The sequence below is a fragment of the Methanobrevibacter ruminantium genome (assembly GCF_016294135.1).
GTDB lineage: Archaea > Methanobacteriota > Methanobacteria > Methanobacteriales > Methanobacteriaceae > Methanobrevibacter > Methanobrevibacter ruminantium_A.
Genome location: NZ_JAEDCO010000009.1, coordinates 1 through 51,387, shown reverse-complemented (window position 1 = coordinate 51,387; position 51,387 = coordinate 1). Strand labels below are relative to the sequence as shown.

Here is a 51,387-nt window from a genome sequence, read left to right as displayed (position 1 = left end):
AATAATAATAATAATAATAATAATAATAATAATAATAATAATAATAATAATAATACTTTAAAAAATTCTAAAAATGTTTAAAAATAATTAAAAATTAAAAAATTTAAAAAAAAGAAAAAAGAATAAAATAAATTTATTCATGTAATGCATTGTATAGAACTGGCAAGAATGCACCTACATCAGTTACAATACCGACAACTTGTGCACTGCCTCTATCTGCAAGTTTAGTAACGGTAGATGGGTTAATGTCTACACAGATACTTTTTACTCTTGAAGGCAATAGATTACCAGTTGCAATGGAATGCAACATAGTTGAAATCATAATGACCATGTCAACTTCCTGAGCATACTTACGCATTAATTTTTGTGACTCAACAGTGTCAGTAATCACATCAGGAAGAGGTCCGTCATCACGAATGGAACCTGCCAATACAAATGGAACATCGTTTTTAATACATTCATACATGATTCCGCTTTTTAAGGTCCCATCTTCAACAGCTCCCCTAATTGAACCTGAATTATTGATTCTGTTGATTGCTCTCATATGGTGAGTGTGACCGTGAGCAACAACTTCACCGGTTTTTACATTTACACCAAGGGAAGTTCCGAATTGATCACATTCAATATCGTGAGTAGCCAATGCATTTCCTGCAAAGATAACATCAATGAATCCTTCCTTAATGAGCTGTGCAACAATTCCTGCAGAACCGGTGTGAACAATAGCTGGACCTCCAACGAGAGCTATTTTTCCACCATTTGCCTTAACATTCTTGATTTCTGTTGCAACATCATTAATGATGCTCATCATTGGCTTTTCAGAAGAAACTTCACTGTTCATGAATTCAAATACACCTTGCTTTCCTCTTGACCTTTGAGGTGGTGTGATTTTTACTCCTTCTCTTCCAACGACAATCAAGTCTCCTTCTTTAATGTCTGCAATTGGCTTGCAGCTAGCAGTCTTGTTCTCTTCATCAATAACGATAAGACAATCCATTTCAATTTCTTCTACAAGAATCCATTCACCTTTGTAGTAAATATGAGTAACATGATGGCTTGTTGAATAAAAACCTTCTGGAGCTACTTGATCTTTTGGAGAAGGCACTAAATTTACCTCTTCAATTTCAGATATTGAAACCCCAATAAAGTTAAGTTCATCAAGAATAGAATTTAAAATATCGGGAGATTCTGCTGAAACCATTATTTTAGCTTTACTAGTATCAGATTTGCGTTTTCCTATATCAAACTCTAGTATATCAAAGTCTCCACCGTTATCCATGATAATATCCATGGTTTTAGGAAGAGTTAAAGAATCGATGATATGACCAGACAATTCTATTTCTCTCTTATACATCAAAAATCTCCTTAGTTTTTATAATTTTGTAAATATAATTAATAATATTATTAATTTTTTATTTTTGTAAAAATGACTTTAATTACTTTAATAATTTTAATTTTACTTATATGATTTTACTTATATAGTAAATAATAGATTATAATTAGAATATGTGTTTAAGTAATATTTATATTATTTGTTAAATGAGAATGGAAAATAAAATAGTTAAAAATAATTAATGATTTAAAATTGAATGATTGATAAATGATTGAAAAAAATAATTAAAAGTTTAAGCGAATAAAGTCAAGAAGTCATAAATCATTTTAGCTGCAAGAACAGCTGTGATATCTCCTAATTTATCGCTTGCAACCTCTACAAGGTCAAATCCAATAACATCAATAGCTTCATTACTTGCCAATGCTTCAAAAATGTTTTCAACATCAACAGGATGCAATCCATTTGGAGTTGGATTTCCTACAGATGGTGCAAATGCCGGATCAATTACATCCATATCAATGGAAACGTAGACTTTTCCTTCTAATGAATCAAGCTTTTCCAAAAGAGTGTCAAAATCATCAAAAAGGTCTTTTGCCAAAAAGCTGGTGATATTCCCTTGAGATTCAACAAATTCATTTTCTTCAATTGAAAATGATCTGATTCCTATTTGAATCAATTCCTTTGGATTTAAATCATGAACTCTTCTCATGATTGTAGCGTGTGAATCCTTTTCTCCAATGTATGTATCGATAATATCTCTATGAGCATCTAAATGGATGATTGTAACATCAGACAAATCATCATTATCTTCCAAATTCGCTAATGCCTTGATGGATCCAATGCTTACGCTATGTTCACCGCCAATGATAATCGGCTTGATATTGGATTCAATCAACTCTTCCACAGCATCTTTAAGAGAATCACAGGTTTTTCTGCAGTTCCCATGAACGACATTCAGGTCTCCGCAGTCATAGAATTCCCCATCCAAAAGCTTTTCGAATGTTGAATTGTATTGCTCAAATCCAAATGATGCCTCTCTAATGATTGTAGGACCATACCTTGAACCATGATGGTAGGAACAAGTGCTGTCAAATGGAACTCCAATTATTCCCCATCTTTTAGATTCATTAGAATCATTAGAATCATTAGAATCACCATTACCTGAATTGTATAAATCTATAGATTCTGCTGAAAAAGCAAATTTCCATGGTTCATAAGTATTGAAAAGCATTTTATCACTTGATTTAATAATTTTTAATAATTCTTATTTTTGAATTTATCTTGAAAAATAATTAATTAATTGATTAATTGAATGTTTGAATATCTCAGTTAATCAAGTAATTAATTAAAAATAGAATAAATAAAAAATAAAAAAAGTTTGATTTGATTTGATTTGATTTGATTTGATTTGAAAAAAGATTGAAATCGGATTTTAAAAAAATCCAGAAAAAGTGTAAAAAAACTAAAAAATCATACTTTTTTAGTTCTCATGATTTTCATATTGCCTAAAGCAATGATATATTCTACACCTAAGTCAGTACCTACAGCACCTCTGATTTCTTCATCGAATTCAGCAGGTATAGGTAATTCAAAGGTTTCGAATGATTCTAAGTCCATGATTTGAACTTGGTCACCCATAACAGCTAAAATTTGACCGATTCTTTTGTCAAGAATAGGTACTTCCACTTTAGTGTCCACAGGTTTTACTAAACTTCTTTTTTGACCATCAAAAATACCAACAGCTTCTAATCTTGCTTTTGCAGCTCCATGTTTACCGGGAGATGAAGTGGTTAAGCTAGTTACTTTAGAAGCTTCTCCGTCTAATACAATATATTTTCCGACTTTTACGGTTTTAAGTTCTACAACTTTGGTTGACATTAAAATAACCTCACAATAATAATTAAAAATAAATTTAATTGAAATTTATTTATTTAATTTCATTTTTCTGAAATTAAATACGATTAACCTAATAAAATATAGATTAATAATATATTAATTTAAAATTATATATAAACTTTCGTATGAAAAATATGTCAAAAGGGAATATCCAGAATAATATTTTATAAATTAATATATTATAAAAGATAAATATTATTTAAGATAAAAAATTTTTTTAATAAAAATGGGATAAATAAACGATTGAAAAATAAAAAAAAAAAAATAAAAAATAAAAAAAATAATCGGAATAATTTATCAGAAATTTTAAAATAAAGTGGTATTATGAGAATAGCTATTGTTTCAGGTTCAAGTGAAGGCCCAACAGAATTGAATGCTTTTGATAATGCTTTATATGAAGCGGAAATTGGTGATGTGAATTTAATAAAGGTATCCAGCATGCTTAGAGCCAATGCTAAAGTTGAAAAATTGCCTAAATTGAAAGCAGGATCAATGGTGAACTGCGTTTTATCAAGCTTGACTTCCGACAACAAAGGAGATGAACTAATTGCTTGTGTTGCAGTGGCTATTGGCGAAGAATTGGGATGTGTCGTTGAAGCAAATGGAACCAATCAAAATCCAGAAGACATCAAGAACGAAGCAATAGAAATGGTAAAGTACATGATGGATAAGAGGAATGTGAAGATTAAGGAATTGATTGTAGAGGAAGCGCATCACACTGTGAAGGAAATAGGATCTGCAATAGCTGCAGTCATTTACATTACTGATGATATTTTAGAGCGATAATAAAATTTTATAATCAAGCAAAACATGATTGAGGGGATAGTATGAATCAAGAGGATATAGATATTTGCAGAAAAATTGCTACCACAGTTTTTGAAAAAGTGGAAAATCTCCTTGAAGGACAAGTGGGAAATCCTAAGGCTGGAGAATTTGTTAAAATAGGTGCAGACGGCACCCCTACATCTTACATTGACATCATAGCAGAAGATGAGGTAATCAAACTCCTTAAGGATGCTGATTTTGAATCTTATTTGATCAGTGAAGAGATAGGGGAACTTAAACTAGGAAAAGGAAAACAGGAAACTATCAGTCTTAGTGAAGAATTGCTTAATAATGTTCCAAAAACCAAAAAGGAAAGAGAAGACCTGGATAAACCCAGATTCATATTCTTAATCGATCCCCTTGATGGAACAAGCAATGCAATCAAGAACATTCCAGCATATGGTATGTCAATTGCAGTGGCAAATGTGCCAGAAGGAAGAGAAGCAACCTTAAATGATGTTCAACTTGGATTCGTGAAGAATTATGCTAATGGAAACTTCTACGAAGCCATTAAAGGAAACGGAGCAAAAAGAAATGGGAAACCAATGACACCAAGCAGTGAAACAGACTTGACAAAAATAAGCCTTGGAGGATTTACCAAAAGCAAAACATTATCAGTATCCAAATTAGTGGACACTGCAAGAAGAATGAGAGTATTAGGTTCTGTAGTGCTTGAACTTGCTTATGTTGCAAGCGGAAAATATGATGCGTTTCTTGATTTGAGAGGAAGTAGGATCATCGATATCGCTGCTTCAAAGCTTATCGTAGAGGAAGCCGGAGCTATTGTAACCGATAAGTACGGTGAAAAATTAGACAGCAGATTAAGCATCTACGAAAAGGCAGTTGTTGTAAGTGCAGGAAATCCTGACTTGCATAATCAAATAATCAAAATCATAAACAATGACGAATTGGATAAGATTCAAAGCGTTGCAATCGTCAGTAGAGTTGACGAGTATAAATCAGTGCTGTTTTCACTTAAGATCTTTGAGACATTGATTCAAAAAAATATGGAAACTGTTATTGAATCTTCACTTGCAGAAAAGCTGGAAGAAATCAAAGAGAACTCGGAACTCCATAATATCATTGCAAAAACAATGAATGAAACTCCGGAAATCGCTAAGCACATTGAAAGCTTGAATTTCAACTACAACTTCAGGGATTATGCTAAAGAGTTGAATGAACTTAGAACAGATATGGCAATCATTCTTGGAGGGGATGGGACTCTCCTTAGAACCCAAAACCAATTGACCAAGGAAATACCTATTTTTGGAATCAATATGGGTACTGTAGGATTCCTGACAGAAATTGAAGTTGAAAACACTTTCGAAGCTCTTGATGCAATATTAGATGGAGAATGGTCTAAAGAGAAAAGAACACAGATCATCATTTCCCACGAAAACCAAACTTTCCGTGCATTGAATGAAGTTGTAATCATGACTGCAAGACCTGCTAAAATGCTTCATTATGAAATCTCTGTAGACGGGGAAGTTGTAGAGGAATTAAGGGCCGATGGTTTAATCATCTCTACACCCAGTGGTTCAACCGCTTATTCAATGTCTGCAGGAGGGCCTATTGTAGACCCTAAAGTAGGTGCATTCATCATAGTGCCTATTTGTCCATACAAACTTGGAGTAAGGCCATTTGTTGTATCTGATGGAAGTGAAATCAGAATCAAGCTCCTCAAAAGAGGCAAGAAAGCGATTTTCGTAATGGATGGTCAAATTCAAAAAGAAGTGAATTATATGGAAGAGCTCGTAATCAAGAAATCAGAAAAAGACGTTTACTTCATGAGAATCAATAAGAAATACTTCTATAAGAAAGTTAAGGACAAACTTAATGAAGGAGGATTAGACAGCATCAACAGAGTATTATAAATGCTCTAACACTAATCTTTCCATTTATTTATTTAAAAAAAATCAATTTTAATTTTATATTTCTTCTTTTAAAGCAATTTATACTAATTATTTAAAGATGTGAAACAATGAATGTTTTTTTAGTTGATTTGACCCATGGAGGAGTCAAGATATCCTCAGAACTTGCCAAATCAGGAATTTATGAAAATGTATTTGCATATGACTTATACAATACATTGAAAAGTGAAGATGAAAATCTCTTACTCACTTATGATGTAAACATAATAAAAGATTTGGACTCATTTAAAAATCAGCTAAAATTAAATTCCATTAAAAGGATTGAAGAAAAAGCTAGAGAAAAGAGTGAAGAAGAAGAGATAGAAGAAATAGAAAAAAAAGATCTGATAATCAATCCAATTCACTCCTCATTAAACATTTATGAATTATTGATTGAAATAGCAGATATGATTGGCTCAGATAAGGACAGCGTATTGAATCAATATGATATTATCAACCATCATCAAGCTACAGAACTTGTTTTATCCCTCTGGAAAGAGGAAACAACTGATCAGAATATAAAGACAATAGAAATAACTGGTGTTAAAGGAAAAACAAGTGTTTCATTCCTCTTAAAGGAAATATTTTTAGAAAACAACAAAGACACATTGTTATTATCCAGTTTAGGAGCTTATCTATTTAGAAAAAATAATGATAATGAGCAAAAGCTTATTTTACAAAAGGATATAAGCATTACCCCTGCAAATATCATAAACACCATCCAACTGGCTAAAAAGATAGCAAACCCTAAATGCAGCACATTTCCAATATGCGATAAGAATCGGGATTTAGAGGAAAGGATGGAAGAAAGTGAGATTCAGGAAGACTTTAATGAAAATCCATATGCTGATTTGAATTATGAAATGGCTATTTTTGAAAATTCATTAGGAATTTGCGGTTTGGCAGACATTGGAATCTTAACTAACCTGGTTGAAAACTATTCCATCGCAAAAGGCCAATCAGATGCAAGAAACGCTAAAAGGCAAGTCTTCAAATCCCCATCAGTTGTGATTGAATACGAAACCTTGAGTGAATTCTATCCAAATGAAAAAGAGGAATATGAAGAGAAAATAAATAGCTTTTCCTTAACTGACACAGATGCAAATGTCTACTGCGAATCCATTGATTATGATATCGAAAACACAAGTTCCAGAATAATTTATCATGACTTGAAAACTATTGATAGAAAATTAATTAATGGTAAACTTGATGTAGATTGCTTTGCACCAGGACCCCATCATATTCTAAACGTTTTAGCAGCTTCAACAACTGCACTTGCATTAGGCATAGACGAGGAAACCGTTCAAAATGCTTTATCAAACTTTAAAGGAATCGATGGGAGAACAAATGTGAGAGAAATCGATGCTGAAAAGGGCTTAAGGATAATTGAAGAGATCAATCCAGGAATCAATACAAAAGCTATCGAAAGTTCAATAAACATGATAAAGAACATTGACGATTATTATATAATAATTGGCGGAAAGTATGGAGTTACATGTGAAGAGATAGATGAAGAGAAGCTATCAGAATTTTTACATGAATACTTGAAAAATAATCCAAATACCAATTTAATTTTAACTGACGAAGTTGGGAAGAGTTTAGAGAATAAAATCAATGCATTGAATGAAAATAAGTTCAAAATAGAATTTATTGAAGATTATCAAGAAGCTCAAAATCAAGCAATAGCGAATAATAAAAATATCCTATTCATCTATAGATCTAATTATTCACAAGTTTCTAAACGATAAAATCAAAATAAAAAAAAAAAATATTAAAAATTTAAATAATTTTATTAAGAATAATTTACAAAATTAATATGTTAAAGATTAAAACTAAAGATTAAAACAAGGATTTAATCCAATTTAATCTATTAAATCAATTTTATAAATTCACAAATTTTCATATAAAAAGCTAAGGCGAATCAAATGATTGTTGGAACTAGAGGAAGTAAACTTGCACTTGTACAGACAGACTACATCAGAAGCTGTTTATACAATATCACTGGAGAAGAAGTAGAAAAGAATATCATAAAGACCAAAGGGGACAAAATTACAAATTCCCAGTTATATAATATGGATTCTAAAGGACTTTTTACAAGAGAACTTGACAATGCACTCCTTGATGAGGAAGTGGATTTTGCAGTTCACAGCCTAAAGGATGTGCCTACCGAATTAAATGAGGATCTTGAAATTGTTGCAGTTCCTCCAAGGGAAAGTCCTAACGAAGTGCTTATTTCAAACTACAGCTGGAGCGAACTTGAGGAAGGTTCCACACTTGGAACAAGCAGCTTAAGGAGAGAAGCATTCTGCAAGCTCCATGACAAGGACTTTGAATTGAAACCAATCAGAGGAAATGTCGAAACAAGAATCAAAAAGGTCATGGATGGAGAAGTTGATGCAACAATCATGGCAGAAGCAGGATTGAATAGATTAGGCCTTCAAGAATACATTAAAACAAAGTTCCCAACAGATTATATAATGCCTGCAGCAGGCCAAGGCGCTTTAGCAGTGATAACTAGAAAAGACAGTGAATTTAAAGAGACAATAGCTAAATTAAACCATTATTTCTCATTCCAGGAAGTGCTTGCTGAAAAGACTATCCTTGAAGAGATAGGTGTAGGTTGCCAATGGCCAATTGGAGCAATAGCTGGAATAAAAGACAAGAAGCTAGAGCTTAATTCCATCTTGCTTGATAAGAATGGGGAGATCCTATATCAAGAGACAATTAGAGGAAGCATAAGGGAAGCTGAGGAAATGGGAAGGAAAATAGGCAAAAACATGCTTGAATTCCTTTAAAATAGCTAAAAATCCTTTAATTGGATTTAAAAAAATTCAATTATCTTAAGATTTTTTTAATTGAAATTGCATTTCATGAAAAAACTTGAATTTTCATGAAATCAAAAATTATCAAAATTCAAAAAATGGTTAAAAATTCTTAAAAATCAATTTATCCTATTTTTTATATTATTTTAAGTAAATTAACCATTGATTCTTTTTTATTTTAAATATTAATCAGTATAATAGCGATTATAATAATTATTAAGAAAAAATTATATGAAAAAATATAAAATTTTAATAATATTTATAAGTTATAAAACACAAAAATATAGTTGAATAATTGGAGGAATATCTTTGAGAACTATAAATGTTGGAGTTATAGGTGTAGGTGCAATGGGATATAACCATGCACGTGTATATTCGAAATTGGAAAATGCCAATCTCGTGGCAGTGGCTGATGTAGTAAAGCCAACCTTAGATAAAGTTGTAAAAAAATATAAGACAAAAGGTTACTCTGAAATCGAAGACTTATTGAAAGACCCTGAAATTGAAGCAGTAAGTGTTTGTGTACCAACAACCTTCCACCACGAAGTTGTTATGGAAGCCATTAAACATGGAAAACACGTTTTAGTAGAAAAACCAATCGCTTTTACTGCTGAAGAAGCTGAAGAAATGATTAAAGCTGCAAAAGAAGCAGGTGTAAAGCTTGCAACAGGGCATGTGGAAAGATTCAATCCTGCAGTGCAAAAAGCTAAGGAACTCATTGAAAATGAAGTTATCGGTGACTTAGTAACAATTTCAGCTAAAAGAGTAGGTCCTTTCCCACCAAGAATCAAGGATGTGGGAGTGGCTATTGACCTTGCAATTCACGATTTAGATGTAATGAACTTCTTGATTGAAGCACCTGTAAAACAAGTTTATGCTACTATGAGCAGCATTTTAGATCAATCTGACTTTGAAGACCATGCAGAAATCATGATTAGCTTTGATGAAGATATTACAGGCATTTTAGAAGTAAACTGGTTAACTCCATACAAACGTAGACAAATCGAAATTACCGGTACTGATGGAATAATCACCATTGACTACATTGACCAAAGCATTGAAGTTTATGGTAAATTTGCTCAAGACATTCAAATCAAACCAGCAGAGCCATTAAGTGAAGAATTGAATTCATTCCTATGTAAAATCGAAGCGGATGAAGAACCTGAAATTACTGGTGAAGATGGGCTTAAAGCTCTTAAGATGGTTCTTGCAGCAAACAAGTCATCTAAAGAACACAGTCCAATCAATTTTAGATAAAAGTTATTCCAATTCATTTAATAAACTAAATAACTCAAAGATTCCTAAAATATTTAATGAAATTTATGATTAATGAGGTAAAAAAATGAACCAAGATCTTATTAACAGAGCTCAGGAACTTAGAAACCATGGATTCACAACTGGTGAAATAGCTGATGAGCTTAATGTATCAATGGATACTGCACAATGGTTAACATTACAAAGAAAAGAAGAGCCTGCACAAACAGAAGCACCTGTTGACATTGCAATTAACTGGAACAGTTTAGGAGGTAGTGCAAGCAGACTCAGATACGTTGCAGCAGCTTTAAGTGACATTGCATTGAAACATGGTGAAATTGACCTTGTTGTAGGAATTGCAACCAGTGGAGTTCCATTTGCAACCATGATGGCTGACGTAATTGAAGAATTGACTGGAACCACAACATGCATATCTATTTTCCACCCTAAAAAACACAGAACCAACCCAGCTAACAGCGATGAAGGGGCTATAAGCAGCAACTTTGGTACTGTAGAAGGTAAAAGAATAGTTATTGTTGATGACGTAACTACCAGTGGTGACACAATTACTGATGTAATTAAAGTAGTTAAAGACCATGGTGGAAATCCAATTGTAGTAACTGTTTTAATCGATAAATCAGGACTCGAAGAAGTGGATGGAGTCCCAATCGAATCATTAATTAAAGTAAGTCAATTAAGATAATTAACTTACTTCTTATTTCTTTTTTTTTAACTTTTTTTAAAAAATTTCTTCAATTTAATAATCCTATTTTAATTAAAACTTATTTTAGAAAATATTCATTAAAATTACATATTCATAGTTACATATAATTATATACTGAATTTGAATATTAATTATAATATTAAAATCTTAAAAAAATAAAGGTTGTTCAATTTACTTAAATCTTAATGGGTGTGATGGAATGGAAGATGAAAAACCAAAAGGAATATTTAATAAAAAATGGATTTTAATTATTCTTGCATTAATAATCATAATAGCAGGATTAGTATTTTTATTAACTCCCAAGTCGATACTGACATAGAATGCAGTGGTGTTGATTATTCTAATCCAAATGGCACAGAAGAGATACATATTTTCTTGAGTTACACTGACCACTCAAATGATACGTCAAAAAGGATTGAAATTGAGAATAAAACTATTCTTGTAAATTTAACTGATGAACAAAACATTACAAAGGAATATAATTTAACTACTGATGGATGGGGAGAAGGATATATGGAGAATTTAAAAAATGGAACTTATAAAGTTTCAGCAATTTTCCCAGGGGATAACAAATATAAGCAATCAATAGAATATGATGAGTTTACTATAAAATATTTTAAACCATTAAATGTCACAACAAATAACACAACATATTACAAATATAATTATACTACCCAACCAAAATATCAAACAAGATATGTTGTACGTTATGTTTATGTATAAAAATAGTTTATAAAAAAATTTAAGTGAAATTTCATTATAAAAAATGAAATTTTAGTTTTTTACTTATTAAAAATAAAGCTTTTTTATTTTATTTATTTCCAAAATCATCCCAGAAATGAGTTTGGAAAACACTTTTTTTACTAAGCTCCTCTAATTTCAAGAATAATTTCCAAGGCATGGACAAGTTCATGTATTCATCTGGAATCAATCTTCTCATATGAGCTCTTGCTGCAAAGTCAAGCGGACTTAATACAGGAACGGGATCATCACTCCCATTTTGCTCAAAAGTGAATGCACCAATAGCTTGACAAGCAGATGCCTGAGGAGTCATTATATGAGCGCTTTCAGTTCTGAATGAACCGTTCAATTGAAGAATTGCAGATAATTCCATAGTGTTTAATGTGAATACGACAGAATCTGGAATTTCCCCTTCTTCAAGAAGTTCTATCGGCTTGAAGATTACATACTGTCCTTCATCATATAAAGGCCTGTTCTTGATGTTTTCATAAGCTGTATCAAAATCTGAAAAGATTCTTTCCCCTTTCTTAAACATTTCCTGAGTTGGCTTCGGCATGAAGCTTAACCTATGAAGAAATGCATCCTTATCTTTAGCTGATTCTGTACCTAAAGATAAAAATGTAGCTTGAAATGCTCTGTCTTCATCTGTCTTGAATCCAGTTCCCCAACCAAAACCTGCAGACACTCCTCCGCAAGTTATGTTTTCACGACCAAAAGCAGTGACTTTTCTCTTAGCAATGGTTTGCCCAACAAGAGACATTACACAACCGCCTCTACCTGCTTTAGGAGCCAACGCATCATCTGGCTTTTCATCAGCTTTAATTAAGACAATAGGATCAAATTGCCCATTTAATTCCTTTACAATATTGAATTCCATTTTAAAACAACCCTTAAATTAATTTATATAATTAATTCTAGATTTATGCAATGAAATATAAAGATTTTACTATTTAAATGAAAATAGATAATTATTAATCAAATTAAGTATTTTTACTACATTTAAAGATAAAAAACTGTCAAAATTAACAAAATCAAGTTACTTCCCAGTTACAAAAAAGATTTAAATATATACGAACAATAATTAATATAAGAAAGAAAGATGATTCATGAGGTTAAAGATGAAAGAATTTGATAAAAACATTGAAATAGATTTTCTCATAAATGAATTGATTTCCACCAATGAAAGAATAGACAATAATATGGAAATCCCTAATGACTATGAAGAAAAGAGAAAATTGCTTAGAGCATTGATGAATACAAAAACCCCAGTTCATTTAAGTGATAAATTCTATGAGATTAAAGACAAGATTCTCAGTGAAGAAACAAGCAATAAGGATTTGGTTTCATGTATGGACATAAATCCGATTAGCCAGAATCATGATGAAATAGAGTCAAAGATAGCATTGTGGCAAGGAGACATAACTTGCCTTAAGGTGGATGCAATTGTAAATGCAGCTAATGGTCAAATGTTAGGATGCTTCATTCCACTGCACAATTGCATTGACAATCAGATTCATTCAGCTGCAGGATTCCAGTTAAGAATGGACTGCTATAAAATCATGCAAGAACAAGGCCATGAAGAGCCAAATGGAAATGCAAAAATCACCTCTGCGTATAACCTTCCTTCAAAATATGTCATCCATACTGTAGGGCCTGCAATTACCTATGGACAGGAACCTAATGAAAGGGAAATAAATGAGCTTGAAAGCTGTTATGAATCTTGTTTAGAACTTGCAGAGGAAAATGGGCTAAAATCAATAGCTTTTTGTTCTATATCCACAGGAGTATTCAACTTTCCAAAAGACCAAGCATCCAAATTAGCTATTGAAACTGTAAGGAACTATCTGATGAACAATCCAAATACAAGCATTGAAAGGATAATCTTCAATACATTTTCAGATGAAGCTACAGAAATCTACAGAAGAAATCTAGAATAGGGGGAATTACATGGAAGACTACTATAAAAGAGTGGAAAAATTAAAAGAATTGATTGATGATTCGGATTACATACTAATAGGAGCTGGAGCAGGATTATCAACTGCTGCAGGAGTTGAATATGCAGGAAAAAGATTTACAGACAATTTTCTGGAATTTATTGAAAAATATGGATTCCAAGATATGTACACTTCAATGTTCTACCCATTTAAAAGCCCAGAGGAAAGATGGGCATATTTTGCAAAGCACGTTTATGTAAACAATATTGGAATGGATGGAACCGATCTTTATAAAAAACTCTTCAGCATAGTGAAAGATAAGAATTATTTCGTGATAACAACAAATACTGATGACCAATTCCTGAAATCCGGATTTGACAAGGATAGATTCTTTAGAGCACAGGGAACATACAGCAAAATACAATGCTCAAAAGCATGCCACAATAAACTATATGATGATGAGGAATTGATTTTGGAAATGATGGAAAAGACTGATGGGGACTTGAAAATACCAAGCGAACTTGTTCCAATATGCCCAGTTTGCGGAGAGGAAATGGATTTGAACTTAAGAAAAGACAGTTTCTTTGTAGAGGATGAAGAGTGGCATGAACAGAACAGGAATTACATCGATTTTAGACAAAAGGCACTGAATGGAAAATTGCTCCTTTTGGAATTCGGAATAGGGTTTAACACTCCAATTATAATTCGTTTCCCATTCGATGATTTAGTGAAATCAAATGAAAATGTCAATCTTGTGAGATTCAACAGAAGCCACACAGAATTGACAGTGCAACATAATGGAAATTATTATTTGGTTCCTGAAGATGAACTTGACAATTATGTTTCTCCAGACATTAAAGAGAGATATGTTCCTTTCAAGGAGAGCATTGATGAAACATTGAAAAAAATAAAATATTTTGTGAAGATATGATCTTCCAGAATTACTCCTTATTGGATTTAATCAATCTTTTAATATGCAAATCTGCCCAGACCATTGTTATTGTATTTACAACAATCTCACCAAGGATTATTCCCCACCAAGCACCATATTCTCCATAGCCCAATACAATAGCTAAAAGTATAGCAAATGCAAGAGTGAAAACAGTTTCCCTTAAGATTGTCTGAAACATTGCAGTTATACCATTTCCAGTTCCTTGGAAAACAAATGTTGATGTGCATCCATAACCCATTGTTGGGAAATAAATTACTATCACTGATAGGAATGCAATTAGCGGTGGAGTCAATCTTGTGCTTGTACCTGTGTATGCAAAGACTGAAACTATCTGAGGAGCAAATAGATAAACGACCATAGCAGCTATAAAACCAAATAGAATAGCTATTTTCATGGAATATCTATGAGCAACCAAAATCTCATCATACTTTTTAGCACCATAATTTGCACCTACAACGGATATCAAGGCTGTAGCTATTGCAATGATAGGAGTGGTTGCAATTGTCACAACTCTCCATCCAGTTGAATATACTGCAACAGCATCAGTTGAAGCCACGACAACAAGCAAAAGTGAGAACAATGCCGCAAACAATGCATTGTTTATTAGTTCCAAACTTGCCGGCAACCCCACTTTCAAGATATCAATAGAAATTGATTTGCTAAATCTATAATTGGATAAGAATGGCTTTAAGTAAGTGTCCTTCTTAACATAGAACCAATAAAACAAAATAATATTTACAAGCAATAGGGAAATCAATGTTGCAATAGCTGCTCCTTTAACGCCTAAATTCAGACCATAAATAAAAATCGGGTCTAATACCATATTTAAAATTGAAGAAAAGAGCATTGCATACATTGTCCTGCTTGCATCACCTTCTCCCCTAAGGACCCCATATAAGGCATTTGATAAGATAACAAGAATTGAACCTAAGGATAGGATTACCCCATAATCCATTGCATAGCCAATTGTGCTTCCTGCACCCATTCCAAGCAGAATGTCATTTAGGAAAATAAGTAGCATGATTGTTGCAATTACTGAAATGATTACTGTAATAAAAATAGTATGAATGGCTCCGTTATTTGCCTTCTGCCTATTTTCCTCACCAATATACTTTGATAAGGCAGAGGCAGAACCTGCACCTAAACCATTACCGATTCCCATGAGTGCAATGAAAATAGGGCTTACAAAACCAACACCCGCCAAGGCATCTGCACCTAAGCTAGATACCCAAATGGCATCGATTACGCTATAAAGACTTGTGATAAACAATGAGATGATAAGTGGAATGGACATCTTCCATAACGCCTTCTTAGGATCTCCTAATATGGAATCCACTCCTTGAGAATTTTTTATATTATCGTTCATTTTATCACAAATTCTTAAATTATTTTTATTTAAAAATTAATTAGTTTAAATTGTTTATTACTTATAACTATATATATATTAAACAAAATTTATATAAATAACTATTAAGATGTGGTATTATGAAAGAAAACAATTATGTAATATTCAAAAAACAGTATGGAAACATTAAACATCCAAGAGTAAAGGAATTATCCATCAATTTAAATGGCGTGAAAATATATGAAAAAGAGCAATCAATGATAATCAATATCATCGTTCCGGTAGAAGATTCAACTAAAACTATGAACTACTTTGAGGAATTTAACTTGGGAGAAGACATTCAGTTCAATATTGCAGGAACTGGAGACTTTGAATGCATATTCAGAGGAATCTCACCAGTGATTGATAAAAATAGCTATTCCTCATTTTCAATTACAGTTCAAGAAAAAGAACCTCAAGACTAGATGAGAGGATAAAAATTAAATTATGTTGAGCAGTTGCTGATTCTTACAAACATCATATGAAAAAACATAATAATCACAAAAGCGGAAAATCACAAAATAAATTCTATTAATTTAAATAAAAATGCGACCAATATTTTCAATAGTTATTCTTTAGAATATTAATTTAATCAAACATCCACTTCATTATTTTATATCTAAAACTTTTTTTAAAAAACAAAACAAACCTTATCAACATCACCCATGCCATAATAGCAAATTTATTAAAATTTTATAAAAATTATAAAAATAAAGAATTGGAAATTTTAAAAATTTTTCAAACACTGCTTTTAAGAAAATTTTTTTATTGAACTATTTTAAAGCTTATTTTTCAATATAAACATCTATAAAAAAGACTTTATAGGATTTAAAATTTACCAAAAAATTACGAAATGATATCAATATTAAAATAAAGTTGTAAAATTGCTTTAATTTTATTATAATATCCTAAAAAGTTTTTATAAACGATAATAATTTATATTATGAAGATAAATAAAAAAATAAAGAACATTAAGCATTATTAAGGTGAAATATATGATTGATGAAATTTTTCAAGAGTATAAAAAGCAGGAAAATGACAACATCATCCTTATGACAAAGCACTTTGGAATTGATGTGGAGTGTCTCCTGTATCCAAATATAAACAACGATTTGATAGTCATTTTAGATAGTGTTAATCTCTTAAATGAAGAAGTGGATTCCTTTAAGCTTATAGATGTTTTTTATGAGAAAATTATTAAGGAAGGGATATTATTGGGCATTGGCTTTGGCAAAGCTCATATGATAAAGAAAATCTTGGAATTTCCTCTAAGCAAAAGTGAAATTTTTGATATAAATCTAAAGGAATACCATGAATATTATCCTCCTTTTGATGAATCAAAATCCGATTTTGAAAAAGTTGAGGAAGATGGGATTGGAAGACTCAAAGTATCTGTAAATGATGATCCAAGCAAACTTGAAGTTGAAATATCCGCAGTTGCATACATCTCCAAAATAATTGATGATAACCATAAGGAATTGAAGAAGATTCTTTTTGAAGAGTTCTTAGATGAATTTGAAATAGATAGGAAAAAAGCCAAATTTACAGCAAATAAAAAGATTCGAATTGATGGTGAAAATTTAAGGCCATTAATAAAATCCAGATTTTTCAAAGAGAAAAGAGGGAAATATAAAATCAAGAAGATAATCGAAGACTACTTTGAATACATGATAGATATGGGTTTGGATATAGGAATCAGAACCGGACTGAGATTGGTTATTGAAGATATTCAAAGGGACATCATACCTTATGAGCTATTGGAAAACTTATCCGAAACTGAAACGATGATGTATATTCAAAAGGAGCATAGCGATTATATCTATAAGAAATACGACACCAAAGTCAGCATTTAAATCTATGGATATGGAATTAATGGAATAATTGGAATAAATGAAATTAATGGATTTATGGATTCATGGGGGTGTTTATAAAAGGAATTTATGAATCAAAAAGGTGAAATCATGAGCTATTTAATAAATGAAATCTATGAACTTTACGAAAAGCATTTGGAAATAACAGAACCTGTATTGAAAAACATGGGAGTTGAAGACAATATTCACAATTATCTTATTGATGTGAATATGGATCTTGAAATATTGCTTGAATCCAATGACATAATCCGATACGAATATGATGAGCTTCAAGAGAAAATTAAGCAGGCATATGATGAAATATTCAAGGAAGGAATACTATTTGGAATCATAGTCGGAAAAATCATCAAGCTAAACAATTGCTTGGAAGATAAGGAGAAGTACAATGAATATCTGTGTAGAAACTATGATTACTACACAGAATACAGCTTTAAGATAGATTTCTTCAAAAAGGTAATTCCTCCAATAAAAATCAGAAAATCAACAAGGGAAAGCAGTCCGAGACAATTGAATTACAGAAACAAGAAGTATGAGGAAAAAAGGAAAGTGAATGGAATCAATGTAAACTGTGAGGAAATCAAGGATTCATATTACACCATCAATGAAGAGATAATTATATATAAGAGAAGAATTGAAGAAGATGGAATAATGAGATTCCTTGAGGATGAGGAAATTGATGATGAGATAAAAAATCAATATTCAAACATAAATGACAAGTTATTTGAAAAGCTCTTTAATATCCTAGAAGTCAATCTGAACAATGCCGAGAGAGCTTGTCAAAATTATTATCGCTTCGACACATTTACAGCCCATGACATGTTTGTATCCAATCTGTTTGCAAACTTAGAAGGAGAATTTGAAGCTAGGGAACTGATTAATTTGTACTTAAAATATGTCTTCTTTAAAGGAATTGACATTGGAATATTAAATGGAAAAATGTTTTTTGTATATGATATTCAAGAGGGATTCTTGAATTACTATAAAATACAGAACATGAACAGTGAAGAAAAAAGCAGATATTTGATTAAAGAATTGTTTGATTAGGTTTTTATAAGAACGTGAAAAATTAAAAAAAAAAGAATAAAAAGATAAAAAGTTAAAAAAATAAACTTTTTAAATTAGATTAAAAATTATTGAATCTTTTGACCGCAATTGGTACAGAAATTGTCTCCAGAACCAATTTGAGTTCCACATTTCGGACATACATTGGCTTTTGAAGCATTAGGGGTAGTCGGATTTGCTTTACCGTATTCTGCTGTTGGTTTAGCATCACCGATTACAGGCCCTTTAGTGAAATCCTTATCACTGTCAATCTCAGCGATTAAAGCTTTCATGTTTGCAATCCTTTTTTCATCAGAAGGGTGTGTTGAGAAGAATTCAAAATTATTTCCTCCTCTTTGACTCATATTTTCCCAAAATGCAGGAATGCCACTAATGTCATAACCTGCCCAATGAATGATCAACATACCTAGTCTGTCTGCTTCCAATTCCTGGTCTCTTCCGAATGGCTTTACGAATAAAAAGTCAGACCCGATGTTTGCAGCATTGATTGATGCTCTTGTAATGTCTCCTATAGCACCTAAACCAAAGATATCTAAAATGAAGCTTCCAAAGTAACCAGCAGTTGCAACAGTGTTTTTAGCACTTTCTACACTTGCACGGGTTCTTGAATGGTCAAGCAATGCATGTGCCATTTCATGACCTAAAATGAAAGCTATTCTCTCTTCAGCATTTGCAATAGAAAGAATGCCTGAAAACATCACTATTTTTCCACCAGGCATACAAAATGCATTTACTGTTTTATCAGCCAATAAATGCACATCCCAATCATAATAATCTTGAATATAGTCCATTCTACCAATTTGTGTAAGATATGCTTCCACTGCCTTAATCAATCTTACAGCAACAGCCCTAACCAATTGACCTTCAGGCGCATTGTCTAGAACTTGAGCCTGTTGGACCATACTGCAATATTGCCTATAGGAATCCTCTAGAAACTTATCATCATTTACTATATCAAAATGACTTTTGCCAGTGAATGGGTTTAAACTGCTTCTTTGATCTTTTGTAATTTTATCACCAAAATCAATTAATCGCTTAATTATATTATTTATTGTCCATTAATAAAAATAATTTATATTTAATTGAAAAATTTATTTTTAATAAAAATCTACATTTTATATCCTGTTCCAACAAACTGGGCAATTTCCCTACCTGTGTCATCTGTAATGTCAACATTTATGACAGAGGTTGTTCTCCCATCTTTACGGACTGTAGCTTTTGCTATAAGCTTTTCTCCTTTTGCTCCGCTTAAATAGTTTATGCTTACTTGAAGACCTACTGTCAACTTATGCAGTTGATTGGACATCACTGCAAATGCAAAATCTCCAAGAGTGAAAATTGCTCCACCCATTACAGCACCGAAACCGTTTCTGAAATCCTCCTTGACCTCTACACTGCAAATGCAATAATCCTCTCCAAGCTCATCTAACTGAATCCCCAATTTTGCTGCAAATTTATCTCCATTGAAAAATTCTCTTGCTTCTTCTATTGATTCAAATGTAGTCAAAACAATCACCTAATTGAAATGTGAATAAAAGTAATTTATAATAATATTATTATATTCAAAATCATTAAAAAGATTATTCTACTTAATAAGGTTTAGGAATAATTGAAATCAATTATTCATCTGTTTTAACCTTTCTAATAAATTTAGCAGGAATTCCAGCAACAATGGAACATTCATCTACATCTTTTGTCACAACTGCCCCGGCTGCAATGATTGCACCGTCACCTATTGTAACTCCAGGCAAAATTGTTGCATTTGAACCAATCCAAACATTGTTTCCAATCTTGATTGGAGCTGCAATTAAATTAGCCCGATTCTGTGGATTTTCATCATGATTTAATGTAGCCATAACAACATTATGACCAATCAACACATCATCCCCAATATAGATTCCACCTTGATCTTGGAACTTGCATCCTGCATTGATAAAGACATTTTTACCAAGGTGAATGTTCTTGCCGAAATCTGTGAAAAATGGAGTGAAAACCCTAAATTCCTCATCGAGTTCCTTACCGATTAGCTTAGAGAACAATTCTCTCCTTTCATCAAAATCATGAAAATTATAATTTAATTCACAAGTGATCTTTTGAGCTTCTATACTGTAATAATTGCATGCATCAGCAGCTTCCACGTCCATAACCAATGCATCACCAGCATTGAAAATATCCAATAATTCATTAAGTTCTAACATAATTATAAATTGGTTTTAATAAAATATAAAAATTTTTAAAAAAAAAGAAATTAATAGAATTGAAAAAATGAAATAATGAAAAATAGATTATAAATTAAGAATAAAAAAAGAATAAAAAACAGTTTTAAAACTATTCGAAAAAAAAGAAGAATAGGGAGTATAGAGAAGTTCTATACGATTCCTTGAGCATTCATTGCGTCAACTACTTTTAAGAATCCAGCAATGTTAGCTCCAACTACATAGTTTTTCTCAAATCCGTAATCTTTAGCTGCCGCATCAACATTAGCAAAGATGTTTTCCATGATTCCTTGGAGTTTTGAGTCAACTTCTTCAAAGGTCCAGGATAATCTTTGGGAGTTTTGAGACATTTCAAGTGCGGAAGTAGCTACTCCACCTGCATTGGAAGCTTTACCTGGTGCGAATAAAACACCGTTTTCTTGTAAGTATTCGGTTGCTTCAATAGTAGTAGGCATGTTTGCACCTTCAGCAACTGCAGTTACTCCGTTAGCAACTAAAGTTTTAGCATCTTCTAATTGTAATTCATTTTGAGTAGCACATGGAAGAGCAATGTCACATTTTACAGTCCATACACCTTTACCTTCGTGGTATTCAGCGGATGGTCTTGCTTCAGCATATGCAGTTAATCTTTCACGTCTTACTTCTTTAACTTCTTTTAATAATTCTACGTCGATTCCTTCTGGGTCGTAAATCCAACCGGTGGAATCGGAACAGGTTACAGGTTTACCGCCTAATTGTTGAGCTTTTTGAATTGCGTAAATAGCTACGTTACCTGCACCAGATACTGCAATGGTTTTTCCAGCAATATCGATGTCATTTGCTTTTAACATTGCGTTAGTGAAGTATAATAAACCATATCCAGTTGCTTCAGTTCTTGCAAGAGATCCACCAAAGGTTAATCCTTTACCAGTAAGCACTCCTTCGTATAAACCTTGGAGTCTTTTGTATTGGCCGAATAAGTAACCGATTTCTCTACCACCTACACCGATATCTCCAGCAGGAACGTCAGTGTCAGCACCAATGTATTTGCAGAGTTCAGTCATAAAGCTTTGACAGAATGCCATAACTTCTCTATCAGATTTTCCTTTAGGGTCAAAGTTGGATCCTCCTTTACCTCCACCAATTGGAAGGCCGGTTAAGGAGTTTTTGAAGATTTGTTCAAATCCTAAGAATTTAATAATACCAACATTTACGGAAGGGTGGAAACGGAGACCTCCTTTGTAAGGTCCAATTGCACTGTTGAATTGTACTCTGTAACCGGTGTTCACTTGTACTTGACCGTTGTCGTCTACCCAAGGGACTCTGAATTTGATTTGTCTTTCTGGGTTGACTAATCTTTCTAAAAGTGCATCTTTTCTGTATTGTTCTTCGTTTTCTTCGATTACGACTCTTAAAGATTCTAATACTTCTTTTACAGCTTGATGAAACTCAGGTTCATCAGGGTTCTCTTTAACAATTAAGTCAATTACTTCATCAACATAGGACATAATTTAATCTCCATTTGTTTAAATAAAAAAATGAATTTAATATATTTTTAAATTTGAAATAATTAATTAACTAATAATTAATTATTATTGATTAAAAATAGCTAATAAAATTCAACTATATTTCAACTAACTATACTTAACTACAAAAGACATTTAACTATTCTCAGCTATTTCTAAGCAAATATAAGTAAATATTAGTAAATTAATTATTAGTAAAACATTATTTAAAGAATTTAAATAATATCTTTAGACATTTCCAGACAAGATCACACCATCATAAATGATAGGGGAAAACCTTTTCCGATTTATGCCTAATTATAAATTGAATAATATTCAATATAAAGGTACCTATTTTTAAAAAATTTTTATTTACAATTCAATATTTAAGGTATACAAATTTTAAACTATTTAAAAAAATTAAAAATAGAAATAGAAAATATCTCAAATAAAGCTTTAAAATAAAAAATATTAACGAAAATAAAATATAGACAAGTCAATGTTAAAGGTAGACAAAAACGAAAAGTTTAATAATAATAAAAAATATAGGCCATTATTAAGGAAAAAAGCTAATTTTTCCAACACTGAAAATTGTTTAAGAATAGGAAATTTCATAAAAAACATTGGAAAAATTTAAAATTAGATCATAATATTTTTCTACAAATATTTGAACAAAATCAATAATTTTACAATAAAAATAGAAAATATAGAAAAATTAAGTAAAAAAATAAATATTGTTTAAAAAAATTTATAAATAATTTTCATGTGTAAATATAATTTAAATTTCAATTAATCGGCACCAGTCGGAAAACAAAGTGCCAATTAAAATTGAATAAAATAATAAATAAAATAATAATTTTATAAACAATACTACAAATTATAGAATTAAAACTTGAACACTAATAAATTTAAAATTTTAAAAAAAATGAGGGAATTATATGAGAATCCTGATTTCAAACCTAAAGGGAAAAGAACTTTTGGATATTGCTATGAAAAATAGAATCGAAAAATTGGTATCCGTATATACAAACTATAATGAAACAAGCTTGCTTGACCAGTACATGATGAAGGAAAACATTAAAATCAGCACAACAAGTGCCATTGAAGCTTCAAAGCAATTAACATACATTATTCGAAATTCAAAAGAAGAAGGAAATGAGATCTTTGTTGCAACTGATGGAAACTTCATAGGTTCCATCTTAAACTTCGTTGCAAATAAGGAAGGGGCAGACCACATTTACTATTGCTTCAATGACCAAGCGATACAAATGCCTAAATTAAGCATAAACCTCTCTAAAACAAAAATGAAAATTCTAAAAACCCTTGAAGAGTCTGAGCAAACCGCTATCCTAATTGGAAAGAATGTAGGGATTTCAAGAGCTATGGTCTACAAGCACATCAATAGCCTAATGGAAGACGGTTTGGTAGGGCAAACAAAACAGTATGAAAAATATTACCTTACAAATGCAGGAAAGATGATGATTATTTAAAAACATCATTAACCCTATATTTAAAAAAAAGCCTAATAACAATTCTAATAAAAAAAAAATATCCTCATAGAAAAATAGAAATAAATCCATATAATTCCAATAAAAAAAGAAAATATTAAAATGTGAAAACAAAATGATTCACATTTTAAAAATGTTTTAATTTAATTTTTTATTTGATATAACTAATTAATATTCATCTGATAAGTAATTTTAAATTAATTAATCTTCAGCAGGTTTTCCTTTTTCAGCCCATCTTACAGTCATTGAAGTGAATGGCTGTGCAATTACAGTCCATACTAAACTGAGTGCCCAATGGGTGATGATCATTATTAAAATGTCCACTACAGAGTACATTCCAACAAATGCTAAACCGATAAAAACAAAGTTATCGATTAATTGACTGAATGCAATAACTGCTAAGTTAATACCAGATGAGTAACTTTTACCTTTGTTTACAATAGTAGTCAACCTTGCATTTACTAAGTTACCAATTAAATAACTAATGTATGAAGCTACAAGAATTCTTGGGGTTTGAGTAAATACAAAGGATAATGCTGCATCACCAGTAAAGAAATCTGGGGATGGCAAGAATAATATTAAAGTAGTCATAAATACGAATAATACGTCAGCAGCAATACCTAATGCAAGGGTTCTTTGTGCAACTCTTTCACCATATACATCAGCAATTACGTTAGTTAAAATATATACTAAAGGATAGATCAATACTCCCGCAGGAGTTTCCATACCTAAGAAATTAATGTTAATAATCTTAACTGTAATTAAGTTTGCAATGGTAAAAGCCATACAGAAGAATACTGTGAGTATTACTCTTTTTTCTGTAAAGTCAAAATTTAAATCCATTTAATCAATCCTTAATCCAATAAAGTTAAAATAATAGATTAAATATTTTAAGTTAATGAAATATTAATTTAAAAAGAAGATTTTTAAAAAATAAGATATTTCATACAACATATTAAATATTTAACTTACTCAAATATAAATATTTAGTATTACTTATGCAATCCCTATAAAATTTCCATGAACTTCTTATGCAGATTTTCATTAAATCTGCAAAATTTTTATGATAGTAAGAAAATTTTATATAATTTATAAACATATTAATTAATAGAATTAATAGATTCATATTATAATTATCTATTTTAAAAATCTAATTTTAAAAATCTAATTTTAAAAATCTAATTTTAAATGGGGAATTGAATCATGAACTCCAAAAACAATCAAGAAGATCCAAGTCCAATTGATGAAATCAAAAAGGAATACTTGGAAAAAATAGACTATTTTGGAAATAGAAGAAGCAAATATGCCCTCTATAAAAAATTCAGTAAAAAATACAACCTTAACAAGAGAGTTTTCCTTTACATTATCAATCAGGCCCATGAAGATGTTGGAAGCCCAAAAAGATATGAATTGAACGCAAATAGAAATAGAAAATAAAAATGATCTTAACTAATTTTCAAAAGATTTCCCTAATGAAATAAATATTATTTCATATCTTAAATAATATCTAATTTTTATATCCTCTAAAATTAAAACGAAAGATTTATAAGTTCTCATAACATAATATTATACGATGTGTATATAATTACATATCATTAATAAATTTATAATCTCCAATAAAAATAATTTATTAATCAATAATATTAATATAAGAGGATATTTGACTATTGTCTTAATAAAAAAGTCCTATATAAATTACCTTAAAACTTGATATTGCATAAGTGCAATTTCTTATACAAATTACCTAAATACTATAAAAGTACTTATTAATTTTTTAAAGATGATAAAAAATATCCTCTTATTTTAAATTTCTTTTTTTAAACATAACCAAATTTATAAAAAAGTTTTGCAATACAATTAATTATCATATTTCTAATATATTAAAGAAAACTTTAATATTTTTATAAAAAACTAATTATTTTTAATAATTAGTTATATAAAAAATAGTTCTAAAATATGAAAATATTTATTAATTAAAAAAATAAAAATAAGTATAGGATTAACATCCATTGGGGAAATGAAAAATATTATAAAATTATTTATAGTAATTTTCATTAAAAGAACATAGTAAAACGGAATTTTTATGATTTATATTTTAAAATAAATTTTAAAAATTATTTAAAAGATTAGAAACTAACAAACTAACTACTATGTTCTTTCCAATTTTTTTCTAATTTAATTATTTTTATAATTTTTACAAGATTATTAACCAATTGCTATTTTTATAAATTTTACAATTTATCTGATCAACTGCTATTTTTAAAAAAAGATAAATTTAAAGCAAAATAGCATATTAATCAGATATCCTCCAGGATTTCTTTAGGAGCCCCAGCAACTTCCACCAAATATTCGGCTTCAACAATATGCAATTTGGAAGGAATTACAATGCAATGAAGAGGACCTCCAAAATCAAAATCAATTAGGTCTTTAACATATCCTGCCTTTACAAGATTATCCTTAGATCCCACTCTTGCAATACCAATAGCTAGAGTTTCCTCATTAACAAGTCCTTCATGGTCAAGGTTATCCTTAATGGCCATTAGATTTTCCAACCCTTCATTTACAGTCATGTACTTATCATTATGTGCTTGAATATCCAATAGGACCAAGGTATGCATATCCATCTTTAAGTTCTCTTCAATAGATATATACGGGGATTTAGGGAAATAATTATACTCCAAATCAGGGAATGGAATGGTAGTGACCTTACCGAACTTATATGCTTGAAGGCCTGAAATAGCTGGTGCTGAAGATAAAATGCTTGATCCGTGAATGACTTCAAAATCAATATCATTTCTTGCACATTCCACTAGAAAATCAGAATGTGTTGTAGCTATTAAAGGGTCTCCACCAGTAATCAATGCAACATCCTTATCTTTAGCTTCCCTTAAAAAGATTGACTCTTCTTCCACCTGAGTTCTGTCAAGAACAATAATCTCCTTTCCAATAATTGATTCAATCTTTTCAAAATTAGAGCCGAATAAGCGTGAAGTGAAAAACTCAGCATAAACCTTATCCACTTTTTTTAATGCTTCCAAACCTTTTAAAGATATGTCCTTTTCATCGAATAATCCTAAACCAACCAAATAAAACATAAAATCACTTAAATAATATTAATAAAATCAATCTAATTACAACAAAATAACGAAAAAAGGTTAAATTTTAAATAAAAAGTAAAAATAGATTAATAAAAAAAGGGCGCTTAATAACACAGGCCCACCATAAACCTGCTCTTCACGTTAAAAAGCAACCCTTTTTACACCATACATCACCACTTTATTTTAAAAAAAAAGCGTAGCTGTTTTATAAACAGCTAATAATATTTTATACATAACTTATATTTAAAGTTTCGCGAAAATTCGTATAATATAGAACTATTTGCCTAACTAAAAAAATAATAAATATTAAAGGGATTTGCCTAATTCATAAGCCATATTAGGATAGTTTGAATTAATGACATCTGGCTTTAAATAACAGAAAGTAGCCAATATTTTACCGCAATCTTCAAAACCCAAATAGCGAACTATATTATCATAATTCAATTCAAGTGCAGACATGGTCCAATCATTCCCATCAGTTGCAGTTGCAAGCAATGCAGACTTCTTGCCAGCCCCCATGATTTCATAATTGATTGAATAAAATCTATCTATAACCGCTTTTATTTGAGCTGAAAGACCGAAATAATACAATGGACTAACAAAAACGATCATATCTGAAGACATGATCTTATCATAAATATTATCCATAGAATCTGAATAAACACATTTTCCACCATGAACTCTGCAGGAATCACATCCTCTGCATGGAGATACATCTTCAAAAGCAGAGTCAAATCTATAAACATTATGTCCTGCTTCCTCTGCACCCCTAATAAATTCACATGCTAAAACATTTGAAGTGCCATCTCTATGCGGACTTCCTGTAATCATTAAAATTTCCATTATAAAACCCCAAATTAAAAAACATTATATTAAAAAAAAATAAGAATGAATAACTGTTAAATGAATAAAAATAAAAAAGGAAAAATTAATTTAAAAGGTTAATTATCATCCTTAGTGAATCCATAAACCTCTGTTTCAAAGGTTTTAGCAACTTCGGGCATTAAGCTTGCAATATCAAGTTGCTGAGGACATTCCTTCATGCATGCTTCACAGCCAGTACAGTCAGAAGCAATTCCCACCCCATCCAAAAATGAATAGTTTCTATATGCATTTCCAACTGCAGTGAATTCACCAACCTTTAAACCTTGAATCTTCTCGTTGTTATACAAGTCAAACAATTTAGGAATCATGATATTTGAAGGACATGAACTAATGCAGTAATTACACTTAGTGCAAGGGATTGCAATATTACTGTTAATAATTTCAGTTACGTCCTCAATGATCTTATGCTCTTCCTCATTAAGTGGATTGTAGTCATCCATGAAACCTAGGTTTTCTTCCATTTGCTCCAAGCTGCTTGCACCAGACAATACCATGAACACACCATCGATTCCTGCTACATAACGCAATGCCCAAGATACTGGAGATTCATCAGGATTATACTCTTTCAATTTTTTCTCCGCTTCTTCAGGAAGATCTGCCAAGAATCCTCCTTTCAATGGTTCCATAACAATAATAGGCAAACCATACTTATGAGCAACTTCAACACATTTTCTTGATTCTACCCCATCATTTTCCCAGTCAAGATAATTGATTTGCAATTGGACAAATTCCATTTCAGGATGTTCCTTCAATATATTGTCCAGGAATTCTGCATTTGCATGAGTGGAAAGACCTAACTTCTTGATTTTACCTTCATCTTTCATCTTTTTACAGAAACCAAAGGTATCTACATATTTCCATCCTGCTTCAGAAAAGCTGCTTACATTATGAATCATATAATAATCAAAGTAATCTACACCGCAACGTTCCAATTGTTCCTTGAAGATTGGTTCCACTTGAGACTCTTCAGTGATTAAGAAAGTTGGCATCTTATCTGCAATTACAAATGAGTCCCTTGGATAACGTTCTACGACCGCTTTTCTTAAAGCAACTTCACTTGCTCCATCATGATAAGCATAAGCGGTATCAAAGTAATTGAAGCCGTTTTCCATATAAACATCTGCCATCTTCTTAACTTGTTCAAAATCTACACTTGAGAAATCATTTTCATCAAGTTGTGGCAATCTCATCATTCCAAATCCCATATTCTTCATATTAATCTCCTAAACCATTAAAATTTTAATAAGTCTTAATCCTTATAGAACATCTGTTTATTATATTCCTTTTCCAATTCCAACTGTCTAATTTTTCTATCGTATTGAGCGGCCTCTTCCTCTTTAAATTCAATTAAGCCACTGATAAGAATATCAATCTTCTTTTGACAATCCATCATTGCCTTTTCCTTTTGAATCTTCAAAGATTCAATCTCATTATCTATTTCCATAAGCCTTAATTCACTCATTGGATAATAGCTAAAACCTAAGGCTTCATCAAGGGCATGGTCCAAAAGATCCTGCAATTTCAATCCTTTTGATTTGGCAAGGTCTTTTTTCTCCTTATTTATCTTCACACTAGTTGTCTCATTAAAACAACCCATAATTATCACCTAAAGATAATCCTAATCAATATATTTCCAAATAATACTAAAATAATATTGTATAATATATAATCTAAAATTTTATATATATAAAATTAATGTTAAAGAACAATATATATGATTTTTCAAAAAAATCATTTTGAAGATAAGATAATCTTAAAAACAATAAAAATTAAATATTTATTCAAAAGAGAAAAATAATTTAAAATAATAAACTAATTAAATAATAAAAAAATATTGAAAATTCGATGCGGAAAAAGTATCGATTTAAACAAAATAACGATTGATAAAACTTAAGGCCTATACAACAAATAGGAAAATTATAAATGATAAAACTAGTTTAATAAAAGATATTATGTTAACACTAAAAATTCCAGTGCAGAATATAGAGGCGACAAGACAAATTGTACTAAATCATAAAATTATTGACTTTGACTATAAGATTAAAGTCGAAAATGGTTTCGGACATATTCCCATTAAAGAAGGAACAGATGAGGAATTGCTTTCAAAAGTTATGGAAGAGTGCAAGAAAGAAATCATTAAGCAAAATGAGAATTATACAATCGAAATTATGGATTTAAGCCAAGAAGAAGACCTCGAAACTGTAAAGAGATTTCCAAGAAGCATAACAGAACTTCTTAAAGGCAAATTAAGTGAAGAGGAAAGTGAAGAGCTTAAAAAATCCTTTGACATCATTGGGGATGTTGTGATTGTAGAGATTCCAGAAGATCTTGAAGCCCATAAAAAGGAAATAGGTCAAGCAACCCTCCAATTCACTAAACGAAAAACTGTTTACATGAAAAAAAGTGCAATTAAGGGTGTTATAAGAGTAAGGGAACTTGAACTTATCGCTGGAGAGGACACTCCTATCACAATCCATAAAGAACATGGCACTAGATTGAAATTGGATGTGAAAAACGTTTATTTCTCACCAAGACTTGCTACTGAAAGGAAAAGGGTGCAAGAAGCAACACAAGATGGAGAAGAGATTCTTGACATGTTTGCAGGAATCGGACCGTTTCCAATTGTAATCGCTCATGAAAAGAATGTGAACATAACTGCAGTGGACATCAATGAATATGCGATTAAGTACTTGAATGAGAATATCAAGCTAAATAAGTTGGCGCCTAATGCTCACATCACGGCAATTTGTGGTGATACAAATGAAGTTGCATTAAATGAATTAAAGGGAAAGAAATTCGATAGACTTATTATGAATCTTCCAGGGTTAGCACCTGAATTCTTAGATTTGGCTGTTTCATTATGCAAGGATGGTGGAGTCATTCACTATTACGAGTTTTCAGATGGATTTTCACAAGGTATAAAAAGAGCACAAATAGCTTGTGAGAAACAAAACAAGGAAGTTGAAATACTAAATACACGTAAAGTTAAATCATCAAGCCCAGGAATGTGGCATGTAGCTATTGATTGTAAAGTAAATGAAAATAATAGTTAAAATAGATTAAAAAAATAATTAAAAAATTATTAAAAAATTATTAAAATAGAAAAATATTATTTTTGAGGAACCACAGTATAAAACACCAAATCCTCATCACCCGCATTTATTATGGAATGAGTGGATCCCTTTGGACAAACATGACAAGTTCCAGCTTTTAAAATCTCTTCTGAATCATCACATATTGCAATCCCTTCACCAGAGACAATGAGATTTATATCATCATTTGTTTCCTGAAGATGAGGCCCAATTGATGATTTAGGTGGAATGACAGTTTGAATAAATCTCCCACAATCATTCACATCCATTTTTGCAATTACCTTCCCTTCCCCACCATTCATATTTGGAATTGTGATTTCTTTAAGTTCATTAAAATCTATTAACATTTTTCCTCACCCTATCGGAAAAAATATTAAAAAAGATCCTTAAAGTCCTTTTCTAAATTGTTTAAATCAATTACTCCTTTTTCTGTAATGATTCCTGTGATTAGGTCTTTAGGAACTATATCAAAAGCAGGATTGATTACTTCAGTTCCTTCAGGACATATTCTGGCACCACCATAGAAGATTACTTCGTTAGGATCACGTTCTTCAATAACTGTATCAAAGATGGAAATCTCCTTATCAAAGGTACTGAATGGAGCTGCAATATAAAATGGAATGTCAAATCTTTTAGCAGCAAGAGCAACCATAAATGAACCAATCTTGTTTGCAATGCCGTCATAAGCCACCCTATCTGCACCGATTACTACCTTATCAATCTTTCCGATTGACATTAGATAACCGCTTGCAACATCTGGAATCAACTTTACAGGAATTCCTTCCTGTTGCATTTCCCAAACGCTTAAACTTGCGCCTTGTCCTCTTGGACGGGTTTCATCACAGATGACTTGAATGTCCTTTCCTTGATTGAATGCAGAACGGAAAACACCTAATGCAGTGCCATAGTCCACACATGCAAGCGCACCAGCATTACAGTGGGTTAAGATCGTATCCCCATCATCAATAAGCTCAGCACCATATTCACCAATGGTTAAGTTAGTGTTTATGTCTTCTCCAGCCATTGCCATTGCTTCATTCAACATATTGTCCGCTTTCATAACTCTGTCAACTGCCCACATAAGATTTACAGCTGTAGGTCTTGCATTTTTCATCTCTACAGCAACCTTTTCCATATCTTCCCCAGCAATTTGGGCAAGTGCCATACCGAAAGCAGCTGAAACACCTATTGCAGGAGCTCCACGAACAACCATTGTCTTGATTGCATCTATAACTTCCTGATAAGTGCTGCAATAAACATAAGTCAATTCATCAGGCAATTTTGTTTGATCTATAAGCTTTAATTTATTGTCTTCCCATTCTAAAGTTCTCATAATAATCACATGAAAATAATTAATAATAAAAATAATCGATTAATGAAATAAAAATTGTTAAAATACAATTAAATATTGGTCTTTTTAAAATAAATAGATTATTATAAAAAATTTCATAGAAAAAATAGTTAAAAAAACTAAAAAAAGCAATGCGTAAAAAAAAAAAATAAGTAAAAAAAGTAAGATAGGAAAAAATCCTATTTAAATAAATTTAATCACTTAGAAGTGAGACTGAGGAGCATTTCCTAAGTGATGGTCTTCGTGTTTCTTACCAGGAATTCCATAAGCGTCTGCTCTACATTGAGTGCATGCTCTGAATACTGGAAGATACTCTTCAACATCACTACGTGCCTTTTCAATCTCTCCACATCCAGGTCTTGGATAATCAGCCATCTTGTTTAATGGAATGAGTGGGAGAACATTCACTAAGTCTGCACCGCATTCTTTTACTGTTTTAGCGATTTCCACAATATGCTCATCATTCAATCCAGGAATAAGAACAATGTTGACTTTTACAACTACACCAAGATCAGTGATTTTCTTGATTCCTTCCAATTGGTTTCTGGAGAGAATTTCAGCTGCTTCAAGTCCTTTGTATGCTTTGCCTTCATAGACAATGAATCCATTGATATCCTTTAGGATTTCAGGATCAACAGCATTCACTGTAACAGTTACAGTATTTACTCCAAGCTCCGCAATTCTTTCAGCATACTTAGGAAGCAAAAGACCATTTGTACTCATACATTTAATTAAATCAGGCTTTGCTTCATTAATTTTTTCAAAGAACTCAAAAGTAGCTTCATTAGCTAATGAATCTCCAGGACCTGCAACACCAACAACAGTGATTGCACTGTCTTCAGTTACATTCAATACATGTTCCACTGCAGCGTCTGCATCCATAATGGAACCTGCAACTCCCGGCCTATCCTCTTCAGTATTAATTGATCTTATACAGAAATTACATCCAATATTACATTTAGGAGCAATAGGTACGTGAACTCTTCCTACCTTATCATGCAATTTTTCATTATAGCATGGATGCACTTTTGTAATGTGTGCAAATTTTGCACCTTTATGACTTCCTCCACAAGTTAAATCTTTTTTAGTCATAGTATTACCTCAACACAATATTTTAATCATTATAATCATTTTAATTAATTTATTCTTTAATTAACTTATCATTAAATTAATAGTCATTAATTAAATTAATTTTTTCTCCAATTTTAATTTATCCCATTACAATTAACAAAATTCATTCGTTAAATTCATTCGTTTAAGGTTAAACTTATAACTATTGTTATTAACAATATATTATTTAAAGCTTCCTATTTGTTTCTAACATATACGAACAAACTATTGAAAATTACGAACCGTTTTAAAAAATCAATGAAAAATTGGACAAAAAATTAAAACAACATTATAAAATGAAAATTTAATGATTTAAAAAAATAAATAGATTAAATCTAAAAAGATTTAATCAATTATGCGAACTAAATTTAATCCCAAGTCTTAGGAGTGTTCAATTCTACAATATATCCTTCAGCCTTTTCAACCCATTCATCTTTTATGAGCTCATCAGTAGCTATGACAGAAACTATATCGTCACGGGAAATATCCTTCATTATCTTGAATCCCTCAGGAACTATTCTGAATATTGCATCATAGATTCTTCTCTTAAGGTTTTCATGAGGATCATCCACTACCAAATCAGACACTTCATGCTCTCCTTTCATGTGAATGACATATCTGCTTGGCTGGTGAACGTTTTCCCTACCATTGGTCTTCCAAAGGGTTCTTAAGATATTTGGAAGATAGTTTTCATCATCTATCAAAACAACAGTGGTGTCATCATCAGCTTCATAATTTACTTTAGCGACCTCCTTCAATGTAATCTGCTTGGAAGTCTTTCTCATCTTTATCGCTATGATGAAGCATACCTCATCTGGATTGACATAAGCTCTCATGTCATCAATGGAAGGTGGCAAGACCAAATCCTGCAATATTTGCCTGATGATCATATCGTAGACTTTTGCTCCTTCAGGGTCATTTGATTCAATATACATATAATCACTTCTTTAAAAGAAATAGAAAAAAGCTTGTTTAAGCTTAAATCTATTCATGTCTATTTCCCATACCAGATACAAGCAATGCTGCACCTACTGCGCCAATATGCTGTGAGTATTCAGGTACGATAACTTCAATTCCACCTAAAGTTTCACTTACCGCCTCAACAAGTCCTGAAATCAAACTGGTTCCTCCTACTTGGATTAAAGGTTCACGAATGTCAATTTCCTGCAATTGCTGTTCATAAACCTGTTCAGATACGGAGTGACATGCAGCAGCTGCTACGTCTGCTTTAGATCCCCCGGCAGCAAGAGTGGTAACCAAGTCTTGAATACCGAATACAATACAATAGGAGTTAAGCATAGCTTTTCTCCAATCACCTTGTACAGCAAGAGGTCCAAGTTCTGTAATATCTACATCTAACCTCCTTGAAGTCATGTCCAAGAATCTTCCGGATGCACCTGCACAGATACCACCCATAGTGAAGTTGTCCGGAATACCATTGTTTACGGTAATTACCTTGTTATCCATACCACCGATATCAAGTACTGTAGCTTCACCTTTTTGGCAATCAGCCAAGTATACTGCACCTTTTGCGTTTACAGACAATTCCTCTTGGATAAGTTCAGCTCCAAATTCCTGACCCATAGTGAATCTACCGTAACCGGTAGTTCCTATACCCTCAACATCTTCCCATTTGTAGCCAGTTCCTTCAAATGCTTCTGCAGCTGCAGTTTGAGCAGACGCAATGATATCTTTTGTGGAAGTCCAACCTGTACCAATAACCTTGTTGTTTTCCATAAGAACTGCTTTTGTAGTTGTTGAACCAGAGTCAAGCCCAAGGGTAAGGCCTTCTTGCTTTTCACGAGCAAGAATGCTTCTACGTGTAACAGTGGTAGCCAATGCTTCCATACGGATAAAGAGCTCATCCGCTTTAGTCCTTTCAGTAAAGGAATAAGTTACTACTGGAATGCGGGTATTGTTTTGAATGAAACGTCTAACTTCATTTCTGACCAATGCACCTTCTGCACATCTGAAACAAGTTGCAATGAATACTGCATCAGGCTTGCATTTACCTTCTACAATGGACATTGCCCTTGCAATCATAAGCTTTAAGCTTGAACTTTGAGCAGAGAAACCGAATTTCTCATAAGCTTCATTAATGTAATCCAAATCAATTTCAGGAAGAATAATTTCTGCTCCAAATTTTAAAGCTGCCTTTTCAATTTCCTTTTGGATACCACTGTATTCAGTACCACAGGAAACCAATGCAATCTGCACCATATTATTTTCCTCCTTTATTTCCAATAGGTTCGCCTAAAACATCACTGTCTCCTTCAAGGTCTCCTCCGCCACCAGGCAAGGAATCAAGGAATTCCATGATTTGATTTACCATAAGCCTTGTTCCATCCTCATCATCAGGGTAAACCACTTCCAAGACAGGTATGTCTTTTTTACGTAAACAGAAAATTGATAATTCATTTGTTCTTGCACATCCTACACAACCAAAACCAAATGGAGCTCCATCAACAATGATTGCTGCTTCTGCTGCATCTATAAGAGGTCCAATAATGGACATTCTTCCACGAACTCCTGAAGGCACTTCAATAGCTGCATACTTCAATCCGTTAATTGGATCTTCTTCTGTAATATTCATTGGAGGAGAATCAATCTCCGGATCCTTAATCTTTTGTCTAATTTGTTTTTGAAGAGCTAAAGGAGTGTGACCTTTTCTCTCAATCAAGTCAGCTAGAACCAATGAATTTGGTGGATAAATAGCTACTTTTACCATAATATCATCCTCTTAATATAATCAAAGAAAACTTTTTGCAAACAATCCCATTTAAAAAGTTTTCTTATTGTTTATCATCCTCTCTTTTATTTTCTTCTTCTTCTAAAATCTCTTTGAAGTAATCAACAGAAACAGGTTCCTTTTTCTCAATTACAACTTCCTTAGGATTCTTTAAAGCTTCTCCCACATAATCAAGAATTCTGAATTCCTTTTCCATTTGGTGGAAACCTTCTCTTGGTCCGTATCTGTGACCTCTACATCTTCTTGGGTCACCAGGAGCAAAACCTCTTTCCTTTGTAAAAATTCCATAAGGGTCTAATTTACGGAGCTCACGAATAGCTTCTCTCACATATTCATCCTTTCCACTAATCATAGCCCCATAACAAGTCCATTTGATTGTAATAGGCAAATTCAACATATGAAGGAAGTTCACTACTTCACTTTCACTTACATTTGCCTTTGAACTTAAAATGATCATCCTTGTTGAAACTTCTGGATCCATATCCTCTTTACCTAAATCTGGAGTTATACATAAATTTGCAGGCATAATCATTCCTCCTATTCCTCATCCTCGTATACTTCATGAATATAAAGAGTGCTTCCATCTTTAAGCTTGTTCAAGCCTTCAATGTTTCCAACAACTTCACCAACAACGTTTGTAGCTGAGAACGGTTCACCAGTAGGTCCGAAATCAGTGGTGTCAATGGTCCTTATACCAACAAGTCCCACATTCTTCTTGGACATGTTGGTTACACCTATCTCTCCAGCTTTCATAATGTCAGTTGGATTGTTTTCAGGAATAAGTCCCTTGGATTCATTATTGTCACCATTGAACATGAACATGTTCATGTCAGGAACAGCAAAGTAAACCTTTAATGTTCCAACAGGCTTTTCTGCAAGACCAGTTATTTTCTCAAGATACCATCTGGTTCTTGGAGCCTTATCGGTTAACTTGACTTTTAAGAGTTCATCACTTGCAATACCCAAGGTAGTCACTTCACCAGCTTCAAGGATGCCAACAGTGCTTTCAGGTTCCTGAGTCACGACAATTGCATTATCATCCTCATTACCTGTTTTGATATGCTTGATACCTAATGACTCAAGTTTTTCTTCTGCCTCTTTTTGAGTCATCATCATAAGCATGATTCTATCAGGACTGCTCCTTACAGTAATGAAATCTCCCTCTTTTGCTATGTCAAACAATTCCATACCTTGCTTGACGGTAGCCAAATTGGTGTGGGTTTCAGCCCTTACTCTGTCTTCTCTATAAATGTAAACCCTACCTTTACCGAATCCATCATTTCTCAAGGTAACTGTTCCCCTTTTACGTTCAGTGATTTCTTCCTTCTCTTTGGTTAAACCTGTGAGCTCATAGAAACCTACAAATGAGTTGGATTCGAAGCTAACTTCAATCTTGTCGTTCCTAATAAGTGAGAACAAGTGTTCAACAGATTTAGGGGAATTGAAGTTAGGTTCAAAAAGAACATAGGTGAACAATTGATTTCCTTCCTCTAAAACCTCGTCCAAATTGGAACCTCCAGTACTCTCTCTAACGGTACTTCGCTCAATTACAGGTTCAATAGCTAGGATTTCATCATCACCAGTAAGCGAGAATAATGTTTTTCTTCCACCTATAACCCTTGCAAAGACTCCACGGTCACTGTATTTTGGAACACCGTAAACGTTCTTGTGGTCATCCTTGACAAAGATTATGTGAGTGGCATCAGCAGAGAATCCAGATAAGCTAATCAATACCTCATTATCGAAATATGCAAATTCATCATGTGAAGGTTCGAAATTAGAGCTTACAGGACCTATAGCCACTTCATTAGATGTTTCCCAACGAACATTATTAGAGATAAACTGAGAATAGTTTTCCTTGAAGAAATCAGTTAAAGGTTGTGATTTTTCAGAAACTTCCAATTCAATGAGAATACTTCCCTTAGGTGTTTTGATCTTATACTTGAGAATGTTGCTTTGTATTTCGCTTTCTCCCTTGATAAGACAAACGATACTTCCTTTCTTGTAAGGAGCATTTGAAATTTCAATTGCATCCTTAATGGTAGAACCTTCAGGAATATCCGCATCTTCTCCATTAATTTTAATTAACATAGGCTTGCCTCTTTATTTATAAAATAATAATTATTATCTAAAGTTAAAATTTGACAATATTATAAAATGAGAGTAAATTCAAAATTAAAAAATACCTCAATTTTATAAATTAAATATATTTATATTATTAATAATATAAAATAGTTTTTAAATTAATTTTAATAATAAAAATAGTACAATGAATATTAAAAATCATATTTAAAAAATGAAATAAAAAAAGAACTAAAAATAATAATAATTTTTTAGAAAAATAGGAAAAAGTAAATTCTATCTATTCATAGAATTTACCTAAGAAATCTTTCATTCTTTGGTTGTCTGATGAGAATACTTCTTCAGGTGCTCCTTGCTCTACAATGACTCCACCATCCATGAAAATGATGGTATCAGACACATTACGAGCAAAGTTCATCTCGTGAGTTACAATTACCATTGTCATATGCTCTGCAGCCAAATCCTTGATTACCTGCAAGATCTCACCTGTAAGCTCTGGGTCAAGTGCAGAAGTAGGCTCATCAAAGAAGAGAATATCCGGATCCATACAAAGTGCTCTTGCAATGGATACCCTTTGCTGCTGTCCACCAGAGAGTTCAGAAGGATAAGCATCTTCCTTATCTTCAAGACCCATCTTTTTTAGCAAGTCTTTTGCATGAGCATAAACCTCATCCTTGTCTCTTTTTTGAACCCTTATAGGAGCATTTGCAATATTCTTCATTACAGAATGATGAGGGAACAAGTTGAAGTTCTGGAACACTAAACCGAATGTTCCATCAAAATTGATTTCCCCACTATCCTCAGTCTCCAAATCAGTAATGCATCTAAGCAATGTGGATTTACCTGATCCAGAAGGACCAATAATGGATAATACTTCTCCCTTTTCAACATTGAAAGAGATATCCTTTAAAACTACATTGTCACCGAAACTTTTCTTTAGATTTTTAACTTCCAATAAACTCATGATATCTCTCCAATTTTATGTATCGTAATAATCCAATCTCTTTTCAAAGCGTTCCATTACAAATGCCACGAATGCATTGAATACATAATAGAAACCACCTGCAATCAGCAATGCTGAAATGGATGCTTCAGCTGCTGCAATCTGTTTTGCAACAGTGAACATTTCTGGAATTGCAAGAACAAATGAAAGAGATGTATCCTTTACCAAAGTAATGACCTCATTTGTAATTGAAGGAAGCACAATCTTGATTACTTGTGGTAAGATAATGATAAAGAATGTCTCTAATCTATTATAACCTAATACTTGTGCAGCTTCATACTGGCCATTTGGAATGGATTCGATTCCACCACGGAAAATCTCTGCAAAGTATGCCGCATAGTTGATGGTGAATGCAATGATAACTGCAATCATCCTGAATTCCCTTGAAAGAGTCATACCGAATATATAGTATGGTCCAAAGAACACCACAATCAATTGCAGCATCAATGGAGTACCTCTCATAATTGAAATATAAGCTTTCATAAACCATTGCAATGGCTTAAAACTGCTCATTCTTCCAGCGGCCACTACAAGACCTAATGGAATGGAAAAGAGTAAAGTAAGCAAGAATATTTCAATGGAAGTACCCATACCCCACATCAATTCTTCAATAATTTTACTTAATAACATTTAGAATTCTCCAAAATGAATATAAATCACTAATAAACTTAAATAAATTATTTAAATGAATTTAAACAGAAATAGGCTTTTTAAATAATTTATTTAAATTTACTAAATTTACTGGATTTATAAAGAATAAAAAAAAGTTTATACATAATAAATTATGCATAAACTAAGAATATATCACTTATTTTTGAATAAGAGAACCTGGAACACCAAATTCATCGTATTTTTGTGCAATTTTTGCAACGGTTCCGTCTTCAAACATTTCGTCTAAAGTAGCTTGGATTTGGTCTTTTAACTCATCATTACCTTTTTTGAAACCTACACCATATTGTTCAGAAGAGATTTCCTCATCTAATATTTTGTATTGGTCACTGCCTTTTTGGCTGATTTGGTATTGAGCTACACCAATATCGATTGCAACTGCGTCACAAGCACCGGATTCTAAGTCCATGAATGCAGTGTTATAGTCAGCAATTTGAGTTAAGGAATCAAAGGTGTCTGCTAAAGGTTTTTGATCTCCTTCAAGAGCTGCTAATGCAGAGGAATCTTTTTGGGTTTCTACGATTTTGCCTTCTAAGTCATCTAAATCGTTGATACCTGAATCAGCTTTTACAACAATAACTTGTTTGTTGTCAATATATGGTTCAGACCAGGTGTAATCGTTTTCTCTACCGTTGATGGTAAATCCGTTCCAAATACAGTCGATAGAACCAGAGTCTAATTCACTGTCTTTAGCATCCCAATCTATTGGTTGTTTTACTAAAGTCCAGTTATTTCTGTCACAGACTTCTTGAGCTAAGTCTAAGTCAAATCCAACATATTCCCCACTGTCATCTTTATATCCATATGGAGGGAATTCTGCGTCGAAACCAACAACTAAAGTGCTGTCATCGTTAACAGTAGCTGCTTCATCTCCACCTAAGAAATCAAAGAAACCTGCGCTGGAAGCACCGATTAATAAGAAGACTAATAATGCAGCTCCTAATATAATTCCTATTTTTTTATTCATATTTACACCAAATATTTTTAATTTATAATATATTATAAATTAGATAAATAAAAAAATCTAATCTACATATTTATTTAAGAAAATCATATTATATAAAATAGTGTCATTTAATCAAAAAAATATTAAAAATAATGTCAAAAATGCAAGTTATGACAAATAAAAGCAAAAAATAATAAATATTGTTTAAGTTTTAATAAATTAGAGAATGAATAATTTTTAATAAAAATTATAAAACAATATGATAAAATTTTTTAATAAAAATAGAAATTATAGTAAAAATTTGTTTCAAATCATTAAAACTAAGAAAAAAATTTAAAAAAATAAAATTTTAAAGGATTTTAAATCTAATAAAAAGAAAATAAAATACGAATAATAAGTTATACGTAAAATAAAGAACAATTAATAAAAATTATGAAAAAGTTAAAAAAGATGAAAATTAAAAAATTTGAAAAATGAAAAAATTAATTTATTCATTCATTTTCAATACAGGATTCTTTTCCTGAGAGAATAAAACTGCTTTTTCATCACCATGTTCCAAATAAAGAACTTTTTCTTCTATTACATCACCAACAACAGCAACTTCAAATGAATATGGGCTTAAGGTGTCAATGATCTTTTGGCAGTTTTCCTCTTTAGCAGTCAAAATGAATGCCGCTCCAGGATAAGCCATTAGCCAATCTTCCCAAGAGACATCAGGATTTCTTGGAATCAAATCAAGGTTGACGCAAGCACCAACACCAGATGCCTCAAGAAGCATCTCTAAAGTGCCTAATGTTCCCGGATTACTGATATCCTTTCCAGCTGTAGGAAGATGTGCTTCAGCAATTTCCTGCATGACCTTTATTTGATCTTGAACCAACTTGTCATCCTTTTCATAGGTGGTGTCCCAATTTAAAGCAAATTGAGGATGCTGTCTGCCATCAGTATCAATAGCTACAATGACCTTATCGCCAACGCTTGCACCTGCAGAGGTGATTAATGAATCTTTCTTTGCAATACCTGCAATAGCCACATCCAATGAATTGAATTCAGAATCTGGGTGAAGGTGCCCTCCAACCATAGGGACATTGAACTTCTTGCATCCATCAACAATACCTTGAAGAAGATCATCATAGATTTCATCATCAAAAATGGACATTGTATTTACCATAGCTATTGGCTTTCCCCCCATAGCTGCAATGTCATTAACGTTTACAAGCACGGAACAATAACCCGCCCAATAAGGATTTACACTCATCAATTGGCCCCAAATCCCATCGGCAGCAAGCAATATAACCTGATTGTTTCCAATGTCAATAGCTGAAGCATCATCTCCAAAGTCAAGAAGGACTTCACCAGAGATATTATAGACTTCACCTAAGGTTTTTGTAACTTTTTCAATGGAATTCTTACGGCTGACTCCTACAAATCCCTGAAGTGATTTAACAAGTTCTTCAAAATCCATCATTACACCTTTAATAATAAAAATAATTTAAAATAATTTAGATATTAAATCAATAATTTGCTCAATAATTGGCTATAAAAATAATTAAATAAATCAATTCTGCCTATCAGAATCGTCGGATTCCTGTGAATCATCAACTGAATCTCCAAATTCCTCTTCAATATATTCAGCCCATCCATCGGATTCATCTGCATATTCACCAATAGACTCTTCTGAAGAAACATCATTTAAGTTTTCATCCAGATAAACCTCTTCAACTGGAACATCTTCATAAATGACCTCTTCGTCATCATGCTCAACAAAAATCTCCTCAACCATAGGCTCATCTGAATCACGCTCAACATAAACCTCTTCAACTAAAGGTTCTCCTTTATCATGTTCAACATAAATCTCTTCAACGAAATGCTCATCGTTACCATGTTCAACATAGATTTCCTCAACTAAAGGCTCGTCGGCAGTTTCTTCTAATGGAACCTCATCATAATAAATGGAATCCTCTTCATCAGGATAAACTTCATCATCAAGATAAATCTCTTCATCGAAATAGACTTCTTCGTATTCACCGGATCCATGTTCAACTAACAGCTCTTCAAGTTGAGCATCGGAAAGTTCCTCAAAATCATCAGCAGCATATTCTTCAAGTGGAAAATCATAATTTTCATCCAAATAAATCTCTTCCCCTTCCTCTAAGGTCTCATATTCAAATCCATCAATGAACTCATCCAGATTTTCAACAAGTTCAGGATTTTCATCAACAACCTCCTGATAAGTGTCAATAACATTATAATCGCAATCCTTTTCGACAAAGCTTGGAACTATGTCCTTTACTTTCTCAACAAGATGATCCTTGAAAACATTGAATATGACAGCTTTAAATTCCTCTACAGAATTGTCTTTCTCATCAAAAGGCATTTCAAATGTGTCCTTTGACATGAAGATTTCCTCATTGATGTATTGGCCGACAATATCATCAAAACCGGAAGCGACTTCAAGGAATATTGATTTTTCATTGACAAAGCCGTTTTCAACAACCTTATCCAAATCTCCATCAATGATTCCAATGATTGGTATATTGAATCTGTACAAAATGTCAGAAGCGACCAATGAAGTGTCGTCACCTATTGTAACAACCAAGTCAAAGTCCTTGAATTTGTAAATGTCATAAGCAGCATGATCCACATAAGCCACTTTAAAGGAATACTCATCCTCAGAAATTTCACCGGAGTAAAGATTTCTCTCAATATCATTTACATAAATATCATTATTAGACAATATCCTTGGATTGATGTCTTCAGATTTTCTAAGCAAACCGGTTTTCACGATTATCCTTTCCAAATCAACAGGACCTAACTTTTCAAGTCCATGATATTTGATGGTTCCGTTGATGATGTCTACAATCATTCCATCACGGGCAATGAGGACAATGGAATCTGCATTGGAATATCCAACAACAATTCCATTAATGAAGATATTTTCATCAGGGCTTACGCCATGAATCTTACGGTAAGTGTAATTGCTGGTTTCATAATCATCATAGGATTGCAATAACTTTTCAATGGATTTTTCATCTTCACTCTCTTGATTATTTGAAAAATAGTCTGAAACAACTTCTTCCGGTGTGACTTCAATTAAATCCAAAGCTGCTTTCAAGCCACCAAATAGTTCTTCAAAGTTAAAGGAAAGAGACTCAAGCATATTTTTATCGCCTAAGCCTAAACGTGCCCTTTTGCTTTTTCTGCTTTTAGCCAATTGCTCATTCAAAATCACATTCCAACTGATGATTGCACCATCTTCCTCTCCCGGCCTTTCTATTTGAATAACAGGAATGCTTGATTCATACAATGGCTTATGGTTGGTAGCTAAAAAATCCTCATTGGAAATCTGTTTGAAATAATGAGTAAATACCTTATAACCAAAAACACGTCCAGTTTCAGGAGACTTTCCATAATTCAATAGGAAAATGACATCAGCACGTTCCCTGTTGAACAGCTCCAATGATTGACTAGGCAATAATTTCAATGATATGTCAATGACATCCTCTAATCCGGCATCGATTACTGCTGTTCTGCCCATTGTTCCACCTAAACGACAACTGACATTACCAAAATTAGACAGAATATCAATAATTTTTTCGGCCCACCCTGAATCAACTATTCCTGGACCATGTACAACTACACCAATTTCCATATTCACACCAAATACGTTTAATAGGTTTTTATTCTTCTTTTAAATACTTTAGACCCGCATATTTCACAATCGTCAAAAGGATAGTCTGCATCAAACTCCTTCTTGCATCCTTCACATGTTTTAACCCAATTGTATATTCCCTTAATCCCTTCAGTTATTATGCTGTCATATGGAATATCAATGATTTTCAAAACATTCTGCATTGAATAATCATCGGTTAAAACCTTAATGTTTTCATTTTCACTCTTTAAGTCTAAAGCTAAAGCCAATAGCTTTTTATCTGCTTCGGATAAACGCAAATCATCTCCAGATTTGGAGATAATTTCATTCAATTCTTCAATAAACTCTTCTTTTGGCTCTTTTATTATTATTTTTCCTTCTTCAATAGCTTGATCTAACAATATCTTGGATTTTAAGTCCTTTACTTCATCGGTTATCAGAGAAACAGTGAAGTTAAATTGGCTTTTTGGTTCAAAGCCATTGATAAATGCAGACGCATCCAAGATATAAAATAAATCATTCATGATAAATATATTTATATTTTAAATAAATAAAGTTAATGATATTAATTTAAGTAATAATCGTATAATTGCATATTTAAATAACATGCAAAATTCAATAAATTATAAAAAATATTTTATATGAAATCAATAAAAATTAATATGAAATATATCAATTTAACATATTAATTTTAAAAAATTAGAAATTTATTAAAAAATAATCATGGAAGTGATCTTATGAAAAGCGAAACTATGGAATTGCATAAAAAGAAAGCACCTATAAAAGTATCCTGTGGTGTAATCACTCTTAGTGACAGGTTTTCCAATGACAAGGAGGGGGAAGAAAAGGACTTGTCTGGAAAATACTTAAAAGAGGAATTGGCTAAAAAATATGATGTTGATGCTTACGCAATCATCCCTGACGAAATTGACACATTAAGACACACTATTGAGGAAATGATTGATAATGGAATAGAAGTCATCATTACAACTGGCGGAACAGGACTCGAATCAAGGGACATCACCATTGAAACAATAGAACCTCTTTTTGAAAAGGAAATCAAGGGATTTGGAGAAATATTCAGAGCTATTTCATATGATGAATTAGGAGCAGGATCCCTATTGTCAAGAGCTACTGCAGGAATCTATAGAAAAACCATGATATTCGCAATGCCTGGCTCTCCAAATGCAGTAAAGACTGGCCTTGGAATCATTATTGATGAATTAGGTCACTTGAAAAAACATGCAACAAAATAATTTTTATAAACAACTAAAGAATAAATAAAAAAATGGTTAAGAGAATGAAATAATTAAATGAACCTATAAAAAAATAAAAAATTAAAAAAATAAAAAGTTAAAAAATAAAAAAATAGAAAAAAAGAGAAATATAAAAGAATTAAAAAACGATTGTTTTTTTAAATTCAATTATTCAAAAAATTCGCTTACGGAAATTAATGGTTCAAGTGTGATTCCTTCATTTGCGAAGGTCTCCATTGCACCTTCTTCCCTGTCCACAACAACAAATGCTTTTTTAACTACTCCTCCATTATCAAGTATTGCATTTATTGCTTTTAATAAAGATCCACCAGTGGTAGTAACATCTTCAACAAGTATTACATTGTCACCTTCAAGCAAATCTCCCTCAATCAATTTGGAAGTTCCGTAACCTTTTTTCTCTTTTCTAATCATTAAGAGAGGTTTTCTTGATTCAAGTGAAACAGCGGTTGCAATAGGAACCGCACCTAATGCAGGACCTGCAATCTTATCAATGTCATCATCAACCTTTTCATTGATCAGTTTAGCTATAGTGGACAATATTTCAGGTTCGGTTATGGCCCTTTTCATATTGACATAATAATTACTTTTTTTACCTGAAGCAAGAATGAAATCTCCTTCTTCAAACACCTTATTTTCCTTTAATATCTCAATCAAATACTCTTTTGTAACCATTGAAATCACAACTTGTAAAAATGAATTATAATTGACTTTTCAAATCCTCGATTTCCTCTTCCATTTGAGCAAGTTCCTCATCGAAAACGTCTTTCAAGATAATCTTGTCCCCAATTTTACTGATCATATCAAAAGGAATTACCAATTCACTTTTGCTGATGTTTAAGGATTCTTGAATTCCTCCTTTAGATACTATGATTGATTCTATGAAATTTTCTTCCAGGTCAACCTCAACATCAACAACCTTTCCCATACTTATTACGTCGTTGCCTAAAACCTCTTTACCGACTAATTCCTTAACTATTCTCATAAAAATCTCTCCGAAAATAAGTTAGATAATAATTGTAATTGAAAATTTTTATATTAATAAACAATTAATAAACAATATTCTTTTTATTTTAATCAATTAATAAATATTTTGAAAAAATAAATGAAAATAAAAATAATTATGAAAAAGTAAAAAAAAGTAAAAAATCGATAGAAATAAAAAAATAAAAAATAAAAAATAAAAAAATAGAAAGAATGAAAAGAAAAAGATAAAGATTTAATTTAATCCTCACTGTTCCATTTTAATGCACCATACACAATACAAATTAATGTAATTAAAATTATTAATACATAAGCTCCCCAAATCCAAGGATCTTCAATTCCTAAAACTACCATAATATCACCTATTCTTTAGAAATCCCCTCAAAGGATTTGTCAAGGACTTTTTCATCAATTGGTTGTGTAAGCAAACTTACTACAATGGTAAATATTGCAGAAACAGGTATAGCAAAAATCATTACGTCAATTGAATACCAAGGCATGGTATTGATTAACATGTCTACACCAAATATGAATTTACAAATACCAAGACCTGTTGCAGTTTTCTTAAATACGAATACAAGCAAGAATAAACTTGTTAATGTACCGGATAAAAGTCCTGCAATTGCACCTTCCTTAGTTGTGCGTTTCCAGAATAAAGCTGCACAATAAACCGGCAAGAATGCTGCTGCACATAATCCCATGAACAATGAAGTACCAAGTGCTACAATACTGCCAGGCAATGCTAAACCAATTACCAATGAAAGAATAACTGCTATTAAAATACCTGCTTGGCTAACTGAAATAAATCCAATTTTACTTTCTTCTACAGCCTTGTTTGCATTGAGTTCCTCTTCACTGTACTCATCAGAACCGCCTCTGTTTCTAATTGCATCTACAATATCATGACCTAATGCAGTTCCTTGAGTGTGGTACTGAGAACTTAAAGTGGACATAGCTGCTGCAAGCAATGACAATAGGAATATGTATACGAACCATTCCGGAAGCGCTGTTGAAATGAATGTTGGAATGATTGAATCCATGTTTCCACCAACATAATCAATTGCAATCTGTCCGAAATTCTGATAGAAGTATACATTGGATAAGGAACCTACAATATAAGCGGTACAAGTCATTACAGCAATGAAGATAGCACCGATTAAAAGAGATCTGTGTAATTCCTTGTTAGATTTTACAGTCATGAATCTTACTGCAAGCTGTGGTTGAGCCAATGCACCGATACCTACACCCATAATGGTTGTGGTTACAAGAGACCACCAGAACGGACTTCCAAGTGTTGGGAAACTTGTCCAACCTGTACCTCCTTCGGCGATAGCATCAGGAGGATAAAGGTGAGCCATATTTGTAAGTGCAGTATTTGCTTCAGTAACACCACCCAATACCCAGTAAATGAATACAAGCAAGATTATCATACCGACAAACATGATTGTTCCTTGCAATGCATCGGTATACATAACACCTTTTAAACCACCGAACAATACATAAGCACAGATGACAACTGCAAGCACCAAAAGCGCTAAATTAAAGTCAAGCATTAAAGAGCTTTCCATAAATCTTGCTGCACCAATAAGAACTACAGCCGCATAAATCGGCATAGCACAGAAGATTAAAATTCCACTAAAGTACTGTATGAATTTACTATTGAATCTGCGGCCTAAAAACTCTGGAAATGTAAGGGATCCAAGATTTTTACCCATTCTACGAGTTCTTTTACCAAAGAATACGAATGCGATGAAAACCCCTACGAAAATATTTAAGAATACAAGCCAAAGTATACCCATACCGTATTTACCTGCAACCCCTCCGAAACCGACTATAGCTGCAGTGGAAATGAAAGTAGCCCCATAACTTAATGCCATGATATATGGGTGAGTTTCCCTACCTGCAATCATAAAGTCTTCTGAGGAATTAGTTCTCTTCCAAGCAAGGTATCCGACATACCCTACCATAATAAAATAGACGATAAAAACTATTCCTAATAAAAAGTAATTCATCCAAAAACCTCTAAATAAAGATCAGTATTAAAAATAATTTTTTTGAATATTTTATCCTAAACGCTTTTCTAAAATTTCAATTATAAAATAACATTCAAAAAATAATTAATAATATTTAATAAAAATGAACCAAATTTATCATTTTAGAAAATAATTCATTTAGAATAGTAAAACTTAATAAATAATACTTTTACACAATAATCTTTAATTTATATTATATATAAATTTTTTTAGAAATTACTAAAAAATATATGGAACCTTATTAAGTCTTAATAAAGTTAATAAATTGATTAAATAGAATATTTTGGAAAACTAAACTGTGCAGAAATGAACAAAAAATATACAATTTATACATTAAAAAGAATTTTTAAACTAGTAAACTTATTAATGATTAAAAATAAATTAAATAATGTTATTAAATTATAAGTTTTAAAACGGTTTTATTTAAAAAATAATTTAATTCATATGACTATTATTTTAAATCAAAATAAATCTTAAATTTATAATGTTAAGTAAATTATTACTCAAAAGACATATTGAATCATTGGAGAAATTATATGATTTGGAATGAAAAAGCAGAATGTATGGAAAGGGAAGAAAAAGAGGAAATGCAACTTGCCCTATTCCAACAACAAGTAAAAAGAGTTTATGAAAATGTCCCATTCTACAAGAAAAAGTTTGATGATGCTGGATTCCATCCAGATGACTTGAAAACTCTTGACGACATTAGCAAAATACCATTTACAACAAAAGCTGATTTAAGGGAAGCTTACCCATTCGGATTATTTGCTGTACCAGATGACGAAATTATAGAAATCCACAGTACCTCAGGAACCACTGGAACCCCTGTTGTATCAGGATATACCCAAAAAGATATAGACATATGGGGAGAATGTACTGCAAGAGCTATTGCTATGGCTGGAGGAGACAAAAACTCTAAAATTCAAAATTCATACGGATACGGATTATTCACTGGAGGATTTGGAATCGACCACGGTGCAAAGGCAATGGGTGCAACAGTTATACCAATGTCTTCAGGAAACACTGCAAGACAATTGAAGATTATGGAAGACTTCCAAAGCGATATCCTAACATGTACTCCTTCCTATGCAATGTATTTAGCAGAATCCCTTGAAAAAGAAGGATTCAATGCGGAAAGCATCAGTTTGCATGCAGGAATTTTCGGAGCTGAGATGTGGACTGAAGAAATGAGACATAGCTTAGAGGAAAAGCTTGGAATTACTGCGCATAACATTTATGGATTAACTGAATTGATGGGTCCGGGAGTATCTACAGAATGTGAATACCAAACAGGATTACACATACAAGAAGATCATTTCTATCCAGAAATCATCGACTCCGAAACTGGAGAACCCCTTGAAGATGGGCAAAAAGGGGAATTGGTCTTAACCAACCTTACAAGAGAAGGAATGCCTGTTATCAGATTCAGAACAAAAGACATTACTGCACTTAGAAGAGATAAATGCCCTTGTGGAAGAACCACTGTTAGAATGGACAGAATCACTGGTAGAAGCGACGACATGTTAAAAATCAAGGGAGTAATGGTTTACCCATCTCAAATCGAAGCTGCTATCTTGCAAATTGAAGGATTAACTGCAAACTATCAAATTCATGTTTCCAGACCAAAAACACTTGATGAAATTGAAGTGAAAGTGGAAACTTCTTCAGAATTGTTCTCTGATGAAATGAAGAAGATTGAAGAATTTGAAAGAAGAATTGCTAAGAAAATCCAAAGTGCAATTGGAATTAGTGTAGATGTAACTTTAGTAGAACCTGAATCCTTACCAAGAAGTGAAGGAAAAGCTATTAGAGTGATTGATGAGAGGAACTTTGATTAGTTGAACTTTAATAAATATATTTTATATCAATTATTAAGAAAGTGATAATATGAGTGTAAAACAACTTTCCGTATTTCTTGAAAATAAAGAAGGAAAATTAAAAAAAGCGGTTAATGCAATGTCACAGGCAGGAGTGAACATTAGAGCTCTTTCCATTGCAGACAGTTCCAAATATGGAATTTTAAGATTAATCGTTTCAGACAATGAAGTGGCAATCAAAGCTTTAAAAGAAGAAAAATTCACAGTCAAAGAAACTGATGTACTTGTTGTAGGGGTTAAAGACGAACCTAACGGCCTTAACACCATGCTTGAAATCCTTGAAAAGGAAAGCATAAATGTTGAATACCTATATGCATTCGTAAGCTCTAAAACAGATGAAGCTATTGTTGTCGTTAAAATCGAAAACTATGAAGACGGTGTAAAAGCATTGAAAGATGCAGATGCCAACCTCTTATCCAAAGAAGATTTAGCCGAATTGTAAATCTTCTTATTTTCTCTTTTTTTAAAACTTTACTTTTTTAATTTTGCTATTTTCAGCTTTTTTTATTATTTGTTTTTTATTTGCATATCTTTATCCTTTAATTGTTTTTTCTTGATTAATTTAAAAAAATTAATAATATGAAAATAAGATAAAAATAGCCTAATAAAATAAAAATAAGAAAAAAACAAACAAAGAAAATAAAAATAAGAAAAAATATAACTAAAAAG

At 32.0% G+C, this 51,387-nt stretch carries 50 protein-coding genes; 18 read left to right on the top strand and 32 right to left on the bottom strand.

The features are described 5' to 3' along the window. Positions 1 to 133 precede the first annotated feature (133 nt). The 3 genes from VW161_RS03810 to VW161_RS03800 form a co-directional block, all read right to left on the bottom strand. The gene (locus VW161_RS03810) at positions 134 to 1,351 is read right to left on the bottom strand and encodes an ornithine cyclodeaminase (protein WP_325192722.1); all 1,218 of its coding nucleotides are present in this window, start codon (positions 1,349 to 1,351) and stop codon (positions 134 to 136) included. A 271-nt stretch (positions 1,352 to 1,622) separates the two neighbouring features. Then, the gene (speB, locus tag VW161_RS03805) at positions 1,623 to 2,561 is read right to left on the bottom strand and encodes an agmatinase (protein WP_304087368.1); all 939 of its coding nucleotides are present in this window, start codon (positions 2,559 to 2,561) and stop codon (positions 1,623 to 1,625) included. Positions 2,562 to 2,800: 239 nt separating this feature from the next. Continuing rightward, a complete protein-coding gene (locus VW161_RS03800; protein WP_295608705.1) occupies positions 2,801 to 3,208 on the bottom strand; it encodes a translation initiation factor IF-5A in 408 nt (135 codons plus the stop codon). A gap of 342 nt (positions 3,209 to 3,550) precedes the next feature. On the opposite strand from VW161_RS03800, the gene VW161_RS03795 reads away from it, so the two are divergent. From VW161_RS03795 to VW161_RS03765, 7 genes are all read left to right on the top strand, one after another. Further along, a complete protein-coding gene (locus VW161_RS03795) occupies positions 3,551 to 4,012 on the top strand; it encodes a pyruvoyl-dependent arginine decarboxylase (protein ID WP_304087365.1) in 462 nt (153 codons plus the stop codon). 41 nt (positions 4,013 to 4,053) lie between these two features. Then, positions 4,054 to 5,925 (top strand): bifunctional NADP phosphatase/NAD kinase, encoded by a 1,872-nt coding sequence (locus VW161_RS03790; protein ID WP_304092955.1) that lies wholly within the window; start codon positions 4,054 to 4,056, stop codon positions 5,923 to 5,925. A gap of 107 nt (positions 5,926 to 6,032) precedes the next feature. After that, on the top strand, positions 6,033 to 7,709 hold the full coding sequence (cfbE, locus tag VW161_RS03785) for a coenzyme F430 synthase (RefSeq protein WP_304104944.1): 1,677 nt from the start codon (positions 6,033 to 6,035) through the stop codon (positions 7,707 to 7,709). 177 nt (positions 7,710 to 7,886) lie between these two features. Continuing rightward, positions 7,887 to 8,756, top strand: a complete 870-nt coding sequence (gene hemC / locus VW161_RS03780) for a hydroxymethylbilane synthase (RefSeq protein WP_304087360.1) — start codon at positions 7,887 to 7,889, stop codon at positions 8,754 to 8,756. A 336-nt stretch (positions 8,757 to 9,092) separates the two neighbouring features. Further along, on the top strand, positions 9,093 to 10,040 hold the full coding sequence (locus VW161_RS03775; protein WP_304092964.1) for a Gfo/Idh/MocA family protein: 948 nt from the start codon (positions 9,093 to 9,095) through the stop codon (positions 10,038 to 10,040). Between the two features lie 85 nt (positions 10,041 to 10,125). After that, positions 10,126 to 10,740, top strand: coding sequence for an orotate phosphoribosyltransferase-like protein (locus tag VW161_RS03770; protein WP_292787476.1), 615 nt, complete (start codon positions 10,126 to 10,128; stop codon positions 10,738 to 10,740). A 396-nt stretch (positions 10,741 to 11,136) separates the two neighbouring features. Then, a complete protein-coding gene (locus tag VW161_RS03765; RefSeq protein ID WP_304104947.1) occupies positions 11,137 to 11,484 on the top strand; it encodes a hypothetical protein in 348 nt (115 codons plus the stop codon). A gap of 88 nt (positions 11,485 to 11,572) precedes the next feature. Here the strand turns inward: VW161_RS03765 and VW161_RS03760 are convergent, their stop codons facing one another. After that, positions 11,573 to 12,379 carry a DUF169 domain-containing protein gene (locus tag VW161_RS03760; protein ID WP_325192721.1) on the bottom strand — a complete coding sequence of 269 codons (807 nt, stop codon included), beginning with the start codon at positions 12,377 to 12,379 and terminating at the stop codon, positions 11,573 to 11,575. 241 nt (positions 12,380 to 12,620) lie between these two features. Between VW161_RS03760 and VW161_RS03755 the strand changes: the two genes are divergently transcribed. Beyond that, positions 12,621 to 13,439 carry a protein-ADP-ribose hydrolase gene (locus tag VW161_RS03755; RefSeq protein WP_325192720.1) on the top strand — a complete coding sequence of 273 codons (819 nt, stop codon included), beginning with the start codon at positions 12,621 to 12,623 and terminating at the stop codon, positions 13,437 to 13,439. Positions 13,440 to 13,449: 10 nt separating this feature from the next. Further along, on the top strand, positions 13,450 to 14,367 hold the full coding sequence (locus VW161_RS03750) for an SIR2 family NAD-dependent protein deacylase (protein ID WP_304092975.1): 918 nt from the start codon (positions 13,450 to 13,452) through the stop codon (positions 14,365 to 14,367). 10 nt (positions 14,368 to 14,377) lie between these two features. On the opposite strand, the gene VW161_RS03745 is transcribed toward VW161_RS03750, so the two are convergent. Further along, the gene (locus VW161_RS03745) at positions 14,378 to 15,754 is read right to left on the bottom strand and encodes an MATE family efflux transporter (RefSeq protein WP_304092978.1); all 1,377 of its coding nucleotides are present in this window, start codon (positions 15,752 to 15,754) and stop codon (positions 14,378 to 14,380) included. Between the two features lie 119 nt (positions 15,755 to 15,873). On the opposite strand from VW161_RS03745, the gene VW161_RS03740 reads away from it, so the two are divergent. The 3 genes from VW161_RS03740 (at position 15,874) to VW161_RS03730 (ending at position 18,687) form a co-directional block, all read left to right on the top strand. Continuing rightward, complete coding sequence (locus VW161_RS03740; RefSeq protein ID WP_304087344.1) at positions 15,874 to 16,197, top strand: hypothetical protein; 324 nt, start codon at positions 15,874 to 15,876, stop codon at positions 16,195 to 16,197. Positions 16,198 to 16,767: 570 nt separating this feature from the next. Further along, positions 16,768 to 17,625, top strand: coding sequence for a hypothetical protein (locus tag VW161_RS03735; RefSeq protein WP_304104954.1), 858 nt, complete (start codon positions 16,768 to 16,770; stop codon positions 17,623 to 17,625). A gap of 108 nt (positions 17,626 to 17,733) precedes the next feature. Further along, positions 17,734 to 18,687 (top strand): hypothetical protein, encoded by a 954-nt coding sequence (locus VW161_RS03730; RefSeq protein ID WP_304087340.1) that lies wholly within the window; start codon positions 17,734 to 17,736, stop codon positions 18,685 to 18,687. 86 nt (positions 18,688 to 18,773) lie between these two features. On the opposite strand, the gene VW161_RS03725 is transcribed toward VW161_RS03730, so the two are convergent. The 4 genes from VW161_RS03725 to gdhA all read right to left on the bottom strand — a co-directional run bounded on the left by VW161_RS03725 (position 18,774) and on the right by gdhA (position 22,408). Beyond that, positions 18,774 to 19,607, bottom strand: coding sequence for a M48 family metalloprotease (locus VW161_RS03725; protein WP_304102827.1), 834 nt, complete (start codon positions 19,605 to 19,607; stop codon positions 18,774 to 18,776). Between the two features lie 206 nt (positions 19,608 to 19,813). After that, positions 19,814 to 20,212, bottom strand: a complete 399-nt coding sequence (locus tag VW161_RS03720) for a PaaI family thioesterase (RefSeq protein ID WP_304087336.1) — start codon at positions 20,210 to 20,212, stop codon at positions 19,814 to 19,816. Between the two features lie 112 nt (positions 20,213 to 20,324). Next, positions 20,325 to 20,903: a sugar O-acetyltransferase gene (locus tag VW161_RS03715; protein ID WP_304087335.1), complete on the bottom strand. Its 579-nt coding sequence runs from the start codon at positions 20,901 to 20,903 to the stop codon at positions 20,325 to 20,327. A 170-nt stretch (positions 20,904 to 21,073) separates the two neighbouring features. Beyond that, positions 21,074 to 22,408: an NADP-specific glutamate dehydrogenase gene (gdhA, locus tag VW161_RS03710; protein WP_304087333.1), complete on the bottom strand. Its 1,335-nt coding sequence runs from the start codon at positions 22,406 to 22,408 to the stop codon at positions 21,074 to 21,076. 935 nt (positions 22,409 to 23,343) lie between these two features. On the opposite strand from gdhA, the gene VW161_RS03705 reads away from it, so the two are divergent. Then, complete coding sequence (locus VW161_RS03705) at positions 23,344 to 23,895, top strand: helix-turn-helix domain-containing protein (protein ID WP_304087331.1); 552 nt, start codon at positions 23,344 to 23,346, stop codon at positions 23,893 to 23,895. 219 nt (positions 23,896 to 24,114) lie between these two features. Here the strand turns inward: VW161_RS03705 and VW161_RS03700 are convergent, their stop codons facing one another. Then, a complete protein-coding gene (locus VW161_RS03700; protein ID WP_304102824.1) occupies positions 24,115 to 24,756 on the bottom strand; it encodes a queuosine precursor transporter in 642 nt (213 codons plus the stop codon). 360 nt (positions 24,757 to 25,116) lie between these two features. Between VW161_RS03700 and VW161_RS03695 the strand changes: the two genes are divergently transcribed. Continuing rightward, entirely contained in the window at positions 25,117 to 25,350 is a 234-nt protein-coding gene (locus tag VW161_RS03695) for a hypothetical protein (RefSeq protein ID WP_304087327.1), read from the top strand. An 860-nt stretch (positions 25,351 to 26,210) separates the two neighbouring features. On the opposite strand, the gene dph5 is transcribed toward VW161_RS03695, so the two are convergent. From dph5 to VW161_RS03675, 4 genes are all read right to left on the bottom strand, one after another. Continuing rightward, complete coding sequence (gene dph5 / locus VW161_RS03690; RefSeq protein ID WP_304086154.1) at positions 26,211 to 27,008, bottom strand: diphthine synthase; 798 nt, start codon at positions 27,006 to 27,008, stop codon at positions 26,211 to 26,213. 309 nt (positions 27,009 to 27,317) lie between these two features. Further along, positions 27,318 to 27,854 carry a flavodoxin family protein gene (locus VW161_RS03685; RefSeq protein ID WP_304102821.1) on the bottom strand — a complete coding sequence of 179 codons (537 nt, stop codon included), beginning with the start codon at positions 27,852 to 27,854 and terminating at the stop codon, positions 27,318 to 27,320. A 98-nt stretch (positions 27,855 to 27,952) separates the two neighbouring features. Beyond that, on the bottom strand, positions 27,953 to 29,110 hold the full coding sequence (locus VW161_RS03680) for an aldo/keto reductase (RefSeq protein ID WP_304093001.1): 1,158 nt from the start codon (positions 29,108 to 29,110) through the stop codon (positions 27,953 to 27,955). A 35-nt stretch (positions 29,111 to 29,145) separates the two neighbouring features. Continuing rightward, on the bottom strand, positions 29,146 to 29,493 hold the full coding sequence (locus VW161_RS03675) for a hypothetical protein (RefSeq protein ID WP_304086160.1): 348 nt from the start codon (positions 29,491 to 29,493) through the stop codon (positions 29,146 to 29,148). 355 nt (positions 29,494 to 29,848) lie between these two features. On the opposite strand from VW161_RS03675, the gene VW161_RS03670 reads away from it, so the two are divergent. Beyond that, the gene (locus VW161_RS03670) at positions 29,849 to 30,949 is read left to right on the top strand and encodes a class I SAM-dependent methyltransferase (RefSeq protein ID WP_304093004.1); all 1,101 of its coding nucleotides are present in this window, start codon (positions 29,849 to 29,851) and stop codon (positions 30,947 to 30,949) included. A 56-nt stretch (positions 30,950 to 31,005) separates the two neighbouring features. Here VW161_RS03670 and VW161_RS03665 read toward each other — a convergent pair whose 3' ends face one another. The 14 genes from VW161_RS03665 to VW161_RS03600 form a co-directional block, all read right to left on the bottom strand. Next, positions 31,006 to 31,335 carry a cupin domain-containing protein gene (locus VW161_RS03665; protein WP_304093007.1) on the bottom strand — a complete coding sequence of 110 codons (330 nt, stop codon included), beginning with the start codon at positions 31,333 to 31,335 and terminating at the stop codon, positions 31,006 to 31,008. A 26-nt stretch (positions 31,336 to 31,361) separates the two neighbouring features. Then, positions 31,362 to 32,321, bottom strand: a complete 960-nt coding sequence (gene mtnA, locus VW161_RS03660; RefSeq protein ID WP_325192719.1) for an S-methyl-5-thioribose-1-phosphate isomerase — start codon at positions 32,319 to 32,321, stop codon at positions 31,362 to 31,364. Between the two features lie 219 nt (positions 32,322 to 32,540). Continuing rightward, positions 32,541 to 33,431, bottom strand: coding sequence for a radical SAM protein (locus VW161_RS03655; RefSeq protein ID WP_304086168.1), 891 nt, complete (start codon positions 33,429 to 33,431; stop codon positions 32,541 to 32,543). A 386-nt stretch (positions 33,432 to 33,817) separates the two neighbouring features. After that, positions 33,818 to 34,384, bottom strand: a complete 567-nt coding sequence (locus tag VW161_RS03650; RefSeq protein WP_304086170.1) for a methanogenesis marker 17 protein — start codon at positions 34,382 to 34,384, stop codon at positions 33,818 to 33,820. Between the two features lie 49 nt (positions 34,385 to 34,433). Further along, positions 34,434 to 35,669, bottom strand: a complete 1,236-nt coding sequence (locus VW161_RS03645; RefSeq protein WP_304086256.1) for a methanogenesis marker 15 protein — start codon at positions 35,667 to 35,669, stop codon at positions 34,434 to 34,436. Between the two features lies 1 nt (position 35,670). Next, positions 35,671 to 36,177: a methanogenesis marker 5 protein gene (locus tag VW161_RS03640; protein WP_304086172.1), complete on the bottom strand. Its 507-nt coding sequence runs from the start codon at positions 36,175 to 36,177 to the stop codon at positions 35,671 to 35,673. Between the two features lie 64 nt (positions 36,178 to 36,241). Continuing rightward, positions 36,242 to 36,724, bottom strand: a complete 483-nt coding sequence (locus VW161_RS03635; RefSeq protein WP_304086174.1) for a methanogenesis marker 6 protein — start codon at positions 36,722 to 36,724, stop codon at positions 36,242 to 36,244. Between the two features lie 11 nt (positions 36,725 to 36,735). Beyond that, on the bottom strand, positions 36,736 to 38,289 hold the full coding sequence (mmp3, locus tag VW161_RS03630; RefSeq protein ID WP_304086176.1) for a methyl-coenzyme M reductase-associated protein Mmp3: 1,554 nt from the start codon (positions 38,287 to 38,289) through the stop codon (positions 36,736 to 36,738). Between the two features lie 271 nt (positions 38,290 to 38,560). Further along, entirely contained in the window at positions 38,561 to 39,244 is a 684-nt protein-coding gene (locus tag VW161_RS03625; protein ID WP_304086178.1) for an amino acid ABC transporter ATP-binding protein, read from the bottom strand. A gap of 15 nt (positions 39,245 to 39,259) precedes the next feature. Beyond that, positions 39,260 to 39,913, bottom strand: coding sequence for an amino acid ABC transporter permease (locus VW161_RS03620; RefSeq protein ID WP_304086180.1), 654 nt, complete (start codon positions 39,911 to 39,913; stop codon positions 39,260 to 39,262). 178 nt (positions 39,914 to 40,091) lie between these two features. Next, positions 40,092 to 40,919, bottom strand: coding sequence for an amino acid ABC transporter substrate-binding protein (locus VW161_RS03615; protein ID WP_304086182.1), 828 nt, complete (start codon positions 40,917 to 40,919; stop codon positions 40,092 to 40,094). A gap of 466 nt (positions 40,920 to 41,385) precedes the next feature. Then, positions 41,386 to 42,381, bottom strand: coding sequence for a methanogenesis marker 2 protein (locus VW161_RS03610; protein ID WP_304086259.1), 996 nt, complete (start codon positions 42,379 to 42,381; stop codon positions 41,386 to 41,388). A gap of 75 nt (positions 42,382 to 42,456) precedes the next feature. After that, complete coding sequence (locus VW161_RS08905) at positions 42,457 to 44,550, bottom strand: DUF2117 domain-containing protein (RefSeq protein WP_442919852.1); 2,094 nt, start codon at positions 44,548 to 44,550, stop codon at positions 42,457 to 42,459. Positions 44,551 to 44,567: 17 nt separating this feature from the next. Continuing rightward, positions 44,568 to 45,074: a ribonuclease VapC gene (locus tag VW161_RS03600; RefSeq protein WP_304086185.1), complete on the bottom strand. Its 507-nt coding sequence runs from the start codon at positions 45,072 to 45,074 to the stop codon at positions 44,568 to 44,570. Between the two features lie 213 nt (positions 45,075 to 45,287). Between VW161_RS03600 and VW161_RS03595 the strand changes: the two genes are divergently transcribed. Next, entirely contained in the window at positions 45,288 to 45,806 is a 519-nt protein-coding gene (locus tag VW161_RS03595; protein WP_325192718.1) for a MogA/MoaB family molybdenum cofactor biosynthesis protein, read from the top strand. Positions 45,807 to 45,974: 168 nt separating this feature from the next. Here VW161_RS03595 and pyrE read toward each other — a convergent pair whose 3' ends face one another. The 4 genes from pyrE to VW161_RS03575 form a co-directional block, all read right to left on the bottom strand. Continuing rightward, positions 45,975 to 46,499, bottom strand: coding sequence for an orotate phosphoribosyltransferase (gene pyrE, locus VW161_RS03590; RefSeq protein WP_304093270.1), 525 nt, complete (start codon positions 46,497 to 46,499; stop codon positions 45,975 to 45,977). 25 nt (positions 46,500 to 46,524) lie between these two features. Next, positions 46,525 to 46,809, bottom strand: coding sequence for a PRC-barrel domain-containing protein (locus VW161_RS03585; RefSeq protein WP_304102814.1), 285 nt, complete (start codon positions 46,807 to 46,809; stop codon positions 46,525 to 46,527). Between the two features lie 239 nt (positions 46,810 to 47,048). Next, the gene (locus VW161_RS03580; protein WP_325192717.1) at positions 47,049 to 47,162 is read right to left on the bottom strand and encodes a symporter small accessory protein; all 114 of its coding nucleotides are present in this window, start codon (positions 47,160 to 47,162) and stop codon (positions 47,049 to 47,051) included. An 8-nt stretch (positions 47,163 to 47,170) separates the two neighbouring features. Beyond that, a complete protein-coding gene (locus VW161_RS03575) occupies positions 47,171 to 48,820 on the bottom strand; it encodes a sodium:solute symporter family protein (protein WP_325192716.1) in 1,650 nt (549 codons plus the stop codon). A 557-nt stretch (positions 48,821 to 49,377) separates the two neighbouring features. On the opposite strand from VW161_RS03575, the gene VW161_RS03570 reads away from it, so the two are divergent. Beyond that, positions 49,378 to 50,679 (top strand): phenylacetate--CoA ligase family protein, encoded by a 1,302-nt coding sequence (locus VW161_RS03570; protein ID WP_304086198.1) that lies wholly within the window; start codon positions 49,378 to 49,380, stop codon positions 50,677 to 50,679. A gap of 49 nt (positions 50,680 to 50,728) precedes the next feature. Beyond that, the gene (locus VW161_RS03565) at positions 50,729 to 51,160 is read left to right on the top strand and encodes an acetolactate synthase (RefSeq protein ID WP_304086200.1); all 432 of its coding nucleotides are present in this window, start codon (positions 50,729 to 50,731) and stop codon (positions 51,158 to 51,160) included. Positions 51,161 to 51,387: the final 227 nt, after the last annotated feature.

Coding starts and splice junctions, on each gene's coding strand:
- dph5 (WP_304086154.1), bottom strand. CDS start 27,008: ATGTTTTATTTGGTTGGTTTAGGATTATTCGATGAAAAGGACATATCT.
- VW161_RS03575 (WP_325192716.1), bottom strand. CDS start 48,820: ATGAATTACTTTTTATTAGGAATAGTTTTTATCGTCTATTTTATTATG.
- VW161_RS03620 (WP_304086180.1), bottom strand. CDS start 39,913: ATGTTATTAAGTAAAATTATTGAAGAATTGATGTGGGGTATGGGTACT.
- VW161_RS03695 (WP_304087327.1), top strand. CDS start 25,117: ATGAACTCCAAAAACAATCAAGAAGATCCAAGTCCAATTGATGAAATC.
- mtnA (WP_325192719.1), bottom strand. CDS start 32,321: ATGAGAACTTTAGAATGGGAAGACAATAAATTAAAGCTTATAGATCAA.
- VW161_RS03750 (WP_304092975.1), top strand. CDS start 13,450: ATGGAAGACTACTATAAAAGAGTGGAAAAATTAAAAGAATTGATTGAT.
- VW161_RS03795 (WP_304087365.1), top strand. CDS start 3,551: ATGAGAATAGCTATTGTTTCAGGTTCAAGTGAAGGCCCAACAGAATTG.
- mmp3 (WP_304086176.1), bottom strand. CDS start 38,289: ATGTTAATTAAAATTAATGGAGAAGATGCGGATATTCCTGAAGGTTCT.
- VW161_RS03760 (WP_325192721.1), bottom strand. CDS start 12,379: ATGGAATTCAATATTGTAAAGGAATTAAATGGGCAATTTGATCCTATT.
- VW161_RS03735 (WP_304104954.1), top strand. CDS start 16,768: ATGATTGATGAAATTTTTCAAGAGTATAAAAAGCAGGAAAATGACAAC.
- VW161_RS03705 (WP_304087331.1), top strand. CDS start 23,344: ATGAGAATCCTGATTTCAAACCTAAAGGGAAAAGAACTTTTGGATATT.
- gdhA (WP_304087333.1), bottom strand. CDS start 22,408: ATGTCCTATGTTGATGAAGTAATTGACTTAATTGTTAAAGAGAACCCT.
- VW161_RS03770 (WP_292787476.1), top strand. CDS start 10,126: ATGAACCAAGATCTTATTAACAGAGCTCAGGAACTTAGAAACCATGGA.
- VW161_RS03670 (WP_304093004.1), top strand. CDS start 29,849: ATGTTAACACTAAAAATTCCAGTGCAGAATATAGAGGCGACAAGACAA.
- VW161_RS03585 (WP_304102814.1), bottom strand. CDS start 46,809: ATGAGAATAGTTAAGGAATTAGTCGGTAAAGAGGTTTTAGGCAACGAC.
- VW161_RS03580 (WP_325192717.1), bottom strand. CDS start 47,162: ATGGTAGTTTTAGGAATTGAAGATCCTTGGATTTGGGGAGCTTATGTA.
- cfbE (WP_304104944.1), top strand. CDS start 6,033: ATGAATGTTTTTTTAGTTGATTTGACCCATGGAGGAGTCAAGATATCC.
- VW161_RS03650 (WP_304086170.1), bottom strand. CDS start 34,384: ATGTATATTGAATCAAATGACCCTGAAGGAGCAAAAGTCTACGATATG.
- VW161_RS03665 (WP_304093007.1), bottom strand. CDS start 31,335: ATGTTAATAGATTTTAATGAACTTAAAGAAATCACAATTCCAAATATG.
- VW161_RS03715 (WP_304087335.1), bottom strand. CDS start 20,903: ATGTTAGAACTTAATGAATTATTGGATATTTTCAATGCTGGTGATGCA.
- VW161_RS03685 (WP_304102821.1), bottom strand. CDS start 27,854: ATGGAAATTTTAATGATTACAGGAAGTCCGCATAGAGATGGCACTTCA.
- VW161_RS03725 (WP_304102827.1), bottom strand. CDS start 19,607: ATGGTCCAACAGGCTCAAGTTCTAGACAATGCGCCTGAAGGTCAATTG.
- VW161_RS03565 (WP_304086200.1), top strand. CDS start 50,729: ATGAGTGTAAAACAACTTTCCGTATTTCTTGAAAATAAAGAAGGAAAA.
- VW161_RS03625 (WP_304086178.1), bottom strand. CDS start 39,244: ATGAGTTTATTGGAAGTTAAAAATCTAAAGAAAAGTTTCGGTGACAAT.
- VW161_RS03655 (WP_304086168.1), bottom strand. CDS start 33,431: ATGACTAAAAAAGATTTAACTTGTGGAGGAAGTCATAAAGGTGCAAAA.
- VW161_RS03600 (WP_304086185.1), bottom strand. CDS start 45,074: ATGAATGATTTATTTTATATCTTGGATGCGTCTGCATTTATCAATGGC.
- VW161_RS03800 (WP_295608705.1), bottom strand. CDS start 3,208: ATGTCAACCAAAGTTGTAGAACTTAAAACCGTAAAAGTCGGAAAATAT.
- VW161_RS03740 (WP_304087344.1), top strand. CDS start 15,874: ATGAAAGAAAACAATTATGTAATATTCAAAAAACAGTATGGAAACATT.
- VW161_RS03675 (WP_304086160.1), bottom strand. CDS start 29,493: ATGGGTTGTTTTAATGAGACAACTAGTGTGAAGATAAATAAGGAGAAA.
- VW161_RS03635 (WP_304086174.1), bottom strand. CDS start 36,724: ATGCCTGCAAATTTATGTATAACTCCAGATTTAGGTAAAGAGGATATG.
- hemC (WP_304087360.1), top strand. CDS start 7,887: ATGATTGTTGGAACTAGAGGAAGTAAACTTGCACTTGTACAGACAGAC.
- VW161_RS03810 (WP_325192722.1), bottom strand. CDS start 1,351: ATGTATAAGAGAGAAATAGAATTGTCTGGTCATATCATCGATTCTTTA.
- VW161_RS03615 (WP_304086182.1), bottom strand. CDS start 40,919: ATGAATAAAAAAATAGGAATTATATTAGGAGCTGCATTATTAGTCTTC.
- VW161_RS03645 (WP_304086256.1), bottom strand. CDS start 35,669: ATGGTGCAGATTGCATTGGTTTCCTGTGGTACTGAATACAGTGGTATC.
- VW161_RS03790 (WP_304092955.1), top strand. CDS start 4,054: ATGAATCAAGAGGATATAGATATTTGCAGAAAAATTGCTACCACAGTT.
- pyrE (WP_304093270.1), bottom strand. CDS start 46,499: ATGGTTACAAAAGAGTATTTGATTGAGATATTAAAGGAAAATAAGGTG.
- VW161_RS03680 (WP_304093001.1), bottom strand. CDS start 29,110: ATGAAGAATATGGGATTTGGAATGATGAGATTGCCACAACTTGATGAA.
- speB (WP_304087368.1), bottom strand. CDS start 2,561: ATGCTTTTCAATACTTATGAACCATGGAAATTTGCTTTTTCAGCAGAA.
- VW161_RS03755 (WP_325192720.1), top strand. CDS start 12,621: ATGAAAGAATTTGATAAAAACATTGAAATAGATTTTCTCATAAATGAA.
- VW161_RS03745 (WP_304092978.1), bottom strand. CDS start 15,754: ATGAACGATAATATAAAAAATTCTCAAGGAGTGGATTCCATATTAGGA.
- VW161_RS03640 (WP_304086172.1), bottom strand. CDS start 36,177: ATGGTAAAAGTAGCTATTTATCCACCAAATTCATTGGTTCTAGCTGAC.
- VW161_RS03730 (WP_304087340.1), top strand. CDS start 17,734: ATGAGCTATTTAATAAATGAAATCTATGAACTTTACGAAAAGCATTTG.
- VW161_RS03595 (WP_325192718.1), top strand. CDS start 45,288: ATGAAAAGCGAAACTATGGAATTGCATAAAAAGAAAGCACCTATAAAA.
- VW161_RS08905 (WP_442919852.1), bottom strand. CDS start 44,550: ATGGAAATTGGTGTAGTTGTACATGGTCCAGGAATAGTTGATTCAGGG.
- VW161_RS03700 (WP_304102824.1), bottom strand. CDS start 24,756: ATGGATTTAAATTTTGACTTTACAGAAAAAAGAGTAATACTCACAGTA.
- VW161_RS03570 (WP_304086198.1), top strand. CDS start 49,378: ATGATTTGGAATGAAAAAGCAGAATGTATGGAAAGGGAAGAAAAAGAG.